Consider the following 57671-nt stretch of genomic DNA (forward strand, 5'->3'; position numbering starts at 1 on the left):
TTTGCGCACTTCCTTGATCACGCTGAGGATGCCTTCTTTGGTTGAGGCCGCAACCTTGTTACCCAGTTGCACGCGCTGCTTGCGCAGCAAGTCATCCACAGCCTTGAGCTTGGGCGGGCGGTAGAAAATGATCGGTTTGCACTGGCTGCAATAGAAGTGGTTAAGCACTTCCCAGTTGCCGAGGTGACTGGTGATGCCGACCACGCCTTTGCCCGAGGCCAATGCATCCTTGAGCACGTCGAGGCCTTCGACTTCGCGCACCAGATCAATGGAACGCTGAGCCGGCCAGATCCATGCACAGGCGCTTTCGGTCAGGGACTTGCCGATGTCTTTCAGGCTCTGGCCGACCAGACGCTCGCGCTCGGCCGCATCCATCTGTGGAAAACACTTGGCGAGATTGATCCGCACCACGTCGCGGGAGCGGTTGGGGGTTTTCCACATGATCCAGCCGATCGCCGAACCCACGGCTTGCACGGCCCGCCACGGCAGCAGGGCAAACAGCCGCAGAGCGCCTACCAGCAAGGCGCCTTTAAACTTTTCCACAGGTCACTCCTGATCTTGTGCGGTGCGCGAGGCGGCCATTCTAACCGCCGTTGGCGAGCTGCGCGTAGCGGTCGCAGTCCTGGGTGTGATCCATGACCATGCCCGAGGCCTGCATCAGCGCGTAGCAAATGGTCGGACCAACGAAGGTGAAACCAGCCTTTTTCAAGGCTTTGCTCATGGCCACGGCTTGCGGGGTGATGGCCGGGACTTCGCTGCGATCCTTGAAATGATTGATCACCGGCGTACCGTCGACGAACGACCAGAGAAACTTCACCGGGTCTTCCAGCGCCAGCCAGGCTTGCGCATTACGTCGGGCGGCATTCAATTTGAGACGGTTGCGAATGATCCCCGGATCGAGCATCAACTCAGCGATTTCCGCATCGCTCATCTGCGCCACGCGCTGCACGTCGAAGCCGAACAACACCTCGCGATAGCGCTCGCGCTTGCGCAACACGGTGATCCACGACAGGCCGGCCTGGAACCCTTCGAGCAAAAGCAACTCGAACAAACCCTGCGCATCGCGTAGCGGCGTGCCCCACTCCTGATCGTGATAAGCCATGTACAGCGGATCTTCAGAACACCAAAAGCAGCGTGGCATAAGGCTCCAGGGGGTGGAGGCGCGACTGAATCGGGTATACTCCCGCTCTTTAAATCGCAGCCCAAGAAACAGGTGAATTTCGTGAGCCAGCCTACGCCAGCCGTGCGTACCTTCCAAGACTTGATCCTCGCGCTCCAGCAGTACTGGGCCGAGCAAGGTTGTGTGGTACTTCAGCCCTACGATATGGAAGTAGGCGCCGGCACTTTCCACACCGCGACCTTCCTGCGTGCCATCGGCCCGGAAACCTGGAACGCCGCTTACGTGCAGCCAAGCCGCCGTCCGACTGACGGCCGTTATGGCGAAAACCCGAACCGTCTGCAGCACTACTATCAGTTCCAGGTAGTCCTGAAGCCGAACCCGGACAACTTCCAGGAGCTGTACCTGGGCTCGCTCAAGCTTGTCGGCCTCGACCCATTGGTCCACGACATCCGCTTCGTCGAAGACAACTGGGAATCGCCGACCCTCGGCGCCTGGGGTCTGGGCTGGGAAGTCTGGCTCAACGGCATGGAAGTGACCCAGTTCACCTACTTCCAGCAAGCGGGCGGTATCGAGTGCTACCCGGTGACCGGCGAGATCACCTACGGTCTCGAGCGTCTGGCCATGTACCTGCAAGGCGTGGATTCGGTTTACGACCTGGTCTGGGCTGACGGTCCGATGGGCAAAGTCACCTACGGCGACGTGTTCCACCAGAACGAAGTGGAGCAGTCCACTTACAACTTCGAACACGCCAACGTCGACAAGCTGTTCGAACTGTTCGACTTCTATGAAAGCGAAGCCAAGCGCCTGATCGAGCTCGATCAACCGCTGCCGTTGCCGAGCTACGAAATGGTCCTGAAGGCCTCGCACACCTTCAACCTGCTGGATGCGCGCCGGGCAATCTCGGTGACCGCGCGTCAGCAATACATCCTGCGCGTACGCACCCTGGCGCGTTCCGTCGCCCAAGCCTACCTGCTGGCTCGCGCCAAGCTGGGCTTCCCGATGGCAACCCCGGACCTGCGTGACGAAGTACTGGCCAAGCTGGAGGCTGCACAATGAGTGCGCAAGATTTTCTGGTTGAACTGGGCACCGAAGAACTGCCACCCAAAGCCCTGAACACTTTGGCTGACGCGTTCCTCGCCGGGATCGACAAGGGCCTGCAAGCTGCCGGTCTGAGCTACGAAGCAAAAACCGTGTACGCCGCGCCGCGTCGTCTCGCTGTGCTGATTACCGCGCTGGCCACCCAGCAACCGGATCGCAGCATCAACCTCGACGGCCCGCCACGTCAGGCTGCCTTTGATGCTGAAGGCAACCCGACTCAGGCCGCGCTGGGCTTCGCCAAGAAGTGCGGCGTCGATCTGAGCGAAATCGATCAAAGCGGCCCGAAACTGCGCTACAGCCAGAGCATCGCCGGCAAGCCGACTGCGAGCCTGCTGCCGACCATCGTCGAAGATTCGCTGAATGACCTGCCGATCCCGAAACGCATGCGTTGGGGTGCACGCAAGGAAGAATTCGTGCGTCCGACCCAATGGCTGGTGATGCTGCTCGGTGACCAGGTCATCGACTGCACGATCCTCGCGCAAAAGGCTGGCCGTGACTCCCGTGGGCACCGCTTCCACCACCCGGAAAGCGTGCGCATCAGTTCGCCGTCGAGCTACCTGGCCGACCTGCGTGCCGCTTATGTATTGGCCGATGCCAACGAGCGTCGCGCAATCATCAGCAAGCGCACCGAAGAACTGGCGACGATGCAGGAAGGCACGGCGATTGTGCCGCCAGCCCTGCTCGACGAAGTGACCGCGCTGGTTGAATGGCCGGTGCCGCTGGTCTGCTCGTTCGAGGAACGTTTCCTCGACGTGCCGCAGGAAGCGCTGATCACCACCATGCAGGACAACCAGAAGTACTTCTGCCTGCTGGACGCCGATGGCAAGTTGCTGCCGCGTTTCATCACCGTGGCCAACATCGAATCGAAGGATCCGCAGCAGATCGTCGCCGGTAACGAGAAAGTGGTTCGCCCACGTCTGACCGACGCCGAATTCTTCTTCAAGCAAGACAAGAAGCAGAAACTCGAAACGTTCAACGATCGCCTGAAGAACGTAGTGTTCCAGGAAAAACTCGGCAGCGTTTACGACAAGGCCGAGCGCGTTTCGAAACTGGCGGCTTACATCGCCGCCCGCATCGGCGGCAACGCTTCGTGGGCTGCCCGCGCAGGCTTGTTGTCGAAATGCGACCTGGCCACCGAAATGGTCGGCGAGTTCCCGGAGATGCAAGGCGTCGCCGGTTACTACTACGCCCTCAACGACGGCGAGCCGGAAGATGTCGCGCTGGCACTGAACGAGCAGTACATGCCGCGTGGCGCTGGCGCTGAATTGCCGGCGACCCTGACCGGTGCAGCCGTGGCCATCGCCGACAAACTCGACACTCTGGTCGGAATCTTCGGCATCGGCATGCTGCCCACCGGCAGCAAAGACCCGTATGCCCTGCGCCGTGCCGCTCTCGGCGTGCTGCGTATCCTGATCGAGAAGAAACTCGATCTGGATCTGAACGACGCCGTGGCTTTCGCCGTGAGTGCGTTCGGTGCCAAGGTCAAGGCTGCCGGCCTTAACGAATCGGTGTTGGACTTCATCTTCGACCGTCTGCGTGCGCGTTACGAAGACGAAGGCGTAGACGTTGCTACCTATCTGTCGGTACGTGCCCTGAAGCCGGGCTCGGCGCTGGATTTCGATCAGCGTGTGCAAGCGGTGCAAGCGTTCCGCAAACTGCCGGAAGCGGCAGCGTTGGCAGCAGTGAACAAGCGTGTGTCGAACCTGATCAGTAAAGCCGAACCAACGATTTTCAATCTGCCCGAGGCTCGTTATTTCGATAATGCTGTGGAGTTTTCTCTTAACTCAGCGATCCAGCAGGCTTACACATCCGTACAGCCTCTAATGGAAAACAGAGAGTACGCCGAAGCATTGGCGCGCTTGGCTGCGCTACGTGAGCCTGTCGATGCTTTCTTCGAAGCTGTGATGGTAAATGCGGAGAACGAGGATGTTCGCAAGAACCGTTATGCCTTGCTGGCTCGACTGCGCGGGTTGTTCCTCAACATCGCTGACATTTCGCTTCTGGGGTAAAACTGTTTGAAACTGCTGATTCTCGATCGGGACGGAGTGATCAATTACGACTCCGACGCTTACATCAAGTCGGTAGAGGAGTGGATTCCGCTGCCCGGCTCGATCGAGGCGATTGCGCAGTTGAGCAAGGCCGGCTGGACCGTGGCGGTCGCCACCAACCAGTCGGGCATTGCTCGCGGCTACTACGACCTCGCCACCCTCGACGCCATGCACGCGCGCCTGCGCGAGCTGGTGGCGGAGCAGGGCGGTGAAGTCGGGCTGATCGTTTATTGCCCACACGGGCCGGATGAGGGCTGCGCTTGCCGCAAACCGAAACCCGGCATGTTGAAGACCATTGCGCAGCATTACGACGTGTCGCTGACGAATGTCTGGTTCGTCGGCGACAGCCTTGGTGACCTGGAGGCCGCCAAAGCCGTCGATTCACAACCTGTTTTGGTAAAGACCGGGAAAGGCGTAAAGACTCAGGGCAAAACCCTGCCGGTTGGCACCCTGATTTTTGATGATCTGGCGGCGATTGCCGCAGAACTTATCCACAACTAGAGTGCTTCTGACGTTCCTGACCAGGGATTGATCGGGAGTGCGCTTGAACAGTCGGGCATTGCCCGTAACGGTAAATGTCGTCATGTCGATACTGCGGGCCATCAGAATTTTTCTCTTTTACCTGCTGCTGGGCACCAGCTCTTTGCTGTGGTGCAGCCTGAGTTTTTTTATCGCGCCATTTTTGCCATTCAAGGCGCGCTATCGCTTCATCAACGTGTACTGGTGCCGCTGCGCCTTGTGGTTGAGCAAGGTGTTCCTCGGGATCACTTACGAAATCAAAGGTGCGCACAACGTGCCTGACCGGCCCTGCGTGATTCAGTCGAACCACCAGAGCACTTGGGAGACTTTCTTTCTCTCCGCATATTTCTCGCCCTTGAGCCAGGTGCTCAAGCGCGAATTGTTGTTCGTGCCGTTCTTCGGCTGGGCCATGGCCATGCTGCGGCCGATTGCGATTGACCGCGACAACCCGAAAGCCGCGCTCAAAGTCGTGGCGAAAAAAGGCGACGAGCTGCTCAAGGACAATGTTTGGGTGCTGATTTTTCCGGAAGGCACGCGCGTTCCGTTCGGCACTGTTGGCAAATTCTCGCGCAGTGGTAGCGCGTTGGCGGTGAATGCCGAGCTTCCGGTGCTGCCGATTGCACACAATGCCGGCAAATTCTGGCCGAAAGCCGGGTGGGGCAAGACGCCCGGCGTGATCACCGTGGTCATCGGCGAACCGATGTACGCCGAAGGCACAGGGCCGCGAGCCATTGCCGCATTGAACGACCGGGTGCAGGCCTGGAATGAGCAGACGCAACGGGAAATGGGTTCGCTGCCACCGGCCGCGCAGGCACCGGCGGAAAGCGACCGGATTGCTGTCTGAGATTTTGTGGATAACCTGTGTACGGTTTTGTTGAAAAACCATGAATACGTTATCTAACTCGTTGATCTACATATATATTTCTTAAGCTCATAAAACTCCGAAAAAGGTGCATAAGTTTTTTTTCGGGCGCAAAAAAGCCGGCTGATATAGCCGGTTTTTTTATGCCTGTTCATTCAGGGATTAGCGGTAACTCCAAGCGGAATGTCGTGCCTTCGTCGATCACGCTGCGGCACTCGATGCGGCCACCATGGTGATCGATCACGGCTTTGACCATCGACAGCCCCAGCCCTACGCCGTCGGTGCCTTGCGCGGATGAAAAGCGCCGGTATTGGGTGAACAGTTCGGGCAGTTCTTGCGCGGCGATGCCTTTGCCTTGGTCCGCGAGTTCGCAGTGCAGCCAGTTCTCGTGACAACTGATCCGCAGGCAGATTTTCGTGTCGGCCGCGCTGTACTTGATCGCGTTCTCCAACAGATTGAACAGCGCTCGAGTCAGCAGGCCCTGGTCAGCCATGATCAGGCGTTCCTGGGATTGCTCGTCGATTTCATGCAGCAGTTCGATGCGTTTTTGTTGGGCGATTGGCAGTGCCTGATCAAGTACGTCGAGAACCAACATGGCGAACAGGCTCGGCTGGAACTGATAAGCCTCCGATTCGGCGCGGGCCAGCAACACGAAACCATCGGTGAGATCGAGTGCTCGACGCACTTGGCGCTCGATCTGCTCGAATAGCGGCGAATCCCCAACCTCATGACGCTGCACATCAAGCAACGCGAGGATCGCCGAGTGCGGTGCACGCAAGTCATGGGAGAGGAAGCGCAGTAGAACTCCGCGTTGTTCCTCGGCGGCGCGCTCGGCACTCAGATCGGTCAGACTCCACAGCCAGCCAATCGGTGTTTCGCCGTCCACCGGCAGCAGCGCGGCGCGTTCCAGACGCAGGCTGCGTTCCTTGTGATCGCGAAACTCCAGCAGCGGCAATTCGGACAGCGCCGGGCGTGGGTCTGTGGACAACTCCGGATAACCCAGATGCGCCAACTGCTCAAGGACATCATCCCCAGCCAGAACGGCGCCAAACAGATCCCGGGCATTGCGGTTGCCCAGCAGAATCTTGCCTTTGGGGTCGCTGATCAACGTCGCGACCGGCAGGTATTCCAGACCATCAGCAATGAAGCGTCGCGTATCGCGGGTGCGACTCATGGCTTGTTCGAGGGCCATGATCTGCCCCTGCAAGCGGTCGGCACTGGGAAACTGCGCACGGCGGCGTTCGGGGAAAACCTTCGGTTCACTGTCGAGCCGCGCCAGTTCCCAGCCGAAATAGGTCAGCACCACACTCAGGCGCCGCCAGTTCCAGATCAGGTAGCCGAATAGCATGCCCAATACCGCGGGCGTTGGTGACCACCAGTGTCTGAGTTCCGCCAGAGCGGCGCTGGACGCTAACGTGCAGGCCATGCCGATCAACGTCACCCACAACGCCAGACGTGGCCGCCATAGCAACAGCCCAAGCACGCAAGCCACCAGCGTCACCGACAACAAGGCGCTCAGCCCTGGGGAGGCGTCATGCAGACTGATTTGCGCACGCCACGAAAGCAGCGCAGTCAGCGGCAACAGCACTAGACTTATCCACAACCACTCGCGCACCAGTTGCCGAAACAAACGCTGCACCTGACTCGGCTCACGGCTTTCATGCCGACGCTGATTATTCATGGCAAACAGGGCAGGGCGGAGTGAATGGATTCATGGGCCACGGGTCTGAGGACGGAGACCCGAAGAATCATAGCGGACGTCGATCAACGGCGGGCCGCTTACTTTCACCGGGGCAAACAGCCCAGCAAGAAGGACACCTCGCGTATGCGCGTTGCAATACTGGACGATGAACCCGCCGAACTGCGCCGGGTCGAGCAGACCCTGCAACAGATGGCCGAAGCCGGGGAGCAGCCGTGGTCACTGCACAGCTTCGAACGTGGTGAAGACCTGCTGCGGCAATTGCGCCGGGAGACCTTCGATCTGTTGATCCTCGATTGGCAATTACCCGATCTGACCGGTTTGGCGTTGCTACGTTGGACTCGCGAACACATGGAGGTGCCACCGGCGGCGATCATGCTCACCAGTCGTGACGGGGAGAGCGATATCGTTCAGGCGCTGAATGCCGGGGCTGATGATTACGTCAGCAAACCGTTTCGGCCCAACGAACTGAAGGCGCGGGTGGCGGCAGTGTTGCGCAGGCACAGTCAGAAACGTACAGCATCAGCGGAAATCTTGAGCTTCAACGATCTGGTGTTCGATGACGCAGAGCTGACTGTCACCCGTGATGGCAAACCGATCATAATGACCGAGCGTGAGTATCGGCTAGCGCATTGTCTGTTCAGCAACTTGGGTCGGCCGTTGTCACGGGATTATCTGTACGAGCGCTTTTGGCCGCATGAAGAAATGTCCACGTCACGACCGCTGGATACGCATATCTATCGACTGCGCAACAAGCTGGGGCTGACGGCGGATCGGGGTTGGCAGTTGCTGACGATTTACGGGTATGGGTATCGGTTGGAGAGTGTGGCGGCCACGGACGCGTAAAGATCAAAAAAAGGCCAACGCAAATGCGTTGGCCTTTTTGTTGGTGCCGACCGAGATCAGAAATCCAGGTTAGAAACCGCCAACGCATTGCTCTCGATGAACTCACGGCGAGGCTCGACCGCGTCACCCATCAGGGTGTTGAAGATCTGGTCTGCGCCGATGGCGTCTTCGATGGTGACTTTCAGCATGCGGCGCACGCTTGGGTCCATGGTGGTTTCCCACAGCTGATCCGGGTTCATTTCGCCCAGACCTTTGTATCGCTGAATGGTGTGACGCTTGGTGCTTTCGGCCATCAACCAGTCCAGGGCTTCCTTGAACTCGGTAACGGCTTTCTTGCGTTCGCCACGCTGGATGTACGCGCCTTCGTCGAGCAGGGTGCTCAGTTGAGCGCCGAGGGTGACGACGGTTTTGTAGTCGTTGCTGCCGAAGAAGTCACGGTTGAAGGTGACGTAGTTCGACAGGCCGTGGGAGATCAGTTCAACCTCTGGCAACCACACGCCGCGCTCGCGATCTTCACGCAGGCTGGCTTTGTACACCAGACCGGACTTCTCGACGGTACGCAGACGGGCTTCGTACTGCGCCAGCCAGTCTTGCATAGCTGCGTGGTCGCCGAGTTTTTCCAGGCTTACGGCCGGCAGGTAGATGAAGTGCTCGGTCAGTTCCTGTGGGTACAGGCGCGACAAACGCTTGAGGGTCTTCATCACCATGCGGAAGTCATTCACCAGACGTTCCAGCGCCGGGCCGGAAATGCCCGGTGCTTCTTCATTCAGGTGCAGGCTCGCATCTTCCAGGGCCGACTGCGTCATGTACTCTTCCATGGCGTCGTCGTCTTTGATGTATTGCTCTTGCTTGCCTTTCTTGACCTTGTAAAGCGGCGGCTGGGCAATGTAGATGTAACCGCGCTCGATCAACTCCGGCAACTGACGGAAGAAGAAGGTCAGCAGCAGGGTACGGATGTGCGAACCGTCAACGTCAGCATCGGTCATGATGATGATGTTGTGGTAACGCAGCTTGTCGATGTTGTACTCGTCGCGACCGATGCCGCAGCCCAGCGCGGTGATCAAGGTGCCCACTTCCTGGGAAGAGATCATCTTGTCGAAGCGCGCCTTCTCGACGTTGAGGATCTTGCCCTTCAACGGCAGGATGGCCTGGGTCCTGCGGTTACGTCCCTGCTTGGCAGAGCCGCCCGCGGAGTCACCTTCCACGAGGTACAGTTCGGACAGCGCCGGGTCTTTTTCCTGGCAGTCAGCGAGTTTGCCCGGCAGGCCGGCGATGTCGAGCGCGCCTTTGCGGCGGGTCATCTCACGGGCCTTGCGTGCAGCTTCACGGGCACGTGCGGCGTCGATCATCTTGCCGACAACCAGCTTGGCTTCGTTCGGGTTTTCCAGCAGGAAGTCGGAGAAGTACTTGCCCATTTCCTGTTCGACCGCGGTCTTCACTTCGGAAGAAACCAGTTTGTCTTTGGTCTGGGAGCTGAACTTCGGATCCGGTACCTTCACCGAAATGATCGCGGTCAGACCTTCACGCGCATCGTCACCGGTGGTGGCGACTTTGTGCTTCTTCGCCAGGCCTTCAGCTTCGATGTAGGTGTTCAGGTTACGCGTCAGTGCCGAACGGAAGCCCACCAAGTGGGTACCGCCGTCGCGCTGCGGGATGTTGTTAGTGAAGCACAACAGGTTCTCGTTGAAGCTGTCGTTCCACTGCAGGGCGATTTCCACGCCGATGCCGTCTTCACGCTGGATGTTGAAGTGGAACACCTGGTTGACCGGAGTCTTGTTGGTGTTCAGGTATTCAACGAACGCACGCAGGCCGCCTTCGTATTTGAACAATTCTTCCTTGCCGCTGCGTTCATCCTTGAGGACGATGCCGACACCGGAGTTGAGGAAGGACAGTTCACGGATGCGCTTGGCCAGGATGTCCCAGCTGAAGTGAATATTCTTGAAGGTCGCGTCGGAAGGACGGAAGTGGATCTGCGTACCGGTGGTTTCACTCTCGCCAACGATTTTCATCGGCTCTTGCGGAACGCCATGCACGTAAGTCTGTTCCCAGATCTTGCCGCTGCGGCGAACGGTCAGGATCAGCTCTTCGGACAGGGCGTTAACTACGGAAACACCTACACCGTGCAGACCGCCGGATACTTTGTATGAGTTATCGTCGAACTTACCGCCCGCGTGGAGGACGGTCATGATGACCTCGGCGGCGGAAACGCCTTCCTCTTTATGCACGTCTACCGGGATGCCACGGCCGTTGTCGCGAACGGTGATGGACTCATCCGGGTGGATGATGATGCTGATGTCGTCACAATGGCCGGCGAGGGCTTCGTCGATCGAGTTGTCGACCACCTCGAACACCATATGGTGCAGGCCGCTGCCATCGTCGGTGTCGCCAATGTACATACCGGGACGTTTGCGTACGGCATCCAGGCCTTTCAGCACTTTAATGCTCGTTGAGTCGTACGTATTTTCTTCGCTCAATGCCTTCACTCCCGATGGTCGTGGGTCTGGGTGATACGGCCCTGTTCCACGTGGAACAGAGCGACTGGCGTTTCCGTCTGCCAGCCTTCCCTCAATAATTCGTGATCTACACAGGTGATGAACACCTGGCAGCGTAAGTCTTCCAGCAAGCGGCACAGCGCGCGTCGGTGGTTCTCGTCCAATTCAGACGGCAAGTCATCCACCAGATAAATACACTGGCCGCGTCGGGCCTGGCTCACCAGATGCCCTTGGGCAATTCGCAATGCGCAGACCACCAACTTCTGCTGACCCCGGGACAAGATGTCCGCGGCATTATGTGCGCCCAATCTAAGACGCAAATCAGCGCGTTGCGGTCCGGCCTGGGTGTGACCCATTTGCTGGTCCCGTTGAACGGACCCAGCCAATACAGCACTCAATTCCCGGTCTTTGTCCCAGCCCCGGTAATAGCTGAGCGTCAAACCTTCAAGCTCAACCAGTTCGCTCAAAGTCTGTTCAAAGACTGGTTTCAAGGCTTTGATGTATGCGCGGCGGTATTCATCGATTTCAGCGCTGGCCTGGCACAGTTCCCTGTCCCAAACCGCTTGCGAAACGGCGTCAAGTGTACCATGCCGCAGCCAGGAGTTTCTCTGGCGCAGGGCCTTCTGCAAGCGCTGCCAGGTCGACATGAACCGTGGTTCCACATGGAACACACCCCAGTCGAGAAACTGCCGGCGAATCTTCGGCGCTCCTTCCAACAGACGGAAGCTGTCCGGGTTGATCAGCTGCAACGGCAAAATTTCCGCCAGTTGCGCGGCACTGCGGGCGTTCTGGCCATCGATGCGGATCTGGAACTCGCCCTGCCGGTCACGCGAAATCCCCAAGGCACTGTGGCCACCCTCGGCCAGCTCAACCTGACCGAACACGGTGCAGGCGAGTTGCTCGTACTGGATGACTGGCAACAGACGCGTGCTACGAAACGAACGGGCAAGCCCCAGCAGGTGAATGGCTTCCAGAACACTGGTTTTGCCGCTGCCATTGGCGCCGTAAAGAATATTGATGCGGGGGGAGGGGGAGAAGGTCACCGGGTGCAAATTGCGCACCGCGGTGACCGAGACGCGACTTAAGGACATCCAGGGTCAGCGCAAGATTACAGACGCATCGGCATGACAACGTAAGCCGAGTCGTCATTGTCGGACTCTTGCACCAGCGCACTGCTGTTGGAGTCAGACAGGATCAGGCGAACCTGCTCAGTGGTCATCACGCCCAGCACGTCGAGCAAGTAGCTCACATTGAACCCGATTTCCAGCGAACCGCCGTTGTACTCAACGCCTACTTCTTCTTCCGCTTCTTCCTGCTCCGGGTTATTGGCCTGAATCTTCAGCTGACCATTGGCCAGTTGCAGACGAATGCCACGGTACTTCTCGTTGGACAGAATCGCGGTACGGCTGAACGCTTCGCGCAGCGCCTGACGGTCGCCCAGTACCAGCTTGTCGCCGCCCTTTGGCAGAACGCGCTCGTAATCCGGGAATTTGCCGTCTACCAGTTTCGAGGTGAAGGTGAATTCACCAGTGGTGGCGCGAATGTGATGCTGACCCAGCACAATGCTGACAATGCCGTCCGGCTCGGTGAGCAGGCGCGCGAGTTCAAGAATACCTTTGCGCGGCACGATCACCTGATGGCGATCCGGCTGACCGATATCGGCCTTCATCGAGCACATCGCCAGACGGTGACCATCGGTGGCGACCGCGCGGATGATGCCTTCCGATACTTCCAGCAGCATCCCGTTGAGGTAATAACGTACGTCCTGCTGGGCCATGGCGAAGCTGGTGCGTTCGATCAGACGACGCAGCTTGCTCTGCTCCAGGCTGCAAGTCAGCGAGCCCGGGCCTTCTTCCACAGTCGGGAAATCATTGGCCGGCAGGGTCGACAGGGTGAAGCGGCTACGGCCAGCCTTCACCACCAGCTTCTGCTCGTCGACCTTGATGTCGATCAGCGCATCGTTGGGCAGGCTTTTGCAGATGTCCATCAGCTTGCGCGCAGGCACGGTGATGGAACCTGTTTCAGCCGGCTCCTCGAGTTGCACACGGCCGACCAGTTCGACTTCGAGGTCGGTACCGGTCAGCGACAGTTGCTGGCCTTCGACGACCAGCAGCACGTTGGACAGAACCGGCAAGGTCTGTCGGCGCTCGACGACACCTGCGACCAGTTGCAGGGGTTTCAACAGGGCTTCGCGTTGAATGGTGAAATGCATGGTCTAGTCCCTTGCCTTAATAAGCTGCGCTGGTGTTCATCAAGTAGTCAGTGTACGCAGCAGGTTCTTGTAGTCCTCGCGGATGTCCGCGTCGGATTCCTTGAGTTCGTTGATCTTGCGGCAGGCGTGCAACACGGTCGTGTGGTCGCGGCCGCCAAACACGTCGCCGATTTCCGGCAGGCTGTGGTTGGTCAGTTCTTTGGACAACGCCATCGCGACCTGACGCGGACGTGCCACCGAGCGCGAACGGCGCTTGGACAGCAAGTCGGAAATCTTGATCTTGTAGTACTCGGCGACCGTGCGCTGAATGTTATCCACAGAAACCAGTTTGTCCTGCAATGCCAACAAGTCTTTCAGGGATTCGCGAATCAACTCGATGGTGATGTCGCGGCCCATGAAATGCGAGTGGGCGATCACGCGTTTCAGCGCGCCTTCCAGCTCACGGACGTTGGAGCGAATGCGCTGGGCAATGAAGAACGCGGCGTCATGCGGCAAGTCGACTTTGGCCTGATCGGCCTTTTTCATCAAGATCGCAACGCGGGTTTCCAGCTCCGGCGGCTCGACGGCAACCGTCAGGCCCCAGCCAAAGCGGGATTTGAGGCGTTCTTCAAGGCCTTCGATTTCTTTCGGGTAGCGGTCACTGGTAAGAATGACCTGCTGACCACCTTCAAGCAGGGCGTTGAAGGTGTGGAAAAACTCTTCCTGGGAACGTTCCTTGCGGGCGAAGAACTGAATGTCATCGATCAGCAACGCATCCACCGAACGGTAGAAACGCTTGAACTCGTTGATCGCATTCAGTTGCAACGCCTTGACCATGTCGGCCACGAAACGCTCGGAATGCAGGTACACGACCTTGGCATTCGGATTCTTCTTTAATAGGTGGTTGCCCACCGCGTGCATCAAGTGAGTCTTACCCAGACCAACACCGCCATACAGGAACAGCGGGTTGTAACCATGCTTGGGGTTATCCGCCACCTGCCAGGCCGCCGCACGGGCGAGCTGGTTGGATTTACCTTCGACGAAGTTCTCGAAAGTGAACGTGCGGTTCAGGTAACTGGTGTGCTTGAGCGCACCTTCGACCTGCACGGTGCGTTGTTCAGCGCGAATCGGAGCTTGCTGCGAGGCGGCGCCAGCCATTGGATCGAAGCTGTCGCGTGACGGCTCTTCACTGATTTCAGCGGATTTCTGCGTTGCCCGTTTCGCCGGAGCAGCCGTCTGTACCTGCGCAGGTGCACTGGCCGGAGCGGCGGCGGCCTGCGCCTGGGAGGCAGCCGCGGCGAGCGGCGCATTCGGCGCTGCACGCGGAGCGGAACTGCGTTTGCTGCCTATTAATAAGGACAGCGCGGGCGCGAGGCCGTTGCCATGCTCATCCAGCAGTTCAAGGACTCGGCCGAGGTACTTTTCGTTGACCCAGTCGAGCACAAAACGATTCGGTGCATAGACGCGCAACTCGTCGCCTTCGGCTTCGACCTGTAGTGGACGGATCCAGGTGTTGAATTGTTGGGCAGGCAGCTCTTCGCGCAAAAGCTCCACGCACTGCTGCCAAAGTTCCACTGACACGGATATCCCCTAAGTTGAAAGCCGGTGAGGCAAAAACAAGCGGCCATTGTAGCGGCGAGCCGCCCACTTATCCACATGCAGGTTGTGCGGTGCACATGATTTATCAATGCGTTAACCGCAGAAAAAACGACCAACGGCATGTGAATAAGCTCTGTGGATAACCGTGTCTAAGCTCACTGGACAACTGGGGGTTGAACTCGGTGGATAACCTGCCTGTGGATAAACACCCGTTTCACACACAGGTTATCCGACAGTGCAGCACAGGCTGAACACGGTTTTCCACTGTAGTTGTCATCCTCTGTACATCACGAGTTAGAAGGCTTTAAGGCAGTTATCCACAGAGGATGGCGTGCCTAGCTTTTATAAGCTTTACAGAAAAGCTTTAAATACTTCCCTTCTTTATTTCTATATCTAGCGCACAGGCATTCAACCTGAAATGCCGTGCAGATCTATTTATAAGGAAACGCTGGTTGGAAATTGACCTGAAGGCTTGCTTTCTCTAGAATCCCCGGTCTCTTAAAACGGGGGCCATTCCGGCCCGTTGTGGACGAACCAGGTAACACGACAATGAAACGTACTTTCCAACCAAGCACTATCAAACGCGCTCGTACTCACGGTTTCCGTGCTCGCATGGCTACCAAGAACGGTCGTGCCGTCCTGTCGCGTCGTCGCGCCAAAGGTCGCGCACGTCTGGCAGTTTGATAATCCGGCAATGGAGGTGAGTCAGGACTTCAGTCGGGAAAAGCGTCTGCTTACCCCCCGGCATTTCAAGGCAGTCTTTGACTCCCCTACCGGCAAGGTTCCGGGGAAAAATCTCCTGCTCCTTGCGCGCAACAACGATCTTGATCACCCCCGTCTCGGGCTGGTTATCGGGAAAAAGAGCGTAAAGCTCTCCGTCGAGCGCAATCGCCTCAAACGTTTGATGCGTGAATCGTTCCGTCTGCACCAGGATTCACTGGTCGGCTGGGACATTGTTATCGTCGCGCGCAAAGGTTTGGGTGACGTAGAAAACCCCGAATTGATTCAGCATTTCGGCAAACTCTGGAAACGTCTGGCTCGTAATGCGCCGGTTCCAGCAGTCAAAGCCGAAACTGTAGGGGTAGACAGTCCAGATGCGTAAACTGGCACTCGTTCCGATCCAGTTTTACCGCTATGCCATTAGTCCTCTGATGGCCAGTCACTGTCGCTTCTACCCCAGTTGTTCCTGCTACGCGTATGAAGCCATAGAAAATCATGGCCTTCTACGCGGTGGCTGGCTGACCTTTCGTCGTTTAGGTCGCTGTCATCCGTGGAATCCCGGTGGTTATGACCCGGTTCCACCTATCCCTACCTCCCGTTCTTCTTCGATGGCCGAGTAATCATGGATATCAAACGCACGATCCTGATCGTCGCCCTGGCAATCGTGGCCTATGTCATGGTCCTTAAATGGAACCAGGATTACGGTCAGGCTGCCTTGCCGACTCAGAATGTTGCTTCCACTACGACCACACCGGGCCTGCCGGAAACTTCCACTGGCAATAATGCTGCCGTCAGTGACGATATTCCGCGTGCCGCCAGCGATACCAGCGCACCAGTAGAAGCACCGGTTGCCGTCAGCAAGGATCTGATCCAGATCAAAACCGACGTGCTCGATCTCGCGATCGATCCACAAGGTGGCGACGTTGCTCAGCTGACTTTGCCGCTGTATCCGCGTCGTCAGGATCGTCCAGACGTTCCGTTCCAGCTGTTCGACAACGGCGGGGAGCGTGTTTACCTGGCTCAAAGCGGTCTGATTGGCACCAACGGTCCGGACGCAAATCCGGCTGGTCGCCCGATCTACTCCTCGGAGAAGAAGACTTATCAACTGGCTGACGGTCAGGACCAATTGGTCGTGGACCTGAAGTTCAGCAAGGACGGGGTCAACTACATCAAGCGTTTCACAGTGAAACGCGGCATGTACGACGTAACCGTTTCCTACCTGATCGACAACCAGAGCGCTCAGCCCTGGACTGGTGCGATGTTTGCCCAGTTGAAGCGTGACGCCAGTGCTGATCCTTCGTCGACCACGGCTACCGGCACCGCGACTTACCTGGGCGCTGCCCTGTGGACAAGTTCGGAGCCGTACAAGAAAGTGTCCATGAAGGACATGGACAAGGGTCAGGTCAAAGAAACCGTCACCGGTGGTTGGGTAGCCTGGCTGCAGCACTACTTCGTGACTGCATGGGTTGCTCCGAAGGGCGAAAACAACATCGTCCAGACCCGTAAAGACAGCAAAGGCAACTACATCATTGGCTACACCGGTGCTTCGCTGACCGCTGCTCCTGGTGCAAAAGTTGAAACCAGCGCTGTTCTGTACGCAGGTCCGAAAAGTCAGGCAGTACTGAAAGAGTTGTCCCCAGGTCTGGAATTGACTGTCGACTACGGCATTCTCTGGTTCATTGCTCAGCCGATCTTCTGGCTGCTGCAACATATCCACAGCATTGTGGGTAACTGGGGCTGGTCGATCATCTTCCTGACCATGCTGATCAAAGGGATCTTCTTCCCTCTGTCGGCCGCCAGCTACAAGTCGATGGCCCGCATGCGCGCCGTGGCTCCAAAACTGGCAGCGCTGAAAGAGCAACATGGCGATGACCGGCAGAAAATGTCGCAAGCCATGATGGAGCTGTACAAGAAAGAGAAGATCAATCCACTGGGTGGCTGCTTGCCGATCCTCGTGCAGATGCCGGTTTTCCTTTCGCTGTACTGGGTTCTGCTGGAAAGCGTTGAAATGCGCCAGGCGCCGTTCATGCTGTGGATCACCGACTTGTCGATCAAGGATCCGTTCTTCATCCTGCCGATCATCATGGGCGCGACCATGTTTATCCAGCAGCGTCTGAACCCGACTCCGCCGGATCCGATGCAGGCGAAAGTGATGAAAATGATGCCGATCATCTTCACCTTCTTCTTCCTGTGGTTCCCTGCTGGTCTGGTGCTGTACTGGGTTGTGAACAACTGCCTGTCGATTGCACAACAGTGGTACATCACGCGTAAGGTCGAGTTGGCGACGAAAAAAGCCGAGGCGTAACTTACTCTGTGGATAACACCACTCAAAACGCCCCCTAGTGGGGCGTTTTGCTATCTGCCATTTTTGTCTGGATACCGGTTTATGAGCGTACCTCGTGAAACCATCGCCGCCATCGCTACCGCTCAAGGTCGTGGTGGTGTGGGCATCGTCCGTATTTCCGGACCATTGGCCGGGGCTGCGGCTCAAGCCATCAGCGGCCGCGAACTGAAACCGCGTTACGCTCACTACGGCCCGTTTTTCAGTGACGATCAACAGGTGCTGGATGAAGGTCTGGCGCTGTATTTCCCGGGTCCGAACTCGTTTACCGGTGAAGACGTACTGGAATTGCAGGGCCACGGCGGCCCGATTGTTCTGGATATGTTGCTCAAGCGATGTCTGGAACTCGGTTGCCGTCTTGCCCGTCCGGGCGAATTCAGTGAGCGCGCGTTCCTCAATGACAAACTCGACCTGGCTCAAGCCGAGGCGATTGCCGATCTGATCGAAGCCAGTTCTGCCCAGGCAGCGCGTAATGCACTGCGCTCCTTACAGGGTGCGTTTTCCCAGCGTGTGCATAACCTCACTGAACAATTGATCGGGTTGCGGATTTACGTCGAAGCCGCGATTGATTTTCCGGAAGAAGAAATCGATTTCCTCGCCGATGGCCATGTACTGAGCATGCTCGACAAGGTGCGCGACGAACTGGCCACAGTGCTGCGTGAGGCCGGGCAGGGCGCGTTATTGCGTGACGGTATGACCGTGGTGATTGCCGGTCGTCCGAATGCCGGCAAGTCCAGTCTGCTGAATGCCCTCGCGGGTCGCGAAGCCGCGATCGTCACCGAGATTGCCGGCACAACCCGGGATATCTTGCGTGAACATATCCACATCGACGGCATGCCGCTGCACGTTGTGGACACCGCCGGGCTGCGTGATACCGACGATCATGTTGAAAAGATCGGCGTCGAGCGTGCATTGAAGGCGATCGGCGAGGCGGATCGCGTGCTGTTGGTGGTTGACGCGACCGCTCCGGAGGCTGCAGATCCGTTCGCTCTCTGGCCGGAATTCCTCGAGACCCGTCCGGATCCGGCGAAAGTCACGCTGATCCGCAACAAGGCCGATCTGACCGGAGAAGCCATCGCTCTGGAAATCAGTGACGATGGCCATGTGAGGATTAGTCTGAGCGCCAAGTCGGCCGGAGAAGGACTGGATCTGCTGCGCGATCATCTCAAAGCTTGCATGGGCTACGAGCAGACATCGGAAAGCAGCTTCAGCGCCCGTCGCCGGCACCTGGAAGCCTTGCGCCATGCGAGCGATGCGCTGGAACACGGTCGTGCTCAGCTGACCCTGGCGGGCGCAGGAGAGTTGCTGGCCGAAGATCTCCGTCAGGCCCAGCACTCTTTGGGTGAAATCACCGGCGCATTCAGCTCCGATGATCTGCTTGGACGGATCTTTTCCAGCTTCTGCATCGGTAAGTAAGCGAGCTATCCCCCCAAGACGGACCCGTTCGCGGTCCGTCTTTCTCTCTATTCTCTAAATTCCGATCCCGAATGCGGGGCTGATTCTTCAGCCTGAGCGAATTTCTCTCGCCCAAAATTCCTTGATTCGTCGATTTTCTGTGGATTAAGCCCTGTGAATAACTGCCACTGAGGGCAGTTGATAACAGGGCCTTAAAACTGGATATAACTGCCCCTGTGGATAACCACCCCTTTCATCCACAGGCTTACACCGGTTATCCAAACCCCTCATTGGCACATGACCACAGCTTTCAAGATCTCTGTACACATTGAATTGTGTGGCCTGTAGAGATCTATCCACAGAAATGGTGCTCAGTAAGAATAAGCATTAAAACAAAGGTTTTATAAATTTCTTTCTTTTTTATTCTTTTAACCGCGGGTTTTCCACAGCTGGTTAAATTTTGTGCAAAGGGTTCTTTAGAAAGGGCGAAGTCCCTATACTTGCCGACCGGGTTCAAAAACCCGAGATCGAACATTCCCGTAAATACCTACTTAAGCAGGCACGAGGTGCGTGGTGGATTTCCCTTCCCGTTTTGAAGTGATCGTCATCGGCGGCGGTCATGCCGGTACCGAGGCAGCACTGGCCTCAGCACGCATGGGCGTAAAAACCCTGTTGCTGACGCATAACGTGGAAACCCTCGGTGCCATGAGTTGCAACCCGGCCATCGGTGGCATTGGCAAAAGCCATCTGGTGAAGGAAATCGACGCCCTCGGCGGTGCGATGGCCATGGCTACCGACAAGGGCGGCATCCAGTTTCGCGTGTTGAACAGCCGCAAAGGCCCGGCCGTGCGTGCTACCCGCGCTCAGGCCGACCGGATTCTGTACAAGGCCGCTGTCCGCGAAACCCTGGAAAACCAGCCGAACCTGTGGATATTTCAGCAAGCCGCTGATGACCTGATCGTCGAGCAGGAACAAGTACGCGGTGTTGTCACGCAAATGGGTCTGCGTTTCCTCGCCGATTCCGTGGTGTTGACCACCGGTACGTTCCTCGGCGGACTTATCCACATCGGTTTGCAGAATTTTTCCGGCGGTCGCGCCGGTGATCCACCGTCGATTGCCTTGGCTCACCGTTTGCGTGAATTGCCGCTGCGTGTGGGTCGCCTGAAAACCGGTACGCCACCGCGCATTGATGGCCGATCTGTGGATTTCTCGGTGATGACCGAGCAGCCAGGTGACACGCCGATCCCGGTGATGTCGTTCATGGGCAACAAGGAACAGCATCCGAAGCAGGTCAGCTGCTGGATTACTCACACCAACGCGCGTACCCACGAAATCATTGCGGCGAACCTCGACCGTTCGCCGATGTATTCCGCTGCCGGCGAGATCGAAGGCATCGGTCCGCGTTATTGCCCGTCGATCGAAGACAAGATCCATCGCTTTGCCGACAAGGAAAGCCATCAGGTCTTTATCGAGCCGGAAGGTCTGACCACTCATGAGCTGTACCCGAACGGGATATCCACAAGCTTGCCGTTCGACGTGCAGTTGCAAATCGTGCAATCGATTCGCGGCATGGAAAACGCGCACATCGTGCGTCCGGGTTATGCCATCGAGTACGACTATTTCGATCCACGCGATTTGAAATACAGCCTGGAAACCAAGGTCATCGGCGGTCTGTTCTTCGCCGGGCAAATCAACGGCACCACCGGTTACGAAGAAGCCGGCGCCCAGGGTTTGCTGGCCGGGACCAATGCTGCGCTGCGTGCGCAGGGCAAAGATGCCTGGTGCCCACGTCGCGATGAGGCGTACATCGGCGTATTGGTCGATGACCTGATCACCCTTGGTACCCAAGAGCCGTACCGCATGTTCACCTCGCGTGCCGAGTACCGTTTGATTCTGCGCGAAGACAACGCCGACCTGCGCTTGACCGAAAAAGGTCGCGAATTGGGTCTGGTCGATGACGCGCGCTGGGCCGCGTTCTGCAAAAAACGCGAAAGTATCGAACTCGAAGAGCAACGCCTGAAGAGCACCTGGGTTCGTCCAGGCACGCCGCAGGGCGATGCGATTGCGGAAAAATTCGGCACGCCGCTGACCCACGAATACAACTTGCTCAATCTCTTGAGCCGTCCGGAAATCGACTACGCTGGTCTGGTCGCAGTGACCGGCGACGGCGCCGAAGATCCACAGGTTGCCGAGCAGGTCGAGATCAAGACCAAGTACGCCGGTTACATCGACCGTCAGCAGGACGAAATCGCCCGTCTGCGCGCCAGTGAAGACACCAAACTGCCTGTGGATATCGATTACACCAACATTTCCGGCCTCTCCAAGGAGATCCAGAGCAAGCTTGGTGCGACGCGTCCCGAGACGCTGGGCCAGGCTTCACGGATCCCGGGTGTAACCCCGGCAGCGATTTCGCTGTTGATGATTCATTTGAAAAAACGCGGCGCGGGCCGTCAGTTGGAGCAAAGCGCTTGAGTTCTAAGGTCACCTCGCAACACGCCGAAGAGTTATCCACAGGAGCCCGCGCGCTCGGTGTCGATCTCAGCGAAACCCAGCACCAGTTGCTGCTGGGTTATCTGGCCCTGTTGATCAAATGGAACCAGGCCTACAACCTGACCGCCGTGCGTGATCCGGACGAAATGGTTTCCCGGCATTTGCTCGATAGTCTCAGCGTGATGTCGTTCATCGAAAACGGCCGCTGGCTCGACGTCGGTAGCGGCGGCGGCATGCCGGGCATTCCGTTGGCGATTCTGTATCCGGACTCGCAAGTGACCTGTCTGGACAGCAACGGCAAAAAAACCCGCTTCCTGACTCAGGTCAAACTCGAACTCAAACTGGATAACCTGCAAGTTATCCACAGTCGCGTCGAAGCGTTCCAACCTGCACAGCCATTCAACGGGATCATTTCCCGGGCATTCAGCAGCATGGAAAACTTCAGCAACTGGACGCGCCACCTCGGCGACGCCGATACGCGCTGGCTGGCAATGAAGGGCGTTCATCCGGCCGATGAGCTGGTAGCATTGCCGGCAGACTTCCACCTCGATAGCGAACACGCCCTGGCCGTACCCGGTTGCCAAGGCCAACGCCATCTGCTGATACTGCGCCGCACGGCATGATTGGGAACACAAGCAAGAATGGCTAAGGTATTCGCGATAGCGAACCAGAAGGGTGGTGTGGGCAAGACCACCACCTGCATCAACCTCGCAGCATCCCTGGTCGCTACCAAGCGCCGGGTGCTGTTGATCGATCTCGATCCACAGGGCAACGCCACCATGGGTAGCGGTGTGGATAAACATGGCCTGGAAAACTCGGTCTACGACCTGCTGATCGGCGAATGCGATCTGGCGCAGGCCATGCACTACTCCGAGCACGGCGGTTATCAACTGCTGCCGGCCAACCGCGATCTGACGGCGGCGGAAGTGGTGCTGCTGGAAATGCAGATGAAGGAAAGCCGTCTGCGCAGTGCGCTGGCGCCAATCCGTGAAAACTACGATTACATTTTGATCGACTGCCCGCCGTCGCTGTCGATGCTCACATTGAACGCACTGGTTGCCGCTGACGGGGTGATTATCCCCATGCAGTGCGAGTACTTTGCGCTCGAAGGTTTGAGCGACCTTGTGGATAACATCAAGCGTATCGCCGAACTGCTCAACCCGAACCTGAAAGTCGAAGGCCTGTTGCGGACCATGTATGACCCGCGCCTGAGCCTGATGAACGATGTTTCGGCGCAGCTCAAGGAGCACTTCGGCGAGCAGCTGTACGACACGGTGATCCCGCGCAACATCCGCCTGGCCGAAGCGCCTAGCTACGGCATGCCGGCGCTGGCGTACGACAAGCAATCGCGCGGCGCACTGGCCTATCTGGCACTGGCGGGCGAGATGGTTCGCCGTCAGCGCAAAAATTCACGCATCGCCGCCGCTCAGCCAACTTAAGGAATCCCCATGGCCGTCAAGAAACGAGGTCTCGGACGAGGACTGGATGCACTGCTGAGCGGTCCGACTGTCAGCTCGCTGGAAGAACAAGCAGCGCAGGCGGACACCCGTGAACTGCAGCACTTGCCGCTGGACCTGCTCCAGCGCGGCAAATACCAGCCGCGCCGGGACATGGACCCGCAGGCGCTGGAAGAACTCGCGCAGTCGATCAAGGCTCAAGGCGTGATGCAGCCAATCGTGGTGCGCCCGATTGGCGGTGGCCGCTTTGAAATCATCGCTGGTGAACGCCGCTGGCGCGCGAGTCAGCAAGCCGGGCAGGAAACCATTCCGGCCATGGTGCGCGACGTACCGGATGAAACCGCCATCGCCATCGCGCTGATCGAGAACATTCAGCGCGAAGATCTGAATCCGATCGAAGAAGCGGTTGCCTTGCAGCGTTTGCAGCAGGAATTCCAACTGACTCAGCAACAGGTTGCAGACGCTGTGGGTAAGTCCCGGGTGACTGTGGCTAACCTGTTGCGACTTATTGCGCTGCCGGAAGTCATCAAGACCATGTTGTCTCATGGCGATCTGGAAATGGGGCACGCGCGTGCTTTGCTCGGTCTGCCGGAGAATCAACAGGTTGAAGGTGCGCGACATGTTGTCGCACGCGGTCTGACCGTGCGCCAGACCGAGGCACTGGTTCGTCAGTGGTTGAGTGGTAAACCGGAGCCTGTTGAAGCGGCAAAACCGGATCCGGATATTGCCCGGCTCGAGCAGCGTCTGGCCGAGCGCCTAGGCTCTGCGGTGCAGATTCGCCACGGCAAGAAGGGTAAGGGGCAGTTGGTGATCGGTTACAACTCCCTCGATGAGCTCCAGGGTGTGCTCGCACACATCCGCTGAAACATTTACTCATGTAGCGCGCAGTCGGAAATCACTACCTGACAGTTGAATAGGGGCAGAACCGCCCCTATACTCTGCGCGCATTTTGTCGGCACAAATTATGCCAAGTTATTGAATTCTGGCAGCCGACCATTGGAGAGCAAAAGTGATGGAAACCCGCAAGCCAAACCGCCTGCCGTTCCATCGCATGGCAGTTTTTCCGGTGTTGATGGCTCAATTTGTCGTTTTGCTGATTGCCGCTTTGGCGTTCTGGCAGTGGCATGGAGTCGTTGCCGGATACTCGGGACTTTGCGGAGGCCTGATAGCCTTGCTGCCCAATGTATATTTCGCTCACAAGGCATTTCGGTTTTCCGGCGCCCGAGCGGCCCAGTCCATCGTCCGGTCATTTTATGCCGGCGAGGCAGGCAAACTGATTTTGACGGCAGTGCTGTTTGCACTGGTGTTTGCAGGTGTGAAGCCATTGGCGCCGATCGCAGTATTCGGTGCCTTCGTGCTGACTCAGTCAGTCAGCTGGTTCGCTCCCCTGCTGATGAGAACAAGACTTTCGAGACCTTAGGGCGTTTGAGGCAACCATGGCAGAAACAACCGCTTCGGGCTATATCCAGCACCACTTGCAGAACCTGACTTTCGGTCAGCATCCTACCGGCGGCTGGGGCTTTGCCCACACCGCAGCAGAGGCCAAGGAAATGGGCTTCTGGGCTTTCCACGTCGATACTCTCGGCTGGTCGGTCGCTTTGGGTCTGATCTTCGTTCTGCTTTTCCGCATGGCGGCAAAGAAGGCGACTTCCGGTCAGCCAGGTGCTTTGCAGAACTTCGTTGAAGTTTTGGTCGAATTCGTCGATGGCAGCGTGAAAGACAGCTTCCATGGCCGTAGCCCGGTGATTGCACCGCTGGCACTGACCATCTTCGTCTGGGTGTTCCTGATGAACGCCGTCGACCTGGTACCGGTCGACTGGATTCCTCAGCTGGCCATCCTGATCTCCGGCGATGCACACATCCCGTTCCGCGCCGTGTCGACTACCGACCCGAACGCGACTCTGGGCATGGCGCTCTCGGTGTTCGCACTGATCATTTTCTACAGCATCAAGGTCAAGGGTATCGGCGGCTTCATCGGCGAACTGACCCTGCACCCGTTCGGCAGCAAGAACATCTTCGTTCAAGCCCTGCTGATCCCGGTGAACTTCCTGCTGGAATTCGTGACACTGATCGCCAAGCCGATCTCTCTGGCTCTGCGTCTGTTCGGCAACATGTATGCCGGCGAGCTGGTGTTCATTCTGATCGCCGTGATGTTCGGCAGCGGTCTGCTCTGGCTCAGCGGCCTGGGCATTGTTCTGCAGTGGGCGTGGGCTGTGTTCCACATCCTGATCATCACGCTGCAGGCATTCATCTTCATGATGTTGACCATCGTCTACCTGTCGATGGCGCACGAAGAAAACCATTAAGACCAGTCTCGACTAGTCTGATGTCCCTCCCGGTCAAACGGGAGGGGGCTCCTCACGGGGCACCATGAAACGATTTGTTTTACCGCTTTAATCTAAAAAACCTAAACCATACGACGTAAAAGTCGGGAGGAAAGATGGAAACTGTAGTTGGTCTAACCGCTATCGCTGTTGCACTGTTGATCGGCCTGGGCGCACTGGGTACCGCAATTGGTTTCGGCCTGCTGGGCGGCAAGTTCCTGGAAGGCGCAGCGCGTCAGCCGGAAATGGTTCCAATGCTGCAAGTTAAAATGTTCATCGTTGCCGGTCTGCTCGACGCCGTAACCATGATCGGTGTTGGTATCGCGCTGTTCTTCACCTTCGCGAACCCGTTCGTTGGTCAGATCGCTGGCTGATTACTCGGATCTTCCGGGTAATTTGGTGTGATGGACAACGTAACTGCGAGGTGTTGGCGTGAACATTAATGCGACCCTGATTGGCCAGTCCGTTGCGTTCCTGATTTTTGTACTGTTCTGCATGAAGTTCGTATGGCCTCCGGTCATTACCGCTTTGCGCGAACGTCAAAAGAAGATCGCGGATGGTCTGGACGCTGCCAGCCGAGCAGCTCGCGACCTGGAGTTGGCCCAAGAAAAAGCGGGTCAGCACCTGCGTGAAGCGAAAGCTCAGGCAGCTGAAATCATTGAGCAAGCCAAGAAACGCGGTAATCAGATTGTTGAAGAGGCTGTTGAAAAAGCCCGTATCGACGCTGACCGTGTGAAGGTTCAGGCTCAGGCCGAGATCGAACAGGAAATCAACAGTGTCAAAGACGCTCTGCGTGCCCAAGTGGGCTTGCTGGCAGTCGGCGGCGCTGAAAAGATCCTGGGTGCCACAATCGATCAAAACGCGCACGCAGAGCTGGTTAACCAACTGGCTGCTGAAATCTAAGCGAGGGCGATCATGGCAGAACTGACCACGTTGGCCCGACCTTACGCTAAGGCGGCCTTCGAGCACGCTCAGGCTCACCAGCAACTGGCCAATTGGTCAGCCATGCTCGGCCTGGCTGCAGCGGTGTCGCAAGACGACACCATGCAGCGCGTGCTCAAGGCCCCGCGACTGACGAGCGCAGAAAAGGCCGCCACGTTTATTGACGTGTGCGGCGACAAGTTTGATGTGAAGGCACAGAACTTCATCAACGTCGTTGCCGAAAACGACCGTCTCCCGCTTCTGCCGGAGATCGCCGCTCTTTTCGACCTGTACAAGGCCGAACAAGAGAAATCGGTAGACGTTGAAGTGACCAGTGCTTTTGCATTGAACCAAGATCAGCAAGACAAACTCGCCAAGGTTCTCAGTGCACGACTCAACCGGGAAGTGCGCCTGCAAGTCGAGGAAGACAAAGCCCTTATTGGGGGTGTTGTCATCCGCGCCGGCGACCTGGTTATCGATGGCTCGATTCGCGGCAAAATCGCGAAGCTTGCCGAAGCATTGAAATCTTGAGTTTGAAGGGGCAGCAGAGCAATGCAGCAACTCAATCCTTCCGAAATAAGTGAAATTATCAAGGGCCGCATCGACAAGCTCGATGTGACCTCCCAAGCCCGTAACGAAGGCACTGTCGTCAGCGTATCTGACGGCATCGTGCGGATTCACGGTCTGGCCGACGTAATGTACGGCGAGATGATCGAGTTTCCGGGCGGCGTCTACGGTATGGCCCTCAACCTGGAGCAAGACTCCGTAGGTGCCGTTGTATTGGGTGCTTACCAGTCTCTTGCCGAAGGCATGAGCGCCAAGTGCACTGGCCGCATCCTCGAAGTTCCGGTTGGTAAGGAACTGCTGGGTCGCGTAGTCGACGCACTGGGTAACCCTGTTGACGGTAAAGGTCCACTGGGCAACACCGAGACCGATGCGGTCGAGAAAGTTGCTCCGGGCGTGATCTGGCGTAAGTCGGTAGACCAGCCTGTACAGACTGGCTACAAGGCTGTCGATGCCATGATTCCTGTCGGCCGTGGCCAGCGTGAGCTGATCATCGGTGACCGTCAGATCGGTAAAACCGCTCTGGCCATCGACGCGATCATCAACCAGAAAGACAGCGGCATTTTCTGCGTCTACGTAGCTATCGGTCAGAAGCAATCGACCATCGCCAACGTGGTTCGCAAGCTGGAAGAAAACGGCGCCCTGGCCAACACGATCATCGTGGCTGCCAGTGCTTCGGAATCTCCTGCGCTGCAATTCCTGGCACCGTACTCCGGTTGCACCATGGGTGAATTCTTCCGCGACCGCGGTGAAGACGCGCTGATCGTTTATGACGATCTGTCCAAGCAAGCAGTGGCTTACCGCCAGATTTCCCTGCTGCTGCGCCGTCCACCAGGCCGTGAAGCTTATCCAGGCGACGTGTTCTATCTCCACTCCCGTCTGCTGGAGCGCGCATCCCGCGTTTCGGAAGAATACGTAGAGAAGTTCACCAACGGCGCAGTGACCGGCAAAACCGGTTCCCTGACCGCACTGCCGATCATCGAAACCCAGGCTGGCGACGTTTCCGCGTTCGTTCCGACCAACGTGATTTCCATCACCGACGGTCAGATCTTCCTGGAATCGGCCATGTTCAACTCCGGGATCCGTCCTGCAGTGAACGCCGGTGTTTCGGTATCCCGTGTGGGTGGTGCCGCGCAGACCAAGATCATCAAGAAGCTCTCCGGTGGTATCCGTACCGCTCTGGCTCAGTACCGTGAACTGGCGGCATTCGCCCAGTTCGCTTCTGACCTGGACGAAGCGACCCGCAAGCAACTTGAGCATGGTCAGCGCGTTACCGAGCTGATGAAGCAGAAGCAATACGCACCAATGTCGATCGCTGACATGGCGCTGTCGCTGTATGCCGCTGAGCGTGGGTTCCTGACTGACGTTGAAATCGCCAAGATCGGCAGCTTCGAGCAAGCGCTGATTGCTTTCTTCAACCGCGATCACGCCGATTTGATGGCGAAGATCAACGTGAAGGGTGACTTCAATGACGAAATCGACGCTGGCATGAAAGCCGGTATCGAGAAGTTCAAGGCCACCCAAACCTGGTAAGCCGCAGCGGGAGCCGCAAGGCTCCCGCTTGCTAACCTGATAGGTGTTACATGGCAGGCGCAAAAGAGATTCGCAGTAAGATTGCGAGCATCAAAAGCACGCAAAAGATTACCAGCGCCATGGAAAAAGTGGCGGTCAGCAAAATGCGCAAGGCACAAATGCGCATGGCTGCTAGCCGTCCTTATGCGGAGCGCATCCGCCAGGTTATTGGGCATCTGGCCAACGCCAACCCGGAATACCGCCACCCGTTCATGATCGACCGCGAAGTAAAGCGTGTCGGTTATGTCGTAGTGAGCAGTGACCGTGGTCTGTGCGGCGGCTTGAATACCAACCTGTTCAAGGCCTTGGTCAAGGACATGGCGGTAAACCGCGATAACGGCGTCGAGATTGATCTGTGTGTCGTTGGTAGCAAGGGTGCGGCCTTTTTCCGCAACTTCGGCGGTAACGTCGTTGCAGCTATCAGCCACCTGGGTGAAGAGCCGTCGATCAATGATCTGATCGGCAGCGTCAAGGTGATGCTGGATGCCTACCTCGATGGTCGTATCGACCGTCTGAGCGTTGTGTCCAACAAGTTCATCAACACCATGACGCAACAGCCTACCGTGGAGCAGTTGATTCCATTGGTGGCGACCCCGGATCAAGAACTCAAGCACCACTGGGACTATCTCTACGAACCGGATGCCAAAGAGCTGCTTGACGGCTTGATGGTCCGTTACGTCGAGTCGCAGGTCTACCAGGCGGTGGTCGAGAACAACGCGGCTGAACAAGCTGCGCGGATGATCGCGATGAAGAACGCTACCGACAACGCCGGTGATTTGATCAGCGATTTGCAGCTGATCTACAACAAGGCGCGTCAGGCTGCGATCACCCAAGAGATCTCGGAAATCGTCGGCGGCGCTGCCGCGGTTTAACGGTTCAAATATTCAGAGGATCCAGCTATGAGTAGCGGACGTATCGTTCAAATCATCGGCGCCGTTATCGACGTGGAATTTCCACGCGACAGCGTACCGAGCATCTACAACGCTTTGAAAGTACAAAGCGATGCCGGCACCACTCTGGAAGTTCAGCAGCAGCTGGGCGACGGCGTGGTTCGTACCATTGCGATGGGTTCCACCGAAGGCTTGAAGCGCGGTCTGGAAGTCACCGACTCTGGCGCAGCCATCTCCGTACCGGTCGGTAAAGCGACTCTGGGCCGGATCATGGACGTCCTCGGTAACCCGATCGACGAAGCTGGCCCGATCGACACCGAAGAGCGCTGGGGCATTCACCGTCCGGCACCTTCGTTCGCTGAACAGGCAGGCGGCAACGACCTGCTGGAAACCGGCATCAAGGTTATCGACCTGGTTTGCCCGTTTGCCAAAGGCGGTAAAGTCGGTCTGTTCGGTGGTGCCGGTGTAGGCAAAACCGTAAACATGATGGAACTGATCCGTAACATCGCCATCGAGCACAGCGGTTATTCCGTGTTCGCTGGTGTGGGCGAGCGTACCCGTGAGGGTAACGACTTCTACCACGAGATGAAGGACTCCAACGTTCTGGACAAAGTGGCACTGGTTTACGGTCAGATGAACGAGCCGCCGGGTAACCGTCTGCGCGTAGCACTGACTGGCCTGACCATGGCCGAGAAGTTCCGTGACGAAGGTAACGACGTTCTGCTGTTCGTCGACAACATCTATCGTTACACCCTGGCCGGTACTGAAGTATCCGCACTGCTGGGCCGTATGCCTTCCGCAGTAGGTTACCAGCCGACCCTGGCTGAAGAGATGGGCGTTCTGCAAGAACGTATCACTTCGACCAAGGAAGGTTCGATCACTTCGATCCAAGCGGTATACGTACCAGCGGATGACTTGACCGACCCGTCGCCAGCGACCACCTTCGCCCACTTGGACGCCACTGTCGTTCTGTCCCGTGACATCGCTTCCCTGGGTATCTACCCGGCGGTCGATCCACTCGACTCGACTTCGCGCCAGCTGGATCCGAACGTAATCGGCCAGGACCACTACGACACCGCTCGCGGCGTCCAGTACGTTCTGCAACGTTACAAAGAGCTGAAAGACATCATCGCGATCCTGGGTATGGACGAACTTTCGGAAGCCGACAAACAGTTGGTTAACCGTGCTCGTAAGATCCAGCGCTTCTTGTCGCAGCCGTTCTTCGTGGCTGAAGTCTTCACCGGTGCTTCGGGTAAATACGTTTCCCTGAAAGACACCATTGCTGGCTTCAAAGGCATCCTCAACGGTGACTACGACCACCTGCCAGAACAAGCGTTCTACATGGTTGGCGGCATCGAAGAAGCGATCGAGAAAGCCAAGAAACTGTAATCCCGGCGCCCGGCAACGGGCGCTAATTTAGGTTGAGGCAATCAGATGGCTATGACAGTCCATTGCGATATCGTCAGCGCGGAAGGAGAAATCTTTTCCGGCCTGGTCGAGATGGTGATTGCGCACGGTGCACTGGGTGATCTTGGTATCGCTCTGGGCCACGCGCCGCTGATCACTAATCTCAAGCCGGGTCCTATCCGCCTGATCAAGCAGGGCGGGGAAGCCGAGGTGTTTTACATCTCCGGTGGTTTCCTCGAGGTTCAGCCGAACATGGTCAAGGTTCTTGCCGACACCGTGCAACGCGCCGCCGACCTGGATGAAGCCTCCGCTCTGGAAGCCGTTAAGGCTGCCGAGAAGGCCTTGCATGAAAAAGGTTCGGAGTTCGATTACGGCTCCGCTGCCGCTCGTCTGGCCGAGGCCGCAGCTCAGCTGCGTACCGTCCAGCAGATCCGCAAGAAGTTTGGCGGTTAATCCGTCAGCCGCTTGTTGTGCGATTGATAAAAAAGGGTAGCCTCGGCTACCCTTTTTTCTTTTCCAAATTCTCAAAACCCGGTCGCAGTTGCTGACCACCCAGGATTGGTAGCCAGTCATGTCTCTCGAAATCGTTATCCTCGCGGCCGGTCAAGGCACCCGCATGCGTTCGGCACTGCCGAAAGTGCTGCACCCGATTGCCGGCAACTCCATGCTTGGCCATGTTATCCACAGCGCCCGTCAACTCGATCCGCAGCGGATTCATGTGGTGATCGGTCACGGCGCTGATGCTGTACGTGAGCGGCTGGCGGCTGACGATCTGAATTTCGTGCTGCAGGATAAACAACTCGGCACTGGCCATGCCACGGCCCAGGCCGTGCCGTTTATCACCGCTGACACAGTATTGATCCTCTACGGCGACGTGCCGCTGATCGAAGTCGAAACCCTGCAGCGCCTGCTCAAGCAAGTCGTTCCGGGGCAGATGGGCTTGCTGACCGTCGAACTCGATGATCCGACCGGCTACGGCCGCATCGTGCGCGATGCCGACGGCAAGGTCGCGGCGATTGTCGAGCATAAGGACGCCAGCGAAGCACAGCGCGCGATCACTGAAGGCAACACCGGCATTCTTGCAGTGCCTGCCGCTCACTTGGCTGACTGGATGGGTCGCCTGTCGAACAACAACGTTCAGGGTGAGTACTACCTGACCGACGTGATCGAAATGGCGGTCAGCGATGGTTTGGTTGTGGCCACCGAACAACCTCACGATCCCATGGAAGTGCAGGGCGCCAATGATCGCAAGCAGCTCGCCGAACTGGAGCGCCATTACCAATTGCGTGCTGGCCGCCGCCTGATGGCCCAAGGCGTGACTTTGCGCGATCCGGCTCGCTTTGACGTACGCGGTGAAGTGACCGTTGGTCGCGACGTAATGATCGACATCAACGTGATTCTCGAAGGCAAGGTTGTCATTGAAGACGATGTGGTGATCGGCCCGAACTGCGTGATCAAGGACAGCACCCTGCGCAAAGGCGTGGTGATCAAGGCCAACAGTCACATTGAAGGCGCGATCATGGGCGAAGGTAGCGATGCTGGCCCGTTCGCGCGTTTGCGTCCGGGCACAGTGCTCGAAGCTCGCGCGCATGTGGGTAACTTTGTCGAGCTGAAGAACGCCCACATGGGCGAGGGCGCCAAGGCCGGGCATCTCACCTATCTGGGCGACGCTGAGATCGGCGCGCGCACTAACATCGGCGCTGGCACCATCACTTGCAACTACGATGGCGCCAACAAGTGGAAAACCGTGTTGGGCGAAGATGTATTCATCGGTTCCAACAATTCGCTGGTAGCGCCTGTGGATATCTCTGCTGGTGCGACCACTGCGGCGGGTTCGACCATTACTCAGAATGTGGATAACGCGCAATTGGCGGTAGGCCGCGCGCGGCAGAAGAACATTGATGGCTGGAAGCGGCCGGAGAAGATCAAAAAGAGCTGAGTTATCCACAACGGCTTGAAGATCAAAAGATCGTCCGGTAACGGACGATCTTTTTTTTGCCCGCGGCTTGACGATTTCCGGCCAATAGGTTTTGATTGCTTACGTTATCTTTCGAATCGAAACTTAGGCTCCCATGTCGAAACGCAATACACCGCAACGTCGCCGCAATATTCTCGCTTTGCTCAATGAGCAGGGTGAAGTCAGCGTGGACGAGTTGGCCAAGCGCTTCGAAACTTCGGAAGTCACGATTCGCAAGGATCTCGCTGCACTGGAAAGTCACGGTCTGTTGTTACGCCGTTACGGCGGGGCGATTACCTTGCCGCAGGAACTGGTCGCAGATACCAGCCAAATAGTCTCCAAACACAAACAGGCGATTGCCCGCGCTGCCGTGACGCGCATTCGCGAGCACGCGCGCATCATCATCGACAGCGGCAGCACCACCGCCGCGATGATTCCAGAACTCGGCCAGCAGCCGGGACTGGTGGTCATGACCAATTCCCTGCACGTCGCCAACGCCTTGAGCGAACTCGAACACGAGCCTGTTCTGTTGATGACCGGCGGCACCTGGGATCCGCACTCGGAATCGTTCCAGGGCCAGGTCGCCGAGCAGGTACTACGCTCTTACGACTTCGACCAGTTGTTTATCGGTGCCGATGGCATCGACCTGGTGCGTGGTACCACTACGTTCAACGAATTGCTTGGCCTGAGCCGGGTGATGGCGGATGTAGCGCGGGAAGTGATCGTGATGGTCGAGGCCGACAAGATCGGCCGCAAGATTCCCAATCTGGAGCTGCCATGGAGCAGCGTCCATACCCTAATCACCGATGAGCGCTTGCCCCAAGAGGCACGCGATCAGATTCAAGCCCGCGGTATCAATCTGATTTGCGCGGCTGTCAGTCAGGAGAAATAAGCATGTGTGGAATTGTCGGCGCCGTTGCTGAACGTAATATTACCGCCATCCTGCTCGAAGGCCTCAAGCGCCTCGAATACCGCGGCTATGACAGCGCCGGTGTGGCGGTCTACACCAACGACCAGACCCTTGAGCGCATGCGCCGCCCGGGTAAGGTCAGCGAGCTGGAAACCGCTCTGGCCGAACACCCGCTGGTCGGTCGTCTGGGCATTGCCCATACCCGTTGGGCAACCCACGGCGCGCCGTGCGAACGCAACGCCCACCCGATGTTTTCCGAAGGCATCGCGGTGGTGCACAACGGCATCATCGAAAATCACGAAGCCCTGCGCGAGCAACTGAAGGCGCTGGGTTATGTGTTCACCTCCGATACTGACACCGAAGTCATCGCCCACCTGCTGAATCACAAGCTCAAGGATCTGCACGACCTGACCGTTGCCCTCAAGGCTACCGTCAAGGAATTGCACGGTGCTTATGGCCTGGCCGTAATCAGCGCGCAGCAGCCGGATCGCCTGATTGCCGCGCGCAGTGGCAGTCCACTGGTGATTGGCCTGGGTCTGGGCGAGAACTTCCTTGCATCCGATCAACTGGCCCTGCGTCAGGTCACCGACCGTTTCATGTACCTGGAAGAGGGCGACATCGCCGAAATCCAGCGTGACAAGGTGCAGATCTGGGACGTCAACGGCGTGGCCGTCGAGCGTCAAACCGTGCAGTACACCGACGGCGCCGAAGCTGCCGACAAGGGCGAGTATCGCCACTACATGCTCAAGGAAATCCACGAGCAACCGACCGTGGTCCAGCGCACCCTCGAAGGTCGCCTCAGCCACAATCAGGTACTGGTGCAAGCCTTTGGCCCGCAGGCTGCCGAGCTGTTTGCCAAAGTACGCAACGTGCAGATCGTCGCCTGCGGCACCAGCTACCACGCGGGCATGGTTGCGCGTTACTGGCTCGAAGAGCTGGCCGGCATCCCGTGCCAGGTCGAAGTCGCCAGTGAATTCCGCTATCGCAAAGTCGTGGTGCAACCGGACACGCTGTTCGTGACCATCTCGCAGTCCGGCGAAACCGCTGACACCCTGGCTGCACTGCGCAACGCCAAGGAACTGGGTTTCCTCGCCAGCCTGGCCATCTGCAACGTCGGCATCAGCTCTCTGGTGCGTGAATCCGACCTGACCCTGCTGACTCAGGCTGGTCGCGAAATCGGCGTGGCCTCGACCAAAGCCTTCACCACGCAACTGGTCGGTCTGCTGTTACTGACCCTGTCCCTGGGCCAAGTGCGCGGCACGCTCGCCGAGGGCGTTGAAGCCCGTCTGGTAGAAGAACTGCGCCGTCTGCCGACTCGCCTCGGTGAAGCGTTGGCGATGGACAGCACCGTGGAAAAAATCGCCGAACTGTTCGCCGAGAAGAACCACACGTTGTTCCTCGGTCGTGGCGCGCAATTCCCGGTAGCGATGGAAGGTGCGCTGAAGCTCAAGGAAATCTCCTACATCCACGCCGAAGCCTACCCGGCCGGCGAACTCAAGCATGGCCCGCTGGCGCTTGTGGATAACGACATGCCGGTGGTCACTGTCGCGCCGAACAACGAACTGCTGGAGAAGCTCAAATCCAACCTGCAGGAAGTCCGCGCGCGTGGCGGCGAACTGATTGTGTTCGCCGACGAGAAGGCCGGGATGACCAACGGCGAAGGCACGCACGTGGTGCAGATGCCGCACATCCACGACATCCTGTCGCCGATCCTCTACACCATTCCGCTGCAACTGTTGTCGTACTACGTCGCTGTGCTCAAAGGCACTGACGTGGATCAGCCACGTAACTTGGCGAAATCGGTCACTGTGGAATAAGTTATCCACAGAGCGAATGGTTCGGATTGTGCGACAACCAAAAAAGCCCCTGACGTCAGGGGCTTTTTCATTTGCGTGTCACCGTCGTGGCTCTGTGCACGGCAGATGAGCGTAAGCGTTATGACTCAACTAGCGAGCCTGTGATTGCTCCTTCAAGCCAGCTCTCAAACTCAATCAGAGATTTTCCCTTAGCTATCGGCGCGTAGTAGACCAGGCGCAAGTGCCGTTCGATATCGATCGTCAATGTGGTGTGTTCCAACGTGATATTGCCGAATGACTCAATCGACAAATGCCGAATACCCTGGCAGGGGCCGTGGATGTCCTGCCTTGACCACCAGCCCTTGAATTCTGCACTGACGTTTTCAAGCTCACTCACGAGCGAAGCGATGTCGCTGTCCTTGGACGCGTGCACATACTCCCTGCGAAAACTCGAAAGCATCTGGATCACCTGATCGTCCCAAGGGCAGAACAGTGATCGCGTGTGCGGATCGGTAAACAGCATCCACAACATGTTGCGTTGCTCGGGTGATTTATCTGAGAACCTGAAGATTCGATCAGCCGCGCAGTTCCAGGCCAGAACATCCCAACGAAGATTCAACACATAAGCCGGTCGAAGGGGCATATCCGCCATCAAGCGGTGGACAATCTTGGGCACAACGCACCATGTCTTGCCTTCCTCGGCCGGTGGACGCTGATGGGAGAGGAGGTAAAGGTGTCGGCGCTCGATTGCGCTGAGCTTCAGTACTCGGCACAGATTGTCCAGAAAGGCGGGTGACACACCGATGTCGCGGCCCTGTTCGAGCCATGTGTACCAGGACACGCCAACACCTGCCAACGCCGCTACTTCTTCGCGACGTAGCCCGGGTGTCCTGCGTCTGCCACTCGGAGGTAACCCAGCTTCTGCTGGCGATATACGCTCGCGGCGACTGCGCAAAAAATCAGCGAGGTCCTGCCGAGTGCGATCCAGAATCCTTTCCATTATCCAGTTACTCCTTGTAACACCATAAACAGTGGCCATTGTACGGACTATTAGCTTGCTAAAGAATCCGCGTTGCCCGGACACAGGGCCAATTCGTCCGCACTGGATTATCGCGGATTCTATGCCAAGGAGTAGAACGGATGTATCAGGCACTTTTGCAGGATAAGCTCGAGACCCTGCGCACCACTGGGCAATATCGGCATTTCACGACGCTCAACAGGATTTGTGGTCGTTACCCTCTGGCCCGTCTGAGTGATAACAACGACAGTGAAGTCGTTGTGTGGTGCAGCAATGATTACCTGGGCATGTCGCAACACCCCGACGTCAGAGCCGCCATGCATGAAGCAGTGGACAGTTATGGCGCGGGTGCCGGCGGGTCGCGCAACATCGGCGGCACACACAATCTCTTCAGTCGTCTGGAGACGAGCATCGCCGACTGGCATGGCAAAGAGGCCGCGTTGGTCTTCCCGACCGGTTTTGGTTCCAATGACGCCACCCTCCAGTGTCTGCTGCGGCAACTCCCGAACTGTGTGGTTTTCAGCGACGAGTTGAATCACGCCTCTATCGTGAACGGTATCCGGGCAGTCACGGCCGAACGCCAGGTGTTTCGCCACAACGATGTCGCTCATCTGGAGGAGTTGCTCTCCCTCTACCCCCTCGATCGACCAAAAATCGTGGTGTTTGAATCTATCTATTCAATGGATGGAGACCGTGCCCCGATTGCGCAAATTGCCCAGATCGCGAAAAAACACAATGCGCTGACTTATCTTGATGAGGTGCATGCCGTTGGCATGTATGGCCCACGAGGTGCGGGACTGGCTGCCGAACTCGGGGTTGAAGATCAGTTGGACATTATTCAGGGAACCATGGCCAAAGCCATCGGGATTATCGGCGGCTATGTTGCTTCGAGTCACACAGTGATCGACGCCATTCGCTCCCTGTGCACCGGCTTCATTTTTACCACTGCGTTGCCGCCGGCCGTGGTTGCGGGTTGTATCGCGAGTGTCGAGCACCTCAAGAACAGCGACACCGAGCGAGCCTCGTTGCATGCCAAAACCCGGTATCTGCGCGATCAATTGGACATGCGCGGTATCCCCGTCATGCCGTGTTCGACCACTCACGTCTTACCGGTTCTGATCGGCAATGGTGCGTTGTGCAAGGCTGCTGCCGAACGCCTGCTGCATACGCATTCGGTGTACTTGCAACCGATCAACTCGCCTTCTGTGCCGATTGGCACCGAGCGGTTCCGAGTGAACGTTACGCCTAACCATTCCGAGGCGCAGATCGATCAGTTGGCCGCGGCGTTGCAGGAGACATTCCTGCATTTCGGTATCCCGCTGGCTCCGGATGACGAGCTCAGAGGTGTGGCGTGACAAGTTGCGCCAACATCATTGTTCGGCAAGCAACAAGCGAGCATTACGAGGCGGTCATTGAACTCAGAGCACTTTTGCTTGAAGGCTCCGACGCCAGCTATGCCTGTACCTGCGCCGAGGAAAAGACGCGCTGGCGCGAAGCCTATAAAGGCTGGCTCAACGAAGAACTGGCCATTTCGTCAGCGACCAATCTGCTGGTAGCGCTCAGCGACGACCAGGTGGTGGGTTGTGTGACCGGCTTCGTAGACCGTCGTGCGCCCGGGCCTGGCTGCCTCAACGGACTCTGTGGCTGGGTTCAGTCGATGGTTGTGCTGCCGGCGTTCCGTTCGCGTGGCCTTTCAGTGGTTTTGATGCAGTCACTCATGAGTTGGTTTGCGTCAAGGCAAGTGGGCAAGGTTGTACTGCAGGCCACGCCCGCTGCCGAACCCCTTTACCAACGACTCGGTTATAGCCGCAGCCCGGAATTTGTCTGGGCGTGGCAAGCACCGGAGCAATGCGCATGAACATCCTGATCATAGGGCTGGGTTACGCAGGCAAGCGCTTCCAGCGTGCCTTCGAGCTGCTGAGCCAGACATACGAGATCAAACTCTCGTATTGCTCTCGGCGAGCCAAAAACAGCCTGCTTCCCTACTACGCCAATCTCAAAGATGCGCTGCATGAATTGCAGCCGGAAATCGTCGTGGTCAGTGCCAATGACGTGAACCATGCAGACGTACTCATCGATCTCGCGGGCTACACGGGATTCGTGATCTGTGAAAAGCCAATGCTGACTTCCAGCGACGACCTCTTGGCCGTCAGCAAGGGGCTGCGTCATGTCAGTGGTTTTGCGCTGGATCTGGTTGAAAGGTATTCACAAGCCACGGCTCGCCTCAAACATCTGGCGGATGAAAACGACTGGCAGCTTTTGCGCTCGAGTTTTCATTGGGGCAAAGATCGTCTCAATGATTATCGACCTACCTGCGGAGTTGTCAGTGAGGTCATCCATGCACTGGATCTGGTCAGCTGGATCTGTCCTTCACCCGCACCGCTCCAACTGCAGCATGCGATTGGTGTCAGGTCTGACTTCTCCATTTCCGGGAGCGAAGTGCTGGATACGGTGATGTTCACCGCCGATCTCGGCGGGGCTGCGGTGGCGGGTTATGCGAGTTTCGTCAACATCCATCGCCAGCGTACGGTTGACTTCACCTTCGCTGATCCGGCGGGGCGAATCATTCACGCTCGTCTGGAGTTCGATGAGCCGGATTGGGATAGCGACCACCTGCGCATCTGGACCCGTGATGAGCGCGGGGCAATCGTCGAGATGGAGCAGCGCAGCTATCAGAGTGCGACCGACCCGGCAGCCTCGACGATCCTCAAACTCAGTCGGTTGTGCCTGGATGTGTTGCGCGTCGTCGTCGACGGCAAGCAACCCCTCCAACCCTTCGCGGGCCTGGGAACCACGATCGAGCTGCAAACACTGCTCAACCAGATCGATACGCAGGCATTGACGGGCACCGCTGTGCAGTACGTCCAGTCAGGCGTGCGCACGCTGATACCGGAAGACGCAGATCTGGAAAGTCTCGGCTAAAGAATTAAACAAGGAGTTTTATATGTGCGGTATTGCTGGATGGCTTTCTTTTGGCCAAGACCTGATTCACCAAAAACCTACCCTTGAACGCATGACCATGACCATGGCCAACCGCGGTCCGGACGCCGGTGGTGTATGGATCGATGGCCCCGTTGGCTTGGGCCATCGTCGTCTTTCCATCATCGACCTGGAAGGTGGCCGGCAGCCTATGCTCGCGCGAAATGCGGGCACCGTTGCGGGGAGCATTACTTACAGTGGCGAGGTGTATAACTTCCGCGAGTTGCGCAACGAGTTACTCAGCAGAGGACATCAATTCGAAACGCGCAGCGACACTGAGGTGGTACTTCGGGCCTACATCGAATGGGGCGTGGCATTTACCGAGCACCTCAACGGCATGTTCGCTTTCGCCATATGGGATATGCACACCCAGACCCTGCATCTGGTGCGTGACCGGATGGGGGTCAAGCCGCTTTATTACTTTGAAACCGCGGACGGCGTCATTTTCGGCTCCGAGCCCAAGGCCCTGCTCGCCAATCCGCTGGTGCCGCGCAATGTCAGTGCCGACGGCCTCCGTGAAATCTTCGAGATGGTCAAGACACCCGGGCAAGCGATCTTTGACGGGATGCGAGAAGTCCTGCCCGGAGAGGTTGTCTCAATCAACCGCAACGGCCTCACGCGTCATTGTTATTGGAAACTCGAGGCGAAAGAGCACACCGACAGCCTTGAACAGACCGTCAAGCACACTCGGGATCTGCTCGAAGATATCGTCGATCGGCAAATTGTCGCGGACGTTCCGCTGTGCAGTCTGCTTTCGGGCGGCCTCGACTCATCGATCATCACCGCGCTGGCGTCGAAAAAGCTGTTGGCCGCCGGCCGCGAAAATATCCGCTCGTTCTCGCTCGATTTCATGGATCACGGTGGCGGGTTCACCAGCGATGCAGTGCGCGGCACCCCGGACGCGCCATTCGTGAAGGATCTGGTGCAGAAAATCCGTTCAACGCATGGTGAAATCCTGCTCGACAGTCGAGAGATGGCGGACCCGGAACTTCGTTCGAAAGTCATTCGAGCACTGGACTTGCCGCCGGCGTTCTGGGGCGACATGTGGCCTTCGCTTTATCGACTCTTCGAGGAAGTACGTCGGCACTCCACCGTCGCACTTTCCGGCGAGTCTGCCGACGAGGTGTTCGGTGGTTACCGCTGGTTCCACGACCCGGATGCCATCCAGGCGGACACATTCCCTTGGCTCACTTCAGTGACCGGCAAATATTTCGACGGCAAACCACTGTTCGCCAAAGGGCTGATGGAAAAGCTGTCGATGAAAGAATTCGTGGCTGATTCGTATCAACAAGCGCTCGGCGAGGTACCGGTATTGCCCGGTGAAAGCGCAACCGATCGGCGCATGCGCGAGATGACCCACGTGAACCTGACACGCTTCGTGCAGACCTTGCTCGACCGCAAGGATCGCATGAGCATGGCTGTCGGCCTCGAAGTTCGAGTGCCGTTCTGCGATCACCGACTGGTTGAATATGCCTTCAACATCCCGTGGGCGATCAAGGCTTTTGACGGCCGCGAGAAGAGCGTTTTACGCGCAGCGACCCGGGATCTGCTTCCGGCCTCGATTTCCGATCGTGTGAAGAGTCCGTACCCGTCCACGCAAGACCCTGCTTATGAGGCCGTTCTGCGGGCGGATCTGGCCGCGATCATGGCTGATCCCAATGCGCCGGTTCGCGCACTGCTCGACAGCCAGCAAGTCAGTGACACCCTTACGCGCCAACTGGGCAGCAACTCTCCTATGTACGATCGCATGGGCATGGAGCTGGCGGTGGGACTCAATGCATGGCTCACCGAGTATGACGTGAACCTGGTGATCTGATGAAACGCGGGGGTGGCTGTTGCAGCGCCCCCGCGCGTCGTAAAAAGGAGAAAGTAATGTCCAAGACAATTCCGGCACCCGTGTACCTGATTGCCATTGGCGCCTTTGCGCTAGGGATGGCGTCATATGTAACCGCTGGCCTGATCCCGATGATCGAGCATGCGTTTGATGTACAAGTTGCCGTCGCTGCGCAACTGGTCACCGCGTTTACCCTGGCTTATGGCATTGGCTCGCCTGTGTTCGTTGCGATACTGCCGGCCAAGCGACAGCGGCTTGGCCTACTGGTCGCTTTGGCACTGTTCGTTATCGCTAACGTGGCAAGTGCCCTGGTCGATAACTTCGCAGCACTGCTGGTTTGCAGAGCGGTGGCAGGCATCGGCGCAGGTGTTTACCTCGCCACCGGAATCGCTGCATCGGCGGCAGTATCAGCACCGGAAAAACGTGGCAAAGCCATCGCCGTGATCATGGGTGGCATGGCCAGCGGGACAGTCCTCGGGGTACCCGTCAGCCTGCTGCTCGCCGAGCAATTTGGCTGGCAGATGGCACTGTGGCTGGTGGCCTTCCTCGGGCTGATTTCGTGGTTGGGTCTGATCTTCAAACTGCCTGCGATTCCCGCAGGTCCAGTGATGCCGATGAGTCGCAAGCTTGCCCTGCTGGCAGACAGGAATGTGCTGACCATTCTGATGGTTTCGCTTCTGGCGGCAGTCGCCAGTCTGGGCATGTACACCTTTATGGTTCCGCTGATGGCCGATCCTGAATACGGCGCGGTGCAAAATATAACGCCGTATCTCTGGGTGTGGGGACTGGGCGGTGTCGTCGGCAGTTTCCTCGTTGGCCCTCTGGCTGACCGCATCAAGGGGCCGATGCTCACGTTTCTGATTCTGGTCATTCTCAGCGTCGCATTGTTCGCGCTGCCGGCAGCCGCTGCGGTAACGCCTTGGCTGGCAATGATCCCGATTGCTATATGGGGGGCCGTCGGCTGGGCGCTGCAAGTGCCGCAGAATAATGAGCTGATTGCAGCACGCGACCATAAAGGTGACGGCAATCTTGCCGTTGCTCTGAATGAATCGGCGCTCTATCTGGGCAGCGCATTGGGGGCCGCAGCCGGGGGATTCATCCTGCTCCTGCAAATGCCGGGCTGGACATTGGCTATCAGCGCAGGCGCGGTATCGGTCGCCGCCACCCTCTTGCAGATTCTGCAGTTACGCAACAGGAAAGTACTCGCCGACAACTGCTCTGCAGGCGTTTCCGTACAGTAACGACCCATAGTCTGCTGTTGCATCAAAGTGCCGAGTGATCGGCACTTTGATTGCGTGCCGTCTGGAATTACCTGGCGTTGTGCATGGGTGCGCGCGCATTCATATAAATAGCCGAAACCATAACTACTTATACAAGTTATATCGTGGTGGTGAATTCATGGAAGAGTCATGTGGCGTTGCCCATGTTTTTTGTTTGACTGATGTTGAGAAAGAAGCAATTCGCGACGCCCTGGTGGATATTTGCTACGAGCCTACAGGCGATTGCAATTACATCCAGAAGATCCGCACAACGGCTTATCGAGTATTTCCGGAACGTTTACTGGCAAAACTTGAATCACTTAAAAGTGACGACGCGTCTTTCTGCGTATTCGAGAATCTGCCAGTGGATCAGGCCAGTGGAAGTCCGCAGCGAGATGCAGACAGTCTGAGTTTCAAAAACGGTTATCTCTCGGAAAATGTATTGGTGGCGTTTGGCAGTCTCGTCGCCGAGCCTTACTCCATTGGCCACGAGGGACCAAAACTGGTGAATGATCTGGTACCGCACCTTGAGGCGGCCACCGAGTACACCGGTAATGGGTCGGAAGTCGAACTGGACTTGCACACTGAAAACGCTTTTCAGACTTACGACTCACGCGGCGACACATCGCCGTTGGCGCTCATGCTACTGGGCGTTCGCGCAGATCCTTACGTTGCGGGACCGAAAACCTGGGTTGCAGACGCAAGGGAAGCACTCAAGTCGCTGAGCGAAAGTGAAGTACAACTGTTATACGGGAAGCATTTCATTATTCGCCAACCCTACCGTTGGAGAAACATTGGCATTCAATCCAGTGAAACCGTTCTGTACCCGATATTGACGGGGCCCACCGAACTGCCTCGGGTAACTGCGGCGTTTTATCCGGACATGGTCATTCCTGTCGACGATGCAGCAAAGAATGCCTATGCAAAGTTTTATCACGCGCTGAAACAGGTTGCACACGGCGTTGATATACAGCCGGGCAAGTTGGTCTACGTCAATAATCGATTCACCCTGCACTCGCGTGACAGGTTCACTCCCGGCTTTGACCCAAATGGTCAAGCCTGGCGCTGGGTTCAACGGGTATTTCTGACTAATAACTTGTGGAATTTCCGGACCTTTAAAAAGAACGGCCCGCGCATCTTTTTCCCCACCGCGCACTGAATTCAAGAGGTAATGTAAATGTTGGCTCCAAACAGCTACACATCAATTATCCATAACATTGGCACGTTCCTGACGGGTGATCTTGAAAGACCACTGATTGATGCGGATACGCTTGTCAGCGTCGATGGCATCATTACTTACATCGGGCAGGCGAGGGACGTTGATTTTGCCAATGCAGACCTGCTGATCGACGCGAAACAGACCACCGTCATGCCAGGGTTGATCGACAATCACACCCACCCGACCCTCGGTGAGTACAGCCCGCGCTCCGGCAATCACAACTGGATCTGGCACTCATTGCAGGGCGGCGTCACCACCATGATTTCCGCCGGCGAAGTCCACGTTCCAGGTCTGCCGACTGATAGGGTCGGCATGATGGCCATGGCCATAGCCGCGCAACGCTCGTTTGCCAATGTGCGTCCTTCCGGGATCAAGATGGAAGCCGGTGCGCCGCTGCTCAATGACGAGTTTTCCGATCAGGACTTCGCCGAAATGGCCACTCAAGGCATTCGCCAGTTGGGTGAGGTCGGCATCGGTCCCGTCAAATCCGTGAGTCGCGCAGCCGAGTTGGTCAAGATGGCGCGCAAACACGGCATGACCTCCATCACCCATACGGGCGGCCCGTCCATCTCTGCCTCACAGAAAATGGGCGCAGAAGAGATCCTCGAAATTGCCCCGGACATCATCGGCCACATAAATGGCGGCTACACCGCACTCGCGCCCAACCAGATTCGCTGCCTGTGTGAAGGCTGCCTCGGTGCGCTGGAAATCGTGCACAACGGTAATGAGTTCGCGGCGGTGACCACGTTGAACTACGCGCGAGAACTCAATCAGCTGGATCGCATTGTGATCGGTACCGATTCTCCTGCCGGATGTGGGGTGCCCGCCCTCGGCATGCTCAGAGCCATCGCTTTGCTCAGTAGTTTTGGCGATGTACCTCCGGAAAAAGCTGTGTGCTTTGCGACCGGCAATACAGCAAAGGTCAGAAAACTCAATCGTGGAATTCTGAGTGTCGGCAGGGAAGCGGACTTGTTGGTTGCGTGCGGCCCGCTGGGTGGCGCACAGCCTGGCGTACTGGGCAGTTTCAGCAGTGGTGACCTGCCGAGCATCACCGCGATTTTGATTGATGGGCGCCTGGTCGTCAGACAGTCCAAAAACTCCCCGCCACCATCGGTTTCACCCGAGATAACTCTCCACTCTTAATGGATGCGTCCCGAGCGGGACGCAGTCTGAGTACTACTGTATGCATAGAATTCTGGGTGAAATAACCAAGAGGGGACCTACGGTGCTCGCCTCCGGGTGTGCGATTGGCTTGGTCATTCCTGATCTTGCAGCCCTGGCCAGACCGTTACTGCCGGTCATGGTCTTTATATTCGTGCTCGGCACGCTCCTGCGTATCAATAACGCGGAGGTCATCAAAGCGGCAAAAAACCTGAAAATATCACTGATATTTCCAGCGCTGATGGTGGTGGCGTGTCCGTATTTTTTCGGGATGCTGTCGCTGTATATCAGCGGTAATCAGGAACTGTCGCTTGCCATCGCGATTGCGGTTGCCGCTCCACCGGCCAGTGGTAATGCAGCGGTGGCGAGAATGCTCGGGCTTGACCCTTCCATGTCGCTGGTCACTGCGCTGTGCTCGATGGCAATCATTCCGATAACGGCGCCGCTGATCCTGCATGTATTTGCCGACGGCCTTTCCCTTTCCATCGACCCGGTCGACCTTGCCATCAGACTCGCCATATTGATTGGCGGGGCCGAAGGTGCGGCCATATTGATCCGGCGCTTTTCGCAATCGTTTGTCGCCACGCATGGTCTGGCCATCGACGGTATTGTGGTCATTGCGCTGTTCTTGTTTGCAATTGGAACGATGGCGGGCATGCAAAGCATTATTCTGCAAACGCCGTCGCTGGCGATCTCAATGATCCTCATCGCTTACGGCGTAAATGTTTGCATGCAACTGCTCATGGGCTGCTTGTACCCTGGGTCGCTGGTGTCCAGATTCACCATGGCGCTGAATGGCGGAAACCGCAATGTCGGATTGTTATGGTCTGCACTGGGCGTCAGTCTTTCGCCGACCATGGCCCTGTATTTCGCCTGCAGTCAGTTACCCATCCATACCATGCCGAAAATACTGCAGTTTGTTTTGCCCAGAATTGAAGGCCTGTTTAAAAAGCCCGGTTTAACCCAGAGTTGAGCCTGATCGATGATCTTCTGGAACTCGATGAAATGATGCTTACACCCGAAAAAATTCAGCAGATAGCCATGCACTCTTTGCTTGAGTCGAAACATTGCTCGTGTATTCGAGGTCTGTCGCGTGGCTGGGAGAGTCTGCCTGGCGCGCTGGCGGCGAGCACACTCCTGAAATGGGTCGGCCAGGTCAGCATCGATAAAGAAGCGGAGCCGACCCTCGATGAATATCACCCGGCCGCAACGCACTTCTGGTCTGAAGATGCACCGATCTGCTTCGAGTTTTTTCCCTATAACATCTCGAGCGTCTGGAGCTGCACACAGTGCTCTCGAGCGTTTCTGAGATTCACCGATGCAGGTGCATACCATGCGGAGGAGCGCATTCGCATCCTTGATCCGACCCTGATCAAAAGCCTCGTTTAACCGGAGTTGTTCACCATGGATCGTTTCCAGGAAATGCAGGTGTTCGCCGCCGTCGCCCAGGAGCAGGGCTTCTCTGCGGCTGCGCGCCGCCTGGGTTTGTCCGCCGCCAGCGTTACCCGCGCGGTTGCAGCGCTGGAGCAGCGCATCGGTACGCAATTGCTGATCCGCACTACACGCAGCGTGCATCTGAGCGAAGCGGGTCAGCGGTATCTGGAGGATTGTCGAAGAATTCTCGCCGAGGTGCAGGAAGCGGAGGATTCCGCCGCAGGCAGTCATACCCAGCCGCGTGGGCAATTGACGGTGACGGCGCCGGTATTGTTCGGCGAGCTGTTTGTCACACCGGTGATGGCCGGTTATCTGACGCAGTATCCAGACGTTTGCATCAACGCCGTGCTGGTCGACCGGATCGTCAGCATGGTCGAGGAAGGCATCGATGTGGCGGTGCGCATCGGCGAGTTGCCGGACAGCAATCAGCATGCAATTCGCGTGGGTGAAGTGCGGCGGGTGATTTGTGGTTCGCCGGCCTGGTTCGCGGCCAATGGTCGGCCGACTCATCCACAGGCACTGGCGAGCGCGCGGGTGGTGGCGACCTCCGCGATAGGCCATTTGCGCAACTGGCCTTTTCTTGAGCATGGAGAACTGATCAGCGTGCGCCCGGAACCGCGCCTGGTGGTCACCGCCAATCAGGCTGCAATCAGTGCCGCTTGTCTGGGCTTGGGGCTGACCCGAGTGTTGTCCTATCAAGTCGCGAGCAAGGTCGCTTCGGGTGAACTGGAAATTGTTCTCGCCGATTTCGAACTGCCGCCGCTGCCGATTCATGTGGTGTATCAAGGTGGGCGCAAGGCCCCCGCGCGGGTGCGTAGTTTCGTCGACTATGCGGTGCAGGCTCTGCGTGAGCATCCGGCGCTGAAGAACGCGGCATTATTTCCTTCACTGAAATAATCGATTGCGAATGCTGGTGATTCTGTTGTTTTGACGTTGGGTAGAAGATGACTGCCATCGGTGACGTCAGTCCAGAACGGCACCTCTACCAGCGGAGTCGACCATGCAACCGATCAAACTCTACAACTTCCCGCGTTCCGGCCATGCTCACCGTGTCGAGCTGATGTTGTCGCTGCTGCAATTGCCGACTGAACTGATCTTCGTCGACCTGGCCAAGGGCGAGCACAAGCAGCCGCAATACCTGGCCATCAATAGCTTCGGCCAAGTGCCGGCGATTGATGACAACGGCGTGGTACTCGCCGATTCCAACGCGATTCTGGTGTATCTGGCGCAGAAGTATGGCAATGGCCGTTGGTTGCCCAGCGATCCAGTGGGTGCCGCGCACGTGCAGCGCTGGTTGTCTGCGGCGGCCGGCCCAATCGCTTTCGGCCCGGCAGCGGCGCGGCTGATCACGGTGTTCGGGGCGAAACTCAACGCCGAAGAAGTGATCACCCGAGCGCATAACTTCCTCAAGGTGATGGACGCCGAACTCGGCAAGACGCCATTTCTGGCCGGCAGCGAACCCACCATCGCCGACGTCTCGGCCTACAGTTACATCGCTCATGCACCGGAAGGCAATGTGTCGCTCGACGACTACGCCAACGTCCGCGCCTGGCTGGCGCGCGTCGAAGCCTTGCCCGGTTTTGTCGGTATGCCGCGCACCGTCGCCGGTCTGCAAACCACTGCTTGATACTCGCAATCCACACTGTGCCAATGGCGCGGGGGAGAGGTCGTGATGGAACGTTCACCGTGGCACGCTGGCGAACAGCAGTTGCAGGCACATGTCGGTGTTGCCGAAAGAATGGAGCAGTTCGGGCGTAAGGTGATTCGCAGCTGGATGCCGGATCAGCACCGTGAGTTCTATCAGCAATTGCCGTTCATGCTGTACGGCGCGGTGGATGCGCATGGCTACCCTTGGGCCAGCGTGCTCGAAGGCGTGCCGGGTTTCGCCCGGTCGCCTGAACCCACTGTGTTGCAGTTCGCCAGCCAGCCTGCGGCCGACGACCCGGCACAGTTGCAGGACGGAGCGGCAATCGGCTTGCTCGGAATCGAACTGCACACCCGGCGGCGCAATCGGCTCAACGGGCATGTCGCCAATCTGCGCGCGACAGGTTTCGATCTGACAGTCGATCAAGCCTTCGGCAACTGCCCGCAATACATTCAATTGCGTCAGTTTCAGCGCGTCCCGCTAAGCGATCCGGCAACGCGACCTGCTCAGCACCTGGAGGCACTGGACGATGCAGCTGTCGCCATGATCGAAAGCGCCGACACCTTCTTCGTCGCCAGTTACGTCGATGTCGATGGACAGCGCGCAGTAGATGTTTCCCATCGCGGTGGGCAGTCCGGTTTCGTCCGCGTCGGAGGCAATCGCCTGACCATCCCGGACTTCGCCGGCAACCTGCACTTCAACACCCTCGGCAACCTGCTGCTCAATCCCCGGGCCGGGTTGCTGTTCATCGACTTTTCCACAGGCGATGTGCTGCAACTCAGCGGGCGCACTGAAATCGTTCTTGAGGGGCCGCAGATCGAAGCCTTTCAGGGCGCCGAGCGTTTGTGGACATTCGAAGTGGAAAAACTGGTGCGACGCCCGGCAGCGTTGGCGTTGCGCTGGCGCTTCGACGGCATGTCGCCGACCAGTCTGTTGACCGGCAACTGGGCGCAGGCCGAGGCACGTTTGCAGGCGCAGGCACTGGGCGATCGCTGGCGGCCCCTGCGTGTCACGCGCATCCAGGCGGAAAGTCAGAACATTCGCTCGATCTACTTTGAGCCGGATGACGGCGCCGGTCTGCCGGTGTTTATGGCCGGTCAGCATCTGCCGCTGCGTTTCAGCCTCAATGGTGAATCGCAGATTCGCACTTACAGTCTGTCGAGTGCGCCGTCGGACGATTTCTTCCGCATCAGCGTCAAGCGTGACGGTTTGATTTCCAGGCACCTGCATGAACGAATTCGCGTCGGTGATGTGCTGGAGGCGCGCGCGCCGAAGGGGCATTTCACCGTGGCGCCGCTGGAACATCGGCCATTGGTGTTGCTGGCGGCAGGGGTGGGAATCACGCCGCTGCTGTCGATGCTGCGCGAGGTGGTGTATCAGGGACTGCGCACGCGGGGCATTCGTCCGACATGGTTCATCCAGAGTTCGCGCACCCTGGCCGATCAGCCGTTCGCGGCGGAGCTTGATCGATTGCTTGAAGACGCAGGCGATGCTGTGCGCGTGCTGCGCTTGCTCAGTCAGCCAGAGAGCGATTTGATCGAGGGCGAAGATTACGATTTGCGCGGGCGAATCGACGGTGCACTGCTGCGTAACCTGCTTACGGTCGAAGATTTCGATCAGGTCGATTTTGTGCTGTGCGGCCCAGGCGCTTTTACTCAGGGTTTGTACGACACCCTGCGTGAGATGGATGTGCGCGATGCGCAGATCCACGCCGAAACCTTCGGTCCCTCGACGCTCAAGCGTCAGGCTGATCCGGACGCTATCGTCATCGAACAATTGCCGGCCGCCATTACCTCGGTGCCCGTGGTGTTCGAACGCTCGGCGAAAGAGGCGCGCTGGCAACCGGATGGCGGCAGCCTGCTGGAGCTGGCGGAAAGCCGTGGCCTGCGCCCTGAGTTCAGCTGTCGCGGCGGGTCGTGCGGCACCTGCAGGACGCGGCTGATCAGCGGCGCGGTGAATTATCCACAGCCCCCGGCGGAAGTGCCGGAGGAGGGACAAGTGCTGATTTGTTGTGCGGTGCCGGCACAGAGTGCGCAGCCGTTGGTGCTGGATCTGTGAGGGTTCAGGCGTACGACAGGGATTTTTCCGCCAGCAACTCCTGATACAGCTCGGTCCACTTGCGGCCCATTTCGTCGGCTGTGAATAACTGGCGGTAACGGGCCTCAGCCTTGACGCCCATTTCGGCGGCGCGGGTCGGGTTTTCCCACAAGGTGCGCATCGCCTCGCGGAAGGCCTGTGGATTACTCGGCGGCACCACCAGGCCTGTCTCGTTGTGGATGTTGATATAGCTGGTGCCGGTGCCGATCTCGCTGGAGATCATCGGCTTGCCGTACATCGCACCTTCCAGCAGGGAAATGCCGAACGCCTCCGAGCGCAGATGCGACGGAAACACGATGGCATAGCTCAGTTGCAGCAATGCGACCTTGTCCTCATCGCCCAGGCGCCCGAGGAAGTGGATATTGCGCAGCCCCAGCGCAGCGGCTTGCGCATGCAGTTCCTGCTCCAGCGGACCGGCGCCGACGATCACCACCGGGTAATCCACGTCCTTCAGCGCATCCAGCAGGATGTGCAAACCCTTGTAGTAACGCATCACTCCAACGAACAGAAAAAACTTATCCCCAAGCTTCTGCCGCCAGTGATTCATCAGTTCGGTGTCGGGCTGTGGATAACCTGCCTTGTTCAATCCGTAAGGGATAACTCGGGTCTTGTCCTGAAACTGCTGCAACACATCGCTGGTGTGCAGGTAGTTTGGCGACGCGGCGACTATCCGGTCGGCGCTGGACAGAAAGCGGTTCATCAGTGGCCGGTAGAGTTTCAGCAGGTGCTTCTGACGAATGATGTCCGAGTGATAGGTCACGACCGTAGGTTTATTCACGCCGCTGGCGAAATGCACCAGATCCATGAACGGCCACGGAAAATGGTAATTGACCACGTCGGCCTCGGCCGCCAATTCGCGAAATTGCTTGAACACACTCCAGGAGAACCCGGTGGAGGCAAACTGAATATCCAGTTTGGCCCGGTGCACTTCGTGCTGGCCGAGCTTGACCACTGGCGGCACTGGATCGGTGCTCAGGGTCAGCACCTGGCCTTCGATGCCGTGCGCGGCGCCGCTTTCGCAGAGCTGGAAGATCACTTGTTCGATACCGCCGACCGAATCCGGCAGGTACGTTTTGAAAAAATGAAGAACTCGCATTCAACCTCCCATGGCCTGGCGATAGGCGCTGGCCGTGGCCTGCGCGCAATGTGTCCAGGAAAAAAGCCGTGCCTGCTGCAATCCGGCTTCTCGGCATGCCTGCCAATGCGCTTGATCGTCGATCAGTTGGCTCATCGCGTCGCGCAAGCCTGCTGCATCGTCAGCTTCAATATAGTTGCCGGCAGCGCCCGCGACCTCCGGCATCGCCGAAGATCGGGTGACCACCACTGGTGTGCCGCTGGCCATGGCTTCCAGAACCGGCAAGCCAAAGCCTTCATACAGCGAAGGAAAAATCAGTGCCCGGGCGCCGGCCAATAGCTGCGCGACTTGTTCATCTGGCAGATAACCGAGCAGGCACACATGCCCGCACGCCAGCGCCTGGTGCAACTCGTCACTGAACTGCTCGCGCTGCCAGCCAGCCATGCCGACGATCAACAATGGGAAGCGCTGGCGCACGGCTTCGGGCAGCAAGGCGTGGGCGCGCAGGGCCAGGCTCAGATTCTTGCGCGGTTCCAGCGTGCCGACGCACAGAAAGTACTCGCGCGCGGTGACCGCATGCGCCTTGAGCACGGCGTCGATGGCGTGCGGCTCGCGTGGATGGAAACGCTCGGCCACGCCCAGCGGCGCCACCACGAAACGCTCGGCGGGCAGGGCGAAATACGCCTGCGCCTCGTCGGCGATGGCTTGCGAGTCAGTGAGGATGACTTGCGCCTGCTGCACGCCAATGGCCAGCCGTCGCTCGATTTCCTTGAGCCGCGCCGGCGGCTGGGTCTCGGGGAAGTGCAGATGGGTCAGATCGTGCAGGGTGATCACGGTCGGACCGTCGAAGGCCAGCGGCCACAGGCTCGGTTCGTGATACAGATCGATGTTTTGAGCGCGGCCCTGATCGAAGCGTTTCTGCTCCAGCCAGCGGCGCGCCTGATACGCGCCGGGGATCTGCCGCAGCAGTGGCGTCAGACGCGAATAACCGGGCATCGCCGCGTCGGGCAGTTGCGAGCTCCAGCCCCAGCCGTGGAACAGCGCCACCTCGACATCATTCTCGCTGCGCAGGGCGTTGACCAGTTCGGCGACGTACTGGCCAATGCCGGTGCGCGGTGCTTGCAGAATGCGTGCGTTAAGGGCAATGCGCATAGGCCCTCGCTTGCGCCGTCGGCGCCTCAAGCACATTGCGCGCGGTGCGCTCCGCCAGTTGCAGACTCGCCTCGCGCCAGCCGATCCATTGCCAATCGGCCACATTGCGCGCGGCGGGAAACTCGCCGCTGCGCTCAAACCCGGTCACCAGATCGGCAAGGCTTTGCGGGTCCTGCAGATCGAAATAGGCCATGAATTCGCCGCCGATCTCGCGAAACACCGCAATGTCACTGCCCATCGCCGGCAAGCCGCGTTGCATGGCTTCCACCAGCGGCAGGCCGAAGCCTTCGACGAACGACGGAAACACCAGTGCGCTGGCGTGGGCGTAGGCGTGTTCAAGGCTGGTGTCGCTCAGATCGTTGAACATGAACAGGCGCCGGTTCAGCTCGGGATGGTTGCGTATCCGGGCGAGCAGGGCGTCGCATTTCCAGCCGATACGTCCGGCGATGCACAGCCGCGCTTGCGAGCCGCAAGCCCAGGCGCGTTCGAAGGCGTCCAGCAGGTAGTCGTGGTTCTTGCGCGGCTCGATGGTGCTGACCATCAGGAACACCGGCTCGGGGCGGGTGAACATCTGCTTCAAACGCGGCTCGACAGCGGCGTCGGCGCTGCGCAGATCCAGTTCCGATCCGAGGTGAAAGAAATCAAACCAGCGTTTTTCCACTTCGGCTGTGCCGAGCCGCTGCTGCAGTTCTGCCTGCACCTGATCGCGGACGGTTGCAGAAATTGCCATGTAGCCGTCGGCGTTGCGGCTGATCCAGTCGAACCATTCGCCGTACACCTCGACCAGCCGCGTGTCGTAAAACTGCGGATGCGATAAGGGAATCAGGTCGTAGATCACCGCCACAATGCCCACGCCGTCATGCTTGAGGCGTTCGGCATGCAGGAAAAAATCCGAGTGCCAGGACGAATCCAGCAGCACCAACTGATCTCCCGGCTGGTGTTGCAGCGGCTCACAGCGCTGGGGCAATTGATAGCGGTTGATCTGCTCGATCAGACGCAACGGGATGCCGAACAGGCCGAACGAAGCCAGCCGGTAACCGACGTACAACAGACGCCGCAGCGTTTTGCTGCGCCAGCGGCTGTCGAGACGCTGATGGAACTGCCAGAAGCGATGCGCCAGGCGTTCGAAGCGTTCGCCGAAGGTCACAATCGTGTTGAAAATCGGTGAGTCCAGCGGCGCGAGGCGCGTCACGCGGTACAGCTTGCCCTTGAGCACCACTACCGGCAGGCACTCGACGCCCCGCGCGCTCGGCGGCAGTTGTTGGATGACGTTGCGCACCACGCGCTGAATCCCCGAATTGATTTTCGGGTGTTTGAACACATGCGTGCATTCGACCAGCAGGCGAGTCATGGCGCGCGCTCCGTGAGCACGGCTTCGGCGCTGCGAGTGATCGAGGTTTTTGCCCCCAGCCACGAGCAGCCGACGAAGTCCTCCTGACGGTTGTTGATCACGTGGAACACCAGCCCGTAGTCACGCCATTCGAAATTGCGATCCAGGTGCGAATCCAGCCGCGACAGGCTCAACGCCACCGAATAGTTGCCCTTGCCCAGGCCCATGACGAAGGCAAAACGGTAGGTAATGCGCTCACCTGAATGCAAATCGTCCAGCGCCTGATTTTGCCGGTGGGTGTTGATGCCGTACATGGCCTGACCGAGGCGGTCCTTGATCATGAAACCGAGCACCAGCCGTTCAATGTCCTGACGGATCTCGACCTGCACCTCGAGCACCACCGCTTGGCCGACTTCAGCCGCGTCGACCGAGCGCTCGCGTTCGTCGAGCAGGCGCACGCTGAGGATCCCGGCCTCACCGGTGCCGGACACGGTTTGCACCTGGCCGCCGGCGAGGGTTTCCTGGCGCACGGTCTGGCCTTCGCGTTCGGCGAGCAGGGCGTTGTAGTAATCCATGACCGCTTCCGGCTTGTCGTGCATGGCCATGCGCCCGCCCTCGAGGAGGATCGCCGAGTCGCAGATCGACTGAATCGCCGAGCGGTCATGGGACACAATCAACAGCGTGGTGCCGGCCTTGCGGAAGCTGCGAATGCGGTCGAAGCTTTTATGCTGAAAGTACGCATCGCCGACTGACAGCGCTTCGTCGACGATCAGAATGTCCGGACGCCGCGCGGTGGCGACGCTGAACGCCAGGCGCATCTGCATGCCGCTGGAATAGGTGCGCACCGGGTGATCGATGGCTTCGCCGATTTCGGCGAAACGTTCGATGTCCGGCATCAGCGTTTCGATTTCTTCGACCTGCATACCGAGCAGTTGCCCGGCCATTATGGCGTTCTGCCGGCCGGTGAAATCAGGGTGAAAACCCATGCCCAGCTCCAGCAGCGCGGCGACTCGGCCTTCAAGTTGAATATGCCCGCAGGTCGGTTGAGTGGTGCCGGTGATCATCTTCAGCAGGGTGCTTTTGCCAGCGCCGTTGACGCCGACAATGCCCACCGCTTCACCGGGCGCGATCTCGAAATTCACATCCTGCAAAACCCAGTGTTGACGGTGACGCAGCGGCGAAAACGGGATCAGCCATTCCGCCAGTCGGCTCCAGCGCGTGGGGTATTGCTTGTAGGCCTTGCCCAGACCGGTGACGCGTATGTGTCCCATCAGAGTTCATCCACCATTTCGCCGACCCGGCGGCGGAACAGGCGCAGACCGATTACGCAGAACAGCAGGCCTATGACGAAAATCGGCAGCAGCGAACTCCACACCGGCCATTGGCCGTAGAGAAACAGGTTCTGATAACTACCGATGAGGTTGGTCAGCGGGTTGAGTTGCAGCAGACGCTGTACCCATTCCGGCAGAATCGTGATCGGGTAAACGATCGGCGTCAGCCAGAACCAGAATTGCAGGCAGATGGCGAACAATTGCCCGACATCGCGAAAAAATACGTTCAATACGCCAAGAATCATCCCCAGCCCGGCACAGAACAGCACTTGCAGTGCCAACAGCGGCAGCAGGGCGAACAGCGCCATGCCCGGCCAGCGTCCGGTTACCAGCAGGAAACCGAGAAACAGACCGATGATGATCGCGAAGTTGATCCCGGCATTCATCAGCACGATCACCGGCAAGCAGATGCGCGGGAAGCTGATCTTCTTCAGCAGGTTGGCGTTTTCCAGAAACATGTTCTGGCTGCGCAGGGTGATTTCCGAGAACAGACCCCAGGTCAGCAGACCGGCGCACAGGTACACGCTGTAGGCCATGCCGTCGTCCACACCGGGCAATCGCGCGCGCATGATGTGCGAAAAAATCACCGTGTAGACGATGATCATCGACAGCGGATTGAGTACCGTCCACAGCGCGCCGAACAGCGAATTGCGATACCGCGCTTGAAACTCTCGCTGGACGCTGCCGAGGATGAATCCACGATAACTGCGCAGCGAGCGATACAGGGAAAGCAGCATTCAAACCGTCCTGCCGTACTGATCTTCGAAGCGCACGATGTCGTCTTCGCCCAGGTATTCGCCGCTTTGCACTTCGATGATCACCAGATCGATCACGCCGGGGTTTTCCAGGCGGTGCTTGTGTCCGGCGGCGATAAACGTCGATTCGTTCTTGGCTACCAGCGTGGTGCCGCTGCCATTGTTGGTGACTTTGGCCATGCCTTCGACCACCACCCAGTGCTCGTTGCGATGATGGTGCATCTGCAACGACAACTTGCCACCTGGCTTGACCACGATGCGCTTGATCTTGAAGCGCGGGCCTTCCTCGAGCACGGTGTAAGTGCCCCACGGACGGCTGACCGTACGGTGCAGGCGATAGGCTTCGTGGGATTTGTCCTTGAGCTGCTTGGCCACGCGCCGCACGTCCTGCGCGCGGTCGGCATGGGCCACCAGCACGGCGTCGGCCGTGTCGATGACGATCAGGTTATCCACGCCCACGGCGGCTACCAGACGGCCTTCGCTCTGTACGAAGTTGTTGTGGCTGTCGATGAAAATCGCTTCGCCACTGGTGCGGTTGTTGTCGGCATCGGCCGGTACCAGCGCCGCGACTGCGCCCCAGGAGCCGATGTCGCTCCAGTCGAAACCGGCGGGCACCACGACGACTTTTTCCGAGCGTTCCATCAGCGCGTAGTCGATGGAAATGTCAGTGATCGCGGCGAACAGTTCGGCTGACAGTTCCTGTTGCAGGCAGCCGCCGGTTTCCACGGGATCGCTGACGGCCATGCAGGCGCGGGTCTGTTCCAGCAACTCGGGGGCGTGTTTTTGCAACTCGGCGATCACGGCTGCGGTGGTGAAGCAGAACATCCCCGAGTTCCACAGGAAGTTGCCGCTTTCCAGATAATGAGTGGCGGTTTGCAGATCGGGTTTTTCCACAAAGCGCTGCACTTTGGCGGCGCCGCGAGCATCCAGTGGCGCGCCGGTTTCGATGTAGCCGAAGCCGGTTTCCGGGGCGTTCGGCACTACGCCGAAGGTCACCAGATAACCGTCCTTGGCCAATTGCACGGCGTGCTCGACTGCGCTTTTCAGTGCCTCTTCGTTGACGATCAAATGGTCGGCGGGCATCACCACCATGATCGCTTCATCGCCATGCAACGCTTGCAGCGACAGGGCAGCAGCGGCGATGGCCGGTGCGGTATTGCGCCCGGCCGGCTCCAGCACAAAGTGCCCGCGATGGCGCGACAGGCGCGCGGCCTGATAGTGATCCTTGCTCTGGAAGTAGTACTCGCGATTGGTCACCGTGACGATGTCGCCCCAACCGTCGAGCAGCGCGGCCGCACGCCGGTAGGTCTTGCCCAGCAGCGACTGGCCGTCGGGCAGGGTCATGAACGGTTTCGGATGGCCCTCGCGGGACACCGGCCACAAACGAGTCCCGGCACCGCCGGACAGAATCACGGGGATGAGCATGGCCTACTCCTTGGCGACGCGTTTCATGTCCGCATCCATCATCATGCGGATCAGGGTGTCCAGATCGGTTTTCGGTTTCCAGCCCAGCACGCGCTGCGCCTTGGCGGGGTTGCCGAGCAGTACTTCAACTTCGGCCGGACGGAAGAATGCCGGGTCGATCTTCACGTAATCACGGTAGTTGAGGCCGACGTGATCGAAAGCGATGCGGCACATCTCGCGCACGGTGGTGGTCACGCCGGTGGCGACCACGAAATCGTCAGGCTTGTCCTGTTGCAGCATCAGCCACATGGCTTCGACGTAATCGCCGGCAAACCCCCAATCGCGCTTGGCGTCGATGTTGCCCAGGCTCAGCTCCTGCTGTTTGCCTTGCTTGATGCGAGATGCCGCGTCAGTAACCTTGCGCGTAACAAATTCGATGCCGCGCAGCGGTGATTCGTGGTTGAACAGGATGCCGCTGCTGGCGTGCAGGTCGAAGCTTTCGCGGTAGTTGACGGTGATCCAGTGGCCGTAGAGTTTGGCCACGCCGTACGGGCTGCGCGGATAGAACGGCGTGTTCTCATCCTGCTGCTCAGCCTGGATCAGGCCGAACATTTCGCTGGTCGAGGCCTGATAGAAACGCGTGTGCGGACTGAACTGGCGGATTGCTTCGAGCAGGTGAGTCACGCCCAGGCCATCGACAATACCGGTGGTCACCGGTTGATCCCAGGACGCCGCGACAAAGCTCTGCGCGGCAAGGTTG

General features: G+C 58.2%; 53 protein-coding genes (2 of these 53 only partly in view). 38 read left to right on the forward strand and 15 right to left on the reverse strand.

Annotated elements, in window-relative coordinates:
* Together ACOI8A_RS20730 and ACOI8A_RS20735 are read right to left on the reverse strand one after the other, a co-directional pair.
* Positions 1 to 543: the 5' portion of a lysophospholipid acyltransferase gene (locus ACOI8A_RS20730; RefSeq protein WP_420650067.1), read on the reverse strand. 345 nt of this gene lie to the left of the window's left edge; 543 of the gene's 888 nt are visible here — the first part of the coding sequence; it begins with the start codon at positions 541 to 543; its stop codon lies beyond the left edge, outside the window.
* Positions 544 to 583: 40 nt separating this feature from the next.
* Positions 584 to 1141 carry a DNA-3-methyladenine glycosylase I gene (locus ACOI8A_RS20735; RefSeq protein ID WP_420650068.1) on the reverse strand — a complete coding sequence of 186 codons (558 nt, stop codon included), beginning with the start codon at positions 1139 to 1141 and terminating at the stop codon, positions 584 to 586.
* 81 nt (positions 1142 to 1222) lie between these two features.
* Between ACOI8A_RS20735 and glyQ the strand changes: the two genes are divergently transcribed.
* The 4 genes from glyQ to ACOI8A_RS20755 all read left to right on the forward strand — a co-directional run bounded on the left by glyQ (position 1223) and on the right by ACOI8A_RS20755 (position 5629).
* The gene (glyQ, locus tag ACOI8A_RS20740) at positions 1223 to 2176 is read left to right on the forward strand and encodes a glycine--tRNA ligase subunit alpha (protein ID WP_420650069.1); all 954 of its coding nucleotides are present in this window, start codon (positions 1223 to 1225) and stop codon (positions 2174 to 2176) included.
* Positions 2173 to 4227: a glycine--tRNA ligase subunit beta gene (gene glyS / locus ACOI8A_RS20745; RefSeq protein ID WP_420650070.1), complete on the forward strand. Its 2055-nt coding sequence runs from the start codon at positions 2173 to 2175 to the stop codon at positions 4225 to 4227. Before glyQ ends, glyS begins: the two co-directional genes overlap by 4 nt.
* A 6-nt stretch (positions 4228 to 4233) precedes the next feature.
* Positions 4234 to 4767, forward strand: coding sequence for a D-glycero-beta-D-manno-heptose 1,7-bisphosphate 7-phosphatase (gene gmhB, locus ACOI8A_RS20750; protein ID WP_420650071.1), 534 nt, complete (start codon positions 4234 to 4236; stop codon positions 4765 to 4767).
* Between the two features lie 82 nt (positions 4768 to 4849).
* A complete protein-coding gene (locus ACOI8A_RS20755) occupies positions 4850 to 5629 on the forward strand; it encodes a lysophospholipid acyltransferase family protein (protein ID WP_420650072.1) in 780 nt (259 codons plus the stop codon).
* Positions 5630 to 5798: 169 nt separating this feature from the next.
* Here the strand turns inward: ACOI8A_RS20755 and ACOI8A_RS20760 are convergent, their stop codons facing one another.
* A complete protein-coding gene (locus tag ACOI8A_RS20760; RefSeq protein ID WP_420650073.1) occupies positions 5799 to 7328 on the reverse strand; it encodes a sensor histidine kinase in 1530 nt (509 codons plus the stop codon).
* 144 nt (positions 7329 to 7472) lie between these two features.
* Between ACOI8A_RS20760 and ACOI8A_RS20765 the strand changes: the two genes are divergently transcribed.
* Positions 7473 to 8192, forward strand: a complete 720-nt coding sequence (locus ACOI8A_RS20765) for a response regulator transcription factor (protein ID WP_420657808.1) — start codon at positions 7473 to 7475, stop codon at positions 8190 to 8192.
* Positions 8193 to 8248: 56 nt separating this feature from the next.
* Here ACOI8A_RS20765 and gyrB read toward each other — a convergent pair whose 3' ends face one another.
* The 4 genes from gyrB to dnaA are packed head-to-tail and all read right to left on the reverse strand — an operon-like array spanning position 8249 to position 14456.
* Complete coding sequence (gene gyrB, locus ACOI8A_RS20770) at positions 8249 to 10666, reverse strand: DNA topoisomerase (ATP-hydrolyzing) subunit B (protein WP_420650075.1); 2418 nt, start codon at positions 10664 to 10666, stop codon at positions 8249 to 8251.
* 5 nt (positions 10667 to 10671) lie between these two features.
* A complete protein-coding gene (gene recF, locus ACOI8A_RS20775; RefSeq protein ID WP_157714406.1) occupies positions 10672 to 11775 on the reverse strand; it encodes a DNA replication/repair protein RecF in 1104 nt (367 codons plus the stop codon).
* 17 nt (positions 11776 to 11792) lie between these two features.
* Positions 11793 to 12896, reverse strand: coding sequence for a DNA polymerase III subunit beta (dnaN, locus tag ACOI8A_RS20780; protein WP_420650076.1), 1104 nt, complete (start codon positions 12894 to 12896; stop codon positions 11793 to 11795).
* A 39-nt stretch (positions 12897 to 12935) separates the two neighbouring features.
* The gene (gene dnaA, locus ACOI8A_RS20785) at positions 12936 to 14456 is read right to left on the reverse strand and encodes a chromosomal replication initiator protein DnaA (protein WP_420650077.1); all 1521 of its coding nucleotides are present in this window, start codon (positions 14454 to 14456) and stop codon (positions 12936 to 12938) included.
* Between the two features lie 567 nt (positions 14457 to 15023).
* Between dnaA and rpmH the strand changes: the two genes are divergently transcribed.
* The 21 genes from rpmH (at position 15024) to glmS (ending at position 35239) form a co-directional block, all read left to right on the forward strand.
* On the forward strand, positions 15024 to 15158 hold the full coding sequence (gene rpmH, locus ACOI8A_RS20790; protein ID WP_003213577.1) for a 50S ribosomal protein L34: 135 nt from the start codon (positions 15024 to 15026) through the stop codon (positions 15156 to 15158).
* Between the two features lie 16 nt (positions 15159 to 15174).
* The gene (gene rnpA, locus ACOI8A_RS20795; protein ID WP_420650078.1) at positions 15175 to 15576 is read left to right on the forward strand and encodes a ribonuclease P protein component; all 402 of its coding nucleotides are present in this window, start codon (positions 15175 to 15177) and stop codon (positions 15574 to 15576) included.
* The gene (gene yidD, locus ACOI8A_RS20800; protein ID WP_010465488.1) at positions 15569 to 15814 is read left to right on the forward strand and encodes a membrane protein insertion efficiency factor YidD; all 246 of its coding nucleotides are present in this window, start codon (positions 15569 to 15571) and stop codon (positions 15812 to 15814) included. The genes rnpA and yidD overlap by 8 nt, the downstream gene beginning before the upstream one ends.
* Before the next feature lie 2 nt (positions 15815 to 15816).
* Positions 15817 to 17499: a membrane protein insertase YidC gene (gene yidC, locus ACOI8A_RS20805; RefSeq protein ID WP_420650079.1), complete on the forward strand. Its 1683-nt coding sequence runs from the start codon at positions 15817 to 15819 to the stop codon at positions 17497 to 17499.
* Positions 17500 to 17580: 81 nt separating this feature from the next.
* Positions 17581 to 18951, forward strand: a complete 1371-nt coding sequence (gene mnmE / locus ACOI8A_RS20810; protein WP_420650080.1) for a tRNA uridine-5-carboxymethylaminomethyl(34) synthesis GTPase MnmE — start codon at positions 17581 to 17583, stop codon at positions 18949 to 18951.
* A gap of 552 nt (positions 18952 to 19503) precedes the next feature.
* Positions 19504 to 21402, forward strand: a complete 1899-nt coding sequence (gene mnmG, locus ACOI8A_RS20815) for a tRNA uridine-5-carboxymethylaminomethyl(34) synthesis enzyme MnmG (protein WP_420650081.1) — start codon at positions 19504 to 19506, stop codon at positions 21400 to 21402.
* On the forward strand, positions 21399 to 22043 hold the full coding sequence (rsmG, locus tag ACOI8A_RS20820; protein WP_420650082.1) for a 16S rRNA (guanine(527)-N(7))-methyltransferase RsmG: 645 nt from the start codon (positions 21399 to 21401) through the stop codon (positions 22041 to 22043). Before mnmG ends, rsmG begins: the two co-directional genes overlap by 4 nt.
* 18 nt (positions 22044 to 22061) lie before the next feature.
* Positions 22062 to 22859 carry a ParA family protein gene (locus ACOI8A_RS20825; RefSeq protein ID WP_003229787.1) on the forward strand — a complete coding sequence of 266 codons (798 nt, stop codon included), beginning with the start codon at positions 22062 to 22064 and terminating at the stop codon, positions 22857 to 22859.
* Positions 22860 to 22868: 9 nt separating this feature from the next.
* Positions 22869 to 23741, forward strand: coding sequence for a ParB/RepB/Spo0J family partition protein (locus ACOI8A_RS20830; protein ID WP_420650083.1), 873 nt, complete (start codon positions 22869 to 22871; stop codon positions 23739 to 23741).
* Between the two features lie 148 nt (positions 23742 to 23889).
* A complete protein-coding gene (locus ACOI8A_RS20835; RefSeq protein ID WP_420650084.1) occupies positions 23890 to 24297 on the forward strand; it encodes a F0F1 ATP synthase subunit I in 408 nt (135 codons plus the stop codon).
* Positions 24298 to 24313: 16 nt separating this feature from the next.
* On the forward strand, positions 24314 to 25183 hold the full coding sequence (atpB, locus tag ACOI8A_RS20840) for a F0F1 ATP synthase subunit A (protein WP_420650085.1): 870 nt from the start codon (positions 24314 to 24316) through the stop codon (positions 25181 to 25183).
* A gap of 134 nt (positions 25184 to 25317) precedes the next feature.
* Positions 25318 to 25575, forward strand: a complete 258-nt coding sequence (atpE, locus tag ACOI8A_RS20845) for a F0F1 ATP synthase subunit C (RefSeq protein WP_003097235.1) — start codon at positions 25318 to 25320, stop codon at positions 25573 to 25575.
* Between the two features lie 58 nt (positions 25576 to 25633).
* Positions 25634 to 26104 (forward strand): F0F1 ATP synthase subunit B, encoded by a 471-nt coding sequence (locus tag ACOI8A_RS20850; RefSeq protein ID WP_420650086.1) that lies wholly within the window; start codon positions 25634 to 25636, stop codon positions 26102 to 26104.
* 12 nt (positions 26105 to 26116) lie between these two features.
* Positions 26117 to 26653, forward strand: a complete 537-nt coding sequence (locus tag ACOI8A_RS20855; RefSeq protein WP_420650087.1) for a F0F1 ATP synthase subunit delta — start codon at positions 26117 to 26119, stop codon at positions 26651 to 26653.
* 21 nt (positions 26654 to 26674) lie between these two features.
* Complete coding sequence (gene atpA, locus ACOI8A_RS20860) at positions 26675 to 28219, forward strand: F0F1 ATP synthase subunit alpha (protein ID WP_158830525.1); 1545 nt, start codon at positions 26675 to 26677, stop codon at positions 28217 to 28219.
* 50 nt (positions 28220 to 28269) lie between these two features.
* A complete protein-coding gene (gene atpG / locus ACOI8A_RS20865; protein ID WP_420650088.1) occupies positions 28270 to 29130 on the forward strand; it encodes a F0F1 ATP synthase subunit gamma in 861 nt (286 codons plus the stop codon).
* A gap of 27 nt (positions 29131 to 29157) precedes the next feature.
* Complete coding sequence (gene atpD / locus ACOI8A_RS20870; protein ID WP_042556890.1) at positions 29158 to 30537, forward strand: F0F1 ATP synthase subunit beta; 1380 nt, start codon at positions 29158 to 29160, stop codon at positions 30535 to 30537.
* Positions 30538 to 30582: 45 nt separating this feature from the next.
* A complete protein-coding gene (locus ACOI8A_RS20875) occupies positions 30583 to 31008 on the forward strand; it encodes a F0F1 ATP synthase subunit epsilon (RefSeq protein ID WP_420650089.1) in 426 nt (141 codons plus the stop codon).
* Between the two features lie 118 nt (positions 31009 to 31126).
* On the forward strand, positions 31127 to 32494 hold the full coding sequence (gene glmU / locus ACOI8A_RS20880) for a bifunctional UDP-N-acetylglucosamine diphosphorylase/glucosamine-1-phosphate N-acetyltransferase GlmU (protein WP_420650090.1): 1368 nt from the start codon (positions 31127 to 31129) through the stop codon (positions 32492 to 32494).
* Between the two features lie 133 nt (positions 32495 to 32627).
* Entirely contained in the window at positions 32628 to 33404 is a 777-nt protein-coding gene (locus ACOI8A_RS20885) for a DeoR/GlpR family DNA-binding transcription regulator (protein ID WP_420650091.1), read from the forward strand.
* A 2-nt stretch (positions 33405 to 33406) separates the two neighbouring features.
* Complete coding sequence (gene glmS / locus ACOI8A_RS20890) at positions 33407 to 35239, forward strand: glutamine--fructose-6-phosphate transaminase (isomerizing) (RefSeq protein WP_420650092.1); 1833 nt, start codon at positions 33407 to 33409, stop codon at positions 35237 to 35239.
* A gap of 118 nt (positions 35240 to 35357) precedes the next feature.
* Here the strand turns inward: glmS and ACOI8A_RS20895 are convergent, their stop codons facing one another.
* The gene (locus tag ACOI8A_RS20895) at positions 35358 to 36218 is read right to left on the reverse strand and encodes a helix-turn-helix transcriptional regulator (RefSeq protein ID WP_420649390.1); all 861 of its coding nucleotides are present in this window, start codon (positions 36216 to 36218) and stop codon (positions 35358 to 35360) included.
* A gap of 140 nt (positions 36219 to 36358) precedes the next feature.
* Between ACOI8A_RS20895 and hemA the strand changes: the two genes are divergently transcribed.
* The 12 genes from hemA (at position 36359) to ACOI8A_RS20955 (ending at position 49825) form a co-directional block, all read left to right on the forward strand.
* Positions 36359 to 37591 carry a 5-aminolevulinate synthase gene (gene hemA / locus ACOI8A_RS20900; RefSeq protein ID WP_420649389.1) on the forward strand — a complete coding sequence of 411 codons (1233 nt, stop codon included), beginning with the start codon at positions 36359 to 36361 and terminating at the stop codon, positions 37589 to 37591.
* Positions 37588 to 38094 carry a GNAT family N-acetyltransferase gene (locus ACOI8A_RS20905; protein ID WP_420649388.1) on the forward strand — a complete coding sequence of 169 codons (507 nt, stop codon included), beginning with the start codon at positions 37588 to 37590 and terminating at the stop codon, positions 38092 to 38094. Before hemA ends, ACOI8A_RS20905 begins: the two co-directional genes overlap by 4 nt.
* Entirely contained in the window at positions 38091 to 39158 is a 1068-nt protein-coding gene (locus ACOI8A_RS20910) for a Gfo/Idh/MocA family oxidoreductase (protein ID WP_420649387.1), read from the forward strand. The genes ACOI8A_RS20905 and ACOI8A_RS20910 overlap by 4 nt, the downstream gene beginning before the upstream one ends.
* Before the next feature lie 22 nt (positions 39159 to 39180).
* Entirely contained in the window at positions 39181 to 41031 is a 1851-nt protein-coding gene (gene asnB, locus ACOI8A_RS20915) for an asparagine synthase (glutamine-hydrolyzing) (RefSeq protein WP_420649386.1), read from the forward strand.
* A 56-nt stretch (positions 41032 to 41087) separates the two neighbouring features.
* Positions 41088 to 42290 (forward strand): MFS transporter, encoded by a 1203-nt coding sequence (locus tag ACOI8A_RS20920; RefSeq protein ID WP_420649398.1) that lies wholly within the window; start codon positions 41088 to 41090, stop codon positions 42288 to 42290.
* Positions 42291 to 42447: 157 nt separating this feature from the next.
* Positions 42448 to 43467: a TauD/TfdA family dioxygenase gene (locus ACOI8A_RS20925; RefSeq protein ID WP_420649385.1), complete on the forward strand. Its 1020-nt coding sequence runs from the start codon at positions 42448 to 42450 to the stop codon at positions 43465 to 43467.
* A gap of 18 nt (positions 43468 to 43485) precedes the next feature.
* Positions 43486 to 44670: an amidohydrolase family protein gene (locus tag ACOI8A_RS20930; RefSeq protein WP_420649384.1), complete on the forward strand. Its 1185-nt coding sequence runs from the start codon at positions 43486 to 43488 to the stop codon at positions 44668 to 44670.
* Between the two features lie 82 nt (positions 44671 to 44752).
* Positions 44753 to 45661, forward strand: coding sequence for a hypothetical protein (locus ACOI8A_RS20935; RefSeq protein WP_420651327.1), 909 nt, complete (start codon positions 44753 to 44755; stop codon positions 45659 to 45661).
* A complete protein-coding gene (locus ACOI8A_RS20940) occupies positions 45658 to 46077 on the forward strand; it encodes a hypothetical protein (RefSeq protein WP_420649382.1) in 420 nt (139 codons plus the stop codon). The genes ACOI8A_RS20935 and ACOI8A_RS20940 overlap by 4 nt, the downstream gene beginning before the upstream one ends.
* A gap of 15 nt (positions 46078 to 46092) precedes the next feature.
* Positions 46093 to 47019: a LysR family transcriptional regulator gene (locus tag ACOI8A_RS20945; RefSeq protein WP_420649381.1), complete on the forward strand. Its 927-nt coding sequence runs from the start codon at positions 46093 to 46095 to the stop codon at positions 47017 to 47019.
* A 103-nt stretch (positions 47020 to 47122) separates the two neighbouring features.
* Positions 47123 to 47749 (forward strand): glutathione S-transferase family protein, encoded by a 627-nt coding sequence (locus ACOI8A_RS20950; protein ID WP_420649380.1) that lies wholly within the window; start codon positions 47123 to 47125, stop codon positions 47747 to 47749.
* A 45-nt stretch (positions 47750 to 47794) separates the two neighbouring features.
* Entirely contained in the window at positions 47795 to 49825 is a 2031-nt protein-coding gene (locus ACOI8A_RS20955; protein WP_420649379.1) for a pyridoxamine 5'-phosphate oxidase family protein, read from the forward strand.
* 4 nt (positions 49826 to 49829) lie between these two features.
* Here the strand turns inward: ACOI8A_RS20955 and ACOI8A_RS20960 are convergent, their stop codons facing one another.
* The 7 genes in view from ACOI8A_RS20960 to gmd are tightly spaced (at most 3 nt apart) and all read right to left on the reverse strand, a layout consistent with a single transcriptional unit that may run on beyond the window.
* Positions 49830 to 50960 carry a glycosyltransferase family 4 protein gene (locus ACOI8A_RS20960; protein ID WP_420649378.1) on the reverse strand — a complete coding sequence of 377 codons (1131 nt, stop codon included), beginning with the start codon at positions 50958 to 50960 and terminating at the stop codon, positions 49830 to 49832.
* Positions 50961 to 52091 carry a glycosyltransferase family 4 protein gene (locus ACOI8A_RS20965; protein ID WP_420649377.1) on the reverse strand — a complete coding sequence of 377 codons (1131 nt, stop codon included), beginning with the start codon at positions 52089 to 52091 and terminating at the stop codon, positions 50961 to 50963. It abuts the gene before it with no gap.
* A complete protein-coding gene (locus ACOI8A_RS20970) occupies positions 52075 to 53442 on the reverse strand; it encodes a glycosyltransferase family 4 protein (RefSeq protein ID WP_420649376.1) in 1368 nt (455 codons plus the stop codon). Before ACOI8A_RS20970 ends, ACOI8A_RS20965 begins: the two co-directional genes overlap by 17 nt.
* Positions 53439 to 54692, reverse strand: a complete 1254-nt coding sequence (locus tag ACOI8A_RS20975; protein ID WP_420649375.1) for an ABC transporter ATP-binding protein — start codon at positions 54690 to 54692, stop codon at positions 53439 to 53441. Before ACOI8A_RS20975 ends, ACOI8A_RS20970 begins: the two co-directional genes overlap by 4 nt.
* Positions 54692 to 55489 (reverse strand): ABC transporter permease, encoded by a 798-nt coding sequence (locus ACOI8A_RS20980; protein ID WP_420649374.1) that lies wholly within the window; start codon positions 55487 to 55489, stop codon positions 54692 to 54694. The genes ACOI8A_RS20975 and ACOI8A_RS20980 overlap by 1 nt, the downstream gene beginning before the upstream one ends.
* Complete coding sequence (locus tag ACOI8A_RS20985; protein WP_420649373.1) at positions 55490 to 56932, reverse strand: mannose-1-phosphate guanylyltransferase/mannose-6-phosphate isomerase; 1443 nt, start codon at positions 56930 to 56932, stop codon at positions 55490 to 55492.
* Positions 56933 to 56935: 3 nt separating this feature from the next.
* A protein-coding gene (gene gmd / locus ACOI8A_RS20990) for a GDP-mannose 4,6-dehydratase (RefSeq protein ID WP_420649372.1) crosses the window boundary here: on the reverse strand, positions 56936 to 57671 show its 3' portion. Its footprint extends 236 nt past the window's final position; 736 of the gene's 972 nt are visible here — the last part of the coding sequence; the start codon falls outside the window, past its right edge; its stop codon occupies positions 56936 to 56938.

This window comes from Pseudomonas sp. P4795 (genome assembly GCF_048822895.1).
Lineage (GTDB): Bacteria > Pseudomonadota > Gammaproteobacteria > Pseudomonadales > Pseudomonadaceae > Aquipseudomonas.

Coding starts and splice junctions, on each gene's coding strand:
- yidD (WP_010465488.1), top strand. CDS start 15,569: ATGCGTAAACTGGCACTCGTTCCGATCCAGTTTTACCGCTATGCCATT.
- ACOI8A_RS20760 (WP_420650073.1), bottom strand. CDS start 7,328: ATGAATAATCAGCGTCGGCATGAAAGCCGTGAGCCGAGTCAGGTGCAG.
- glmS (WP_420650092.1), top strand. CDS start 33,407: ATGTGTGGAATTGTCGGCGCCGTTGCTGAACGTAATATTACCGCCATC.
- recF (WP_157714406.1), bottom strand. CDS start 11,775: ATGTCCTTAAGTCGCGTCTCGGTCACCGCGGTGCGCAATTTGCACCCG.
- ACOI8A_RS20955 (WP_420649379.1), top strand. CDS start 47,795: ATGGAACGTTCACCGTGGCACGCTGGCGAACAGCAGTTGCAGGCACAT.
- atpG (WP_420650088.1), top strand. CDS start 28,270: ATGGCAGGCGCAAAAGAGATTCGCAGTAAGATTGCGAGCATCAAAAGC.
- ACOI8A_RS20910 (WP_420649387.1), top strand. CDS start 38,091: ATGAACATCCTGATCATAGGGCTGGGTTACGCAGGCAAGCGCTTCCAG.
- dnaN (WP_420650076.1), bottom strand. CDS start 12,896: ATGCATTTCACCATTCAACGCGAAGCCCTGTTGAAACCCCTGCAACTG.
- ACOI8A_RS20950 (WP_420649380.1), top strand. CDS start 47,123: ATGCAACCGATCAAACTCTACAACTTCCCGCGTTCCGGCCATGCTCAC.
- glyS (WP_420650070.1), top strand. CDS start 2,173: ATGAGTGCGCAAGATTTTCTGGTTGAACTGGGCACCGAAGAACTGCCA.
- ACOI8A_RS20925 (WP_420649385.1), top strand. CDS start 42,448: ATGGAAGAGTCATGTGGCGTTGCCCATGTTTTTTGTTTGACTGATGTT.
- atpD (WP_042556890.1), top strand. CDS start 29,158: ATGAGTAGCGGACGTATCGTTCAAATCATCGGCGCCGTTATCGACGTG.
- ACOI8A_RS20895 (WP_420649390.1), bottom strand. CDS start 36,218: ATGGAAAGGATTCTGGATCGCACTCGGCAGGACCTCGCTGATTTTTTG.
- ACOI8A_RS20885 (WP_420650091.1), top strand. CDS start 32,628: ATGTCGAAACGCAATACACCGCAACGTCGCCGCAATATTCTCGCTTTG.
- rpmH (WP_003213577.1), top strand. CDS start 15,024: ATGAAACGTACTTTCCAACCAAGCACTATCAAACGCGCTCGTACTCAC.
- atpB (WP_420650085.1), top strand. CDS start 24,314: ATGGCAGAAACAACCGCTTCGGGCTATATCCAGCACCACTTGCAGAAC.
- ACOI8A_RS20835 (WP_420650084.1), top strand. CDS start 23,890: ATGGAAACCCGCAAGCCAAACCGCCTGCCGTTCCATCGCATGGCAGTT.
- hemA (WP_420649389.1), top strand. CDS start 36,359: ATGTATCAGGCACTTTTGCAGGATAAGCTCGAGACCCTGCGCACCACT.
- ACOI8A_RS20930 (WP_420649384.1), top strand. CDS start 43,486: ATGTTGGCTCCAAACAGCTACACATCAATTATCCATAACATTGGCACG.
- asnB (WP_420649386.1), top strand. CDS start 39,181: ATGTGCGGTATTGCTGGATGGCTTTCTTTTGGCCAAGACCTGATTCAC.
- ACOI8A_RS20980 (WP_420649374.1), bottom strand. CDS start 55,489: ATGCTGCTTTCCCTGTATCGCTCGCTGCGCAGTTATCGTGGATTCATC.
- ACOI8A_RS20920 (WP_420649398.1), top strand. CDS start 41,088: ATGTCCAAGACAATTCCGGCACCCGTGTACCTGATTGCCATTGGCGCC.
- ACOI8A_RS20985 (WP_420649373.1), bottom strand. CDS start 56,932: ATGCTCATCCCCGTGATTCTGTCCGGCGGTGCCGGGACTCGTTTGTGG.
- ACOI8A_RS20855 (WP_420650087.1), top strand. CDS start 26,117: ATGGCAGAACTGACCACGTTGGCCCGACCTTACGCTAAGGCGGCCTTC.
- atpA (WP_158830525.1), top strand. CDS start 26,675: ATGCAGCAACTCAATCCTTCCGAAATAAGTGAAATTATCAAGGGCCGC.
- ACOI8A_RS20735 (WP_420650068.1), bottom strand. CDS start 1,141: ATGCCACGCTGCTTTTGGTGTTCTGAAGATCCGCTGTACATGGCTTAT.
- ACOI8A_RS20975 (WP_420649375.1), bottom strand. CDS start 54,692: ATGGGACACATACGCGTCACCGGTCTGGGCAAGGCCTACAAGCAATAC.
- ACOI8A_RS20965 (WP_420649377.1), bottom strand. CDS start 52,091: ATGCGCATTGCCCTTAACGCACGCATTCTGCAAGCACCGCGCACCGGC.
- ACOI8A_RS20970 (WP_420649376.1), bottom strand. CDS start 53,442: ATGACTCGCCTGCTGGTCGAATGCACGCATGTGTTCAAACACCCGAAA.
- ACOI8A_RS20945 (WP_420649381.1), top strand. CDS start 46,093: ATGGATCGTTTCCAGGAAATGCAGGTGTTCGCCGCCGTCGCCCAGGAG.
- ACOI8A_RS20755 (WP_420650072.1), top strand. CDS start 4,850: ATGTCGATACTGCGGGCCATCAGAATTTTTCTCTTTTACCTGCTGCTG.
- ACOI8A_RS20960 (WP_420649378.1), bottom strand. CDS start 50,960: ATGCGAGTTCTTCATTTTTTCAAAACGTACCTGCCGGATTCGGTCGGC.
- ACOI8A_RS20765 (WP_420657808.1), top strand. CDS start 7,473: ATGCGCGTTGCAATACTGGACGATGAACCCGCCGAACTGCGCCGGGTC.
- ACOI8A_RS20830 (WP_420650083.1), top strand. CDS start 22,869: ATGGCCGTCAAGAAACGAGGTCTCGGACGAGGACTGGATGCACTGCTG.
- ACOI8A_RS20875 (WP_420650089.1), top strand. CDS start 30,583: ATGGCTATGACAGTCCATTGCGATATCGTCAGCGCGGAAGGAGAAATC.
- ACOI8A_RS20825 (WP_003229787.1), top strand. CDS start 22,062: ATGGCTAAGGTATTCGCGATAGCGAACCAGAAGGGTGGTGTGGGCAAG.
- yidC (WP_420650079.1), top strand. CDS start 15,817: ATGGATATCAAACGCACGATCCTGATCGTCGCCCTGGCAATCGTGGCC.
- atpE (WP_003097235.1), top strand. CDS start 25,318: ATGGAAACTGTAGTTGGTCTAACCGCTATCGCTGTTGCACTGTTGATC.
- glmU (WP_420650090.1), top strand. CDS start 31,127: ATGTCTCTCGAAATCGTTATCCTCGCGGCCGGTCAAGGCACCCGCATG.
- mnmE (WP_420650080.1), top strand. CDS start 17,581: ATGAGCGTACCTCGTGAAACCATCGCCGCCATCGCTACCGCTCAAGGT.